Origin of the sequence: Streptomyces sp. CB00455 (assembly GCF_001905445.1) — a bacterium.
In the GTDB taxonomy this organism is placed as follows: Bacteria; Actinomycetota; Actinomycetes; order Streptomycetales; family Streptomycetaceae; genus Streptomyces.
This window is the reverse complement of sequence record NZ_LIVQ01000003.1, coordinates 1,018,963-1,076,633: the sequence shown is the minus strand read 5'-3', so window position 1 is coordinate 1,076,633 and position 57,671 is coordinate 1,018,963. Positions and strand designations below refer to the sequence as shown.

Below are 57,671 nucleotides of genomic sequence, written 5' to 3'. Positions count from 1 at the left end.
CGCGCCGTCGAGGATCTCGCCGAGGCCCAGGGGGCGCAGCGGGATCACACCGGGCTTCGCGGCCGGGGGCTTGCCCCACTGGCCGTGGGCGCCCGGATGGCCGTACGGGCCGCCCTGGGGGGCGCCGGGCGGCTGCGGGCCGTAGGACCCCCACCCCTGCCCCTGGGGCGGCTGCTGCGGCTGCTGCGGGGCGGCCGGGCCGGGTGCGGCGGTGCCCGGGCTCGACCACTGGCCGGGAGGCGGCTGCTCGGCGGACCATTTCCGGTCGCCGGCGGGCTGCGACGGCTGCTCCTGCCGCGGGTCGGCCGGCGCTTCCGGCCGCTCACCGTCGGACGGGGAGGATCCGGGCGGAGCCCAGCCCGGAGAGTCGTTCATCGTCGCTCCTTCACGTGCACCTGCTGCGGTGGGGGCGCTGGTCGCTGCCATCGTGTCACGTGGGATCACCGAACGGACCAGCCGTCCCCCCGGATCCCGGGCAGCCCGTACCTTCAATTGTCACCCGGATCCGGGGCAGACTGGTCGACCTGATCTCCACGCAGGTCCGAGGGGCGATTTCCAGCCCTTTTGGCTGTGGGACAGCTCACCGCCAGGTAACGATTAGCTAATGGGATGATGTCAACCATGAAGGGACGAGTCCTTGTCGTCGACGACGACACCGCGCTGGCCGAGATGCTCGGCATTGTGCTGCGTGGAGAAGGTTTTGAGCCGTCGTTCGTAGCGGACGGTGACAAGGCACTTGCTGCCTTCCGGGAGGCGAAGCCGGACCTGGTGCTACTCGACCTCATGCTGCCCGGACGGGACGGCATAGAGGTCTGCAGGCTGATCCGGGCCGAGTCCGGCGTACCGATCGTGATGCTCACCGCCAAGAGCGACACGGTCGACGTCGTGGTGGGCCTGGAGTCCGGTGCCGACGACTACATCGTCAAGCCGTTCAAACCGAAGGAGCTGGTGGCCCGCATCCGGGCCCGCCTGCGCCGGTCGGAGGAGCCCGCCCCCGAGCAGCTGGCCATCGGTGACCTGGTCATCGACGTGGCGGGGCACTCGGTCAAGCGGGACGGTGCCTCGATCGCCCTGACCCCGCTCGAGTTCGACCTGCTGGTCGCCCTCGCGCGCAAGCCCTGGCAGGTGTTCACCCGCGAGGTGCTGCTGGAGCAGGTCTGGGGCTACCGGCACGCGGCGGACACCCGGCTGGTCAACGTGCATGTGCAGCGGCTGCGCTCCAAGGTCGAGAAGGATCCGGAGCGCCCCGAGATCGTCGTGACGGTGCGCGGTGTCGGCTACAAGGCCGGACCCAGCTGAGGTGCAGGCCGGCAAGGACCGGGTCGGCTCCCGCTGGGGGAGCCTGCGGGCCGGCCGGCTGCTCCAGGACGGAGCTCCCGGCGGCCCCGTGCTGCGGCTGTTCGTGCGCCTCGTGCGCCGGCCGCTGCTTCCGGCTGTCCGGCTGTGGCGGCGCAACATCCAGCTCCGGGTGGTCGCGGCCACCCTGCTGATGTCGCTGGCCGTCGTCCTCGCGCTGGGCTTCGTGGTCATCGCGCAGGTCAGCAAGGGCCTCCTCGACGCCAAGGAGGAGGCGGCGCAGAGCCAGGCCGCGGGCGGCTTCGCGGTCGCACAGGAGAAGGCCAACGCTCCCGCCACGGTGGACGGGCCCGACGCCACCGACAACAAGGTCGGCCGGGACGCCAGCACCTGGATGAACTCCCTCGTCAAGCAGCTGGCCAGTGGCGGCCAGACCGCCTTCGAGGTGGCCGCGCTCGGCGCCGGCACCGGGGAGCAGGCGCTGCCCGGGGCCCAGGGCGTCAAGGGCGCCCGCGCCTCCGGCAACGTGGATCCGACGGCCAGCGTGCCGGCGGCGCTGCGGCGCGCCGTCAATCACGCCACCGGGACCTTCAAGACCTTCTCCGAGATCCGGTACACCGCCGGGGCCGGGGAGAAGGCGCCCGAGCCCGCGCTGGTCGTGGGCAAGCGGCTCACCGACATCAACGGGGACCCGTACGACCTGTACTACCTCTTCCCGCTGACGCAGGAGGAGGAGTCCCTCAACCTCGTCAAGAGCACCATCGCCACCGCCGGGCTGTTCGTCGTCGTGCTGCTCAGCGCCATCGCCTGGCTCGTCGTGCGCCAGATCGTCACTCCCGTCCGGATGGCCGCGGGCATCGCCGAGCGGCTTTCCGCCGGGCGGCTCCAGGAGCGGATGAAGGTCACCGGTGAGGACGACATCGCCCGCCTGGGCGAGGCGTTCAACAAGATGGCCCAGAACCTCCAGCTCAAGATCCAGCAGCTGGAGGACCTCTCGCGGATGCAGCGCCGGTTCGTCTCGGACGTCTCCCACGAACTGCGCACCCCGCTGACGACGGTACGGATGGCCGCCGACGTCATCCACGACGCCCGGGTCGACTTCGACCCGGTGACCGCGCGCTCCGCCGAGCTGCTTGCCGGGCAGCTCGACCGGTTCGAGTCGCTGCTCGCGGACCTGCTGGAGATCAGCCGTTTCGACGCCGGGGCGGCGGCCCTGGAGGCGGAACCCATCGACCTGCGCGACGTCGTGCACCGCGTCATCGACGGGGCCGAGCCGCTCGCGGAACACAAGGGCTCCCGCATCCGGGTGCTGGGCGACAGCCAGCCCGTCATCGCCGAGGCCGACGCGCGGCGCGTGGAGCGCGTGCTGCGCAACCTCGTCGTCAACGCGGTGGAGCACGGCGAGGGGCGCGACGTGGTGGTCCGGCTCGCGTCCGCGGGCGGCGCCGTCGCCGTCGCCGTGCGCGATTACGGCGTCGGGCTGAAGCCCGGCGAGGCCACCCGCGTCTTCAACCGTTTCTGGCGGGCCGACCCGGCGCGGGCGCGCACCACGGGCGGGACGGGGCTGGGCCTGTCCATCGCCGTCGAGGACGCCCGCCTGCACGGCGGCTGGCTCCAGGCATGGGGTGAGCCCGGGGGTGGCTCGCAGTTCCGCCTCACGCTGCCGCGCACCGCCGACGAACCGTTGAGGGGCTCGCCCATCCCGCTGGAACCGGAGGACTCCCGGGCCAACCGGGCCAGGGCCGCGGCCGACGCCGCCGGCAGTGCGGCGGCCCGGCGGCAGCCCGCGGACGGCGGCGACCGGTCGCCGATCCCGCCGCGGTCGGCGGTCGCCGGAGCGATGCCCGTACCCGCCGACCCGACGGCCCTGCCGGGCAACGGAGCCAGGGTCGTGCCCCGGCCGGCCGAGCAGGCACCACAGGAGGATCGATCCGATGGACCCGACGGACCCGATGGACGCTGAGCGCGGGAGCGCGCGGGCCCGGGGGCGGGGGCGTGCCGTACGGGCCTGGGCCCTCGGGGCGGCCGGACTGCTGCTGGCCGGGTGCGCCTCGATGCCCGACCACGGTGAGATCCGCTCGGTGCAGGCCTCGCAGGGCGTCGACTCCCAGGTGCGGGTCTTCGGCGTGCCGCCGGCCGACAAGGCCAGTCCGGCGGAGATCGTCGACGGTTTCCTGGAGGCGATGACCAGCGACGACCCGCAGCTGGAGACCGCCCGCAAGTACCTCACCGAGGACGCCGCGAAGAGCTGGCGGCCCGGGTCGGCCGTCACCGTGCTCTCGGCCGGCCTCGACCGCTCCCCGGTCCGCGGGGAGAAGGACGCCGAGCGGCCCCGCTGGAAGGTGACCGGCAAGAAGCTCGCGACGGTGGACGAGCGCAGCGCCTACCAGCCGGAGACCGGCGGCGGGGCGTACGAGGAGTTCCTCCAGCTGGTCCAAGAGGACAAGCAGTGGCGGATCGCGAGCCCGCCCAGCAGCCTCGTGCTCAGCGAGTCCGACTTCCAGCGCATCTACATGCCGGTCAACAAGTACTACTTCGCGGGCGGCGCGCTCGTCGCCGACCCGGTGTACGTGCGCCAGCGCAGCGACCCGGACTCGCGGATGGACCCGACCACGCAGACCGTGCAGTCGCTGCTGGCGGGGCCGTCGCGGTGGCTCGCGCCGGTCGTGGAATCCAGCTTCCCCGCCGGGACGGAACTGCGTCCGGGCACCAAGTCCCTCTCGTACGACGGCCAGAACACGCTGCGGGTGCCGCTCAACGACAAGGCCGACAACGTCGCGCAGCCGCAGTGCCAGAAGATGGCCACCCAACTCCTCTACACGGTCAAGGACCTGACGGCGTCACGGCTGGACCGGGTCGAACTGCTGCGTCCCGACGGCAAGTCGTCCTCGCTGTGCTCGGTGACCGAGGTGACGGCGGCGGTCATCGCCAACCGGCCGCGCTCCCCCGAGTACCAGTACTTCGTCGACAACGAGGACCGGCTGGTCCGGATGAAGCTCGACATCGCCGGCGAGGACCAGCAGGCCCGGCCCGAGCCGGTGCCGGGCCCGCTGACCACGCCCCCGGGGTTCAAGGTCGGCTCGGCGGCCGTGTCCTACGACGAGCGGCGCACGGCGGTGGTCTCCGAGGACGGGCACGGGCTGTACGTGGTGCCCATGGCCGGGGCCGGCCCGATGCCGCAGCCGGTGCCGCTGGTCGGCAAGGGGAACAAGCCGAACACGCTGACGGCGCCGAGCTGGGACGCGGCCGGCGACCTGTGGATCGCGGACCAGGATCCCCAGCGGCCGGGGCTGTGGCGGGTGCCGGGCGGCACCGGAACGCCGGAGAAGGTGCAGGTCGCCGGGCTGGACGGACGGATCACCTCGTTGAAGGCCTCCGCCGACGGGGTGCGCCTCGCGCTGCTCGTGGAGCGGGAGGGCGGTCGCAAGAACCTCTTCGTGGGGCGGATCGAGCGGCCCGACGGCAAGGGTGACGTCTCGGCGGTGTCGGTGCGCGAGCTGCGTCCGGCCGCGCCGCAGATGGCGGACGTGACGGCGATGAGCTGGGCGCCGCGGGGCCGGCTGCTGGTGGTGGGCCGGGAGAGCGGCGGGGTCGTGCAGGCCCGGTACATGCTGGCGGACGGTTCGATGGTCGCGGCGAGCCTGCCCGGGGCGACGGGGCTCAGCGCGGTCGCGGTGGCCGCATCGGAGGACGAGGCGAAGCCGAAGCCGGTGGTGGCGTACTCGGGGGACGACGGGATCGTGTGGCTGCCGCCGGGGGCGCAGTGGCGCACGGTGGCGGCGGGCGGCCGGGCGCCGGTGTACCCGGGCTGAGGACGCCGCGGGCTCCACGCACCGGACGGGCTGTGCAGCGGATGGGCTGTCCGGCGGACCGGGGTGTGCCGGATGGGCTGTGCATCGCACCGCCGTGCACCGGGCTGGGCTGTGTGCCGGACGGCTGTGCGCCACGGCGCCCGCGGTTGTCCACAGGGGTCGCGGGCGGGCGGCGGCCAGGGCACGGTGGGGACATGCAGGGATGGTGGTGGCGGGAGGTCGCCGGGCTGGTGCTGCCGGTCGACTGCGCGGGCTGCGGCGCCGCGCGGGTGTTGCTGTGCGCGGCCTGCCTCGCCGCGCTGGGCGGGGACCCGGTGTTCCTCGCGCGGCCCTCGCCCCGGCCGCGGGGGCTCCCGGCCGTCCATGCCGCCGCCGTCTACGACGGGCCCGTACGGCAGGTCCTGCTGGCCCACAAGGAGCGGGGGGCGCTACCCCTCGCGGGGGCCCTCGGCGCCGCCCTGGCGGGGGCGGTGCGGGCCGCGGCGGCGCCGGTGGGCGGTGAGCCGGGCGGCCGTGAGCTGGCCCTGGTACCGGTCCCCTCGGCGCGGCGGCAGGTGCGGGCGCGCGGGCACGATCCGGCGCGCCGGATCGCCCTGGCCGCGGCGGCCCGGCTGCGGCGCAGCGGTGTGCCCGCGCGGGTGGCGCCCGTACTGAGACTGCGCAGAGCCGTCGCGGACCAGGCCGGACTGGGCGCCCGGCAGCGCCGGGAGAACCTGGCGGGTGCGCTGGAGGTGCGGCGGGGCGGTGCGCGGCTGACGGCCGGGGCCGTCGTCGTGCTGGTGGACGACCTCGTCACCACGGGGGCGACGCTGGCGGAGGCGGCCCGGGCGGTGTGCGTCGCGGGGCTGGCGCAGGGAGCCGCGCCGGGCGCGGCGGTGGTGGCCGCGCGATCGGACTTCCGCGGGCGGATCCAGTCGTCCGGAGCTACTGATCGACAATCCTGTGAATAGTTTTGGAACTGTCAGGGAAGGCGCATCGTTGCAGGTAGTAAGAGGGAACAGTCACCTGAACGGAGGTACGTTCCGGTAGCGGGTGCCGCCAACCGTCATAGAGAGATATGTTCGGTTGTGAGGAACTGGCGAGACCTTGGCCCCGCGCGTCGGATCGCACGTTTCGAAAAATCTTCGTGTTCAGGAGGCTGTCTCTCGACTCCGAAGTCGGTGGGTTTAGATCTTGCCGATGGGGGAGGAGGAGGTGAAAGTCGCCAAGTCCGAGTCTCCGGTGTTCACCGGAGTCTGGTGCGAAAGGGAGACGCTTCGCCCGCAGGGGTGGAGCTATCCGGGAACGGAGTTCTGCGTGGACATCGTCGTCAAGGGCCGCAAGACCGAGGTGCCCGACCGGTTCCGCAAGCACGTGGCCGAGAAGCTGAATCCGGAGCGGATCCAGAGGCTCGACGCCAAGGTGATCAGCTTGGACGTCGAGGTGTCCAAGGAGCACAACCCGCGCCAGGCCGACCGTTCCGACCGCGTGGAGATCACCCTGCACTCGCGGGGTCCGGTGATCCGGGCCGAGGCCGCAGCTGCCGACCCGTATGCGGCGCTGGACCTGGCTCAGGACAAGCTGGAGGCCCGGCTGCGCAAGCAGCACGACAAGCGCCACACCCGCCGCGGCAGCGGACGCATCCCGGCGGCGGAGGTCGCCGACGTGGTGCCCGACGCCGCGACGCTGAACGGAAACGGAGAGCCGGTTTCCGAGGAGAAGGCGGACGGGATCCCCACCACGCGGATCGGTTCGCTGGAAATCCAGGGCGAAGGCCCGCTCGTCGTCCGGGAGAAGACCCATTCGGCCGGACCCATGTCGCTCGACCAGGCACTGTACGAAATGGAACTGGTCGGCCACGACTTCTATCTGTTCGTCGACGCCGACAGCAAGCTGCCCAGTGTCGTCTACCGGCGTCACGCGTACGACTACGGCGTGATCCACGTGAACCCCGACGGGGCCTCCAGCTCGGAGGAGCCGCGTGGCGGCGCCGGCGGTGCGCTCGGCGGCTGACCACACGATCGGCTTGCCCCCGCGGGACGCTCCGGCGTCCCGCGGGGGCCGTCGTGTGACGCGTATGCGCCAGCCCGCAGCCGTCGCCACCCCGCGCCCTGCCGCGGGCATGGAATCATGGCGGACAGTCAACCGGTCGCGGTGCGCGTCCGGTTGGCCCGGGAGCTCGGCACATGCAGGGGGAGGAACGATGGCGGACGGCTTCGGACCGGTGCGCGGTGACAACGGTGCGGACTGCCGCGGGGCGGGCCCGGTGACGGAGCCGGCCGGGCCGTCGGCCGGGGAGCCCATCCGGGTCCTCGTGGTCGACGACCACGCCCTCTTCCGGCGCGGGCTGGAGATCGTCCTCGCCCAGGAGGAGGACATCCAGGTCGTCGGTGAGGCGGGGGACGGCGCGGAGGCCGTGGACAAGGCGGCAGACCTGTTGCCGGACATCGTGCTGATGGACGTGCGGATGCCCCGGCGCGGCGGCATCGAGGCGTGTACCTCGATCAAGGAGGTGGCACCCTCCGCGAAGATCATCATGCTGACGATCAGCGATGAGGAGGCGGACCTCTACGAGGCGATCAAAGCGGGGGCGACCGGTTACCTCCTGAAGGAGATCTCGACGGACGAGGTGGCCACCGCGATCCGGGCGGTCGCGGACGGACAGTCGCAGATCAGCCCGTCGATGGCGTCGAAGCTGCTCACCGAGTTCAAGTCGATGATCCAGCGGACGGACGAGCGCCGGCTGGTGCCCGCCCCCCGGCTCACGGACCGGGAGCTGGAGGTCCTGAAGCTGGTGGCCACGGGCATGAACAACCGTGACATCGCCAAGCAGTTGTTCATCTCCGAGAACACCGTGAAGAACCACGTGCGCAACATCCTGGAGAAGCTCCAGCTGCACTCCCGGATGGAGGCCGTGGTCTACGCGATGCGGGAGAAGATCCTGGAGATTCGCTAGGCCGCCCTTTCGGATCGTGCCGGGCGGCGTGTGCCGCCACGATCCGGAAGGGGCGGCCCGGGCGCCGGGGCGCGCGGCCGTCACGGGTGTTGCGCGCGCAGTTCCGCCCTGACGGCTTCGGCCTCCTGCGGGCTCTGCGCCAGGTCGACGCGGACTTCCTCGCACCCCACCCACCGGGCGGCCTCCCACAGGGCCCCGGCCATCGCGGCGGCGGCCCGGGGCGTCTCCAGGGAGAGCCGTCGGGCGACCAGGGTCGTGCCCTCGCGGCCCGGGTCCACACGGCCCTGGAGGCGGCCGCCGGCCAGCAGCGGCATCGCGAAGTACCCGTGTATCCGCTTGGGCTTGGGGACGTAAGCCTCCAGGCGATGGGTGAAACCGAAGATCCGCTCCGTGCGCGGCCGGTCCCAGACCAGCGAGTCGAAGGGGGAGAGCAGCGTCGTGCGGTGGCGGCCGCGGGGCGCCGTGGCGAGGGCCGCCGGATCCGCCCAGGCCGGCTTCGCCCAGCCCTCCACCGTGACCGGGACCAGACCGGAATCGGCGATCACCGCGTCGACCTCTTCCCCCTTGAGCCGGTGGTAGTCGGCGATGTCCGCGCGGGTGCCCACGCCCAATGACCGGCCCGCCAGGGCGACGAGACGCCGCACGCACTCGCGGTCGTCCAGGTCGTCGTGGAGCAGGGCGCCGGGGACGGCGCGCTCGGGGAGGTCGTAGACCCGCTTCCAGCCGCGGCGCTCGCTGCACACCACCTCGCCGGTGTCGAGCAGCCACTCCACCGCGATCTTCGTCTCGGACCATTCGAACCACTCGCCGCCGTTCTTGGCGCCGCCCAGCTCGGTGGAGGTCAGCGGGCCGTCGGCCCGCAGCCGGTCCAGTACCGCCTTCGTCGAGCGCTCCTTGTCCTCAAGGACGTGCCAGCGGCGGCCGCGCACCCGGCGGGAGCGGCGGCGGAAGGCGAAATGCGGCCATTCCTCGATGGGCAGGATGCAGGCCGCGTGCGACCAGTACTCGAAGGCGTGGCGCTGCGACCAGTAGGCCCCCTCCACCGCCGTACGGCCGACGGCGCCCAGCCGCGCGTACGGGATCAGCTCGTGCGAGCGGGCCAGGACGGAGATCGTGTCCAGCTGCACGGCGCCCAGGTGGCGCAGGACGCCCCGGACCCCGCCGCGGCGGTCGGGCGCACCGAGAAACCCCTGCGCGCGCAGGGCGATGCGGCGGGCCTCGTCGGCGGACAGGGACACGATCGGCTGCGGCAGGCTGGTCATGGTCCGCAGCCTAGGCGGCGCCACCGACACCGGCGGACAGGTACGGCAGGGCCGGCGTCAGGCCCAGGTCCGAGGGGAGCAGGGCGCCGACCCAGCAGTCGCGCGCGGTGCCGCTCCGGATGAGGCCGGCCCGCAGCAGGCCCTCCACACGGAAGCCGGTCTTCTCCGCGACGGCCCGGGAGCCGGTGTTGCCCACCTCCGCGCGCCACTCCAGGCGTACGACGCCCATCTCGGTGAAGACCCACCGGGCGACGGCCGCCACGGCCTCGGCCATGTAGCCCCGGCCGCGGTGCTCCTTGACCGTCCAGTAGCCGATTTCGTACCCCTCCTCCCCGCGGCGGTGGATGCCGAGGGCGGCGACCAGCGGGCCCCCGGGACCGAGGCGGACGGCGAAGGGGTAGCCCGTGTCCTCGCGCCAGCCGTTCGGCGCGATCTCGTTGACGAAGGCGTGCGCGTCCTCGCGCCGGTAGGGGGAGGGGACCATCGTCCAGCGCTGGATGCCGGGGTCCTGCGCGGCCGCGTACACCTCGTCCTCGTCGGCAGGGGCGAAGGGGCGCAGGTCCAGCCGGGCCGTGGTCAGAGCGGTGGGTTCCATGGGGGGATTGTGGTGGCGCCGAGGGGTACCCGGCGAACACTTTTTCCGAAAGCACCGCCCAGGCAGCGGCACCTTCGCCCTGCCGCGTACGTTCTCAATCCGGGCGCCCGCGCCCTTCGGCTACGGCGGACCTCCCGACGCGACCACGTCCTCGCTTACGATGGCCGTTGCGGTGGGGCCCACCTGCCGTGCCCGGCTACGAACAGTGCCCAGGCCCGACCGGCAAGGAGACAAACCTCGGTGTCCGTCTTCAACAAGCTCATGCGTGCAGGCGAAGGCAAGATCCTGCGCAAACTGCACCGCATCGCGGACCAGGTCAACTCCATCGAAGAGGACTTCGTCAACCTCTCCGACGCCGAGTTGCGGGCGCTCACGGACGAGTACAAGCAGCGCTTCCAGGACGGCGAGAGCCTGGACGACCTGCTGCCCGAGGCCTTCGCGACCGTACGCGAAGCCGCCAAGCGCGTCCTCGGCCAGCGGCACTACGACGTCCAGATCATGGGCGGCGCCGCGCTGCACCTCGGCTACGTGGCCGAGATGAAGACCGGCGAGGGCAAGACCCTGGTCGGCACGCTGCCCGCGTACCTGAACGCGCTGTCCGGCAAGGGCGTCCACCTGATCACGGTGAACGACTACCTCGCCGAGCGTGACTCCGAGCTGATGGGCCGGGTGCACAAGTTCCTCGGCCTGGAGGTCGGCTGCATCCTGGCGAACATGTCGCCCGCGCAGCGCCGCGAACAGTACAACTGCGACATCACCTACGGCACGAACAACGAGTTCGGCTTCGACTACCTGCGCGACAACATGGCCTGGTCCCAGGACGAGCTCGTCCAGCGCGGCCACAACTTCGCCGTGGTCGACGAGGTCGACTCGATTCTGGTCGACGAGGCCCGCACCCCGCTGATCATCTCCGGTCCGGCCGACCAGGCCACGAAGTGGTACGGCGACTTCGCGAAGCTGGTGACCCGCCTGACCAAGGGCGAGCCCGGCCAGCCGCTGAAGGGCATCGAGGAGACCGGCGACTACGAGGTCGACGAGAAGAAGCGCACCGTCGCCATCCACGAGAGCGGCGTCGCCAAGGTCGAGGACTGGCTCGGCATCGAGAACCTCTACGAGTCGGTGAACACCCCGCTCGTCGGCTACCTGAACAACGCCATCAAGGCCAAGGAACTCTTCAAGGTCGACAAGGACTACGTCGTCATCGACGGCGAAGTCATGATCGTCGACGAGCACACCGGCCGTATCCTCGCCGGCCGCCGCTACAACGAGGGCATGCACCAGGCCATCGAGGCGAAGGAAGGGGTGGACATCAAGGACGAGAACCAGACCCTCGCCACGATCACCCTGCAGAACTTCTTCCGCCTCTACTCGAAGCTGTCGGGCATGACCGGTACGGCCATGACCGAGGCCGCCGAGTTCCACCAGATCTACAAGCTCGGTGTCGTCCCGATCCCGACCAACCGCGACATGGTCCGCAAGGACCAGCCGGACCTGATCTACCGCACCGAGGTCGCCAAGTTCGCCGCCGTCGTCGACGACATCGCGGAGAAGCACGAGAAGGGGCAGCCGATCCTGGTCGGCACCACCTCGGTCGAGAAGTCCGAGTACCTCTCGCAGCAGCTCTCCAAGCGCGGCATCCCGCACGAGGTGCTCAACGCCAAGCAGCACGACCGTGAGGCGACGATCGTCGCCCAGGCCGGCCGCCGGGGCGCCGTCACCGTCGCCACGAACATGGCCGGCCGCGGTACCGACATCAAGCTCGGCGGCAACCCGGACGACCTCGCCGAGGCCGAGCTGCGCCAGCGCGGCCTGGACCCGGAGGAGCACATCGAGGAATGGGCCCACGCCCTGCCCGAGGCGCTCACCAGGGCCGAGGCGGCCGTGAAGGCCGAGTTCGAGGAGGTCAAGGAGCTCGGCGGGCTGTACGTGCTGGGCACCGAGCGCCACGAGTCGCGCCGCATCGACAACCAGCTGCGCGGCCGCTCCGGCCGACAGGGCGACCCGGGCGAGTCCCGCTTCTACCTGTCGCTGGGCGATGACCTGATGCGCCTGTTCAAGGCGCAGATGGTCGAGCGCGTCATGGCCATGGCCAACGTGCCGGACGACGTGCCGATCGAGAACAAGATGGTGACGCGCGCGATCGCGTCGGCCCAGTCGCAGGTCGAGACCCAGAACTTCGAGACGCGCAAGAACGTCCTGAAGTACGACGAGGTCCTCAACAGCCAGCGCGAGGTCATCTACCGCGAGCGCCGCCGCGTCCTGGAGGGCGAGGACCTCCAGGAGCAGGTCCGCTTCATGATGGACGACACGATCGACGCGTACATCGCGGCCGAGACGGTCGAGGGCTTCGCCGAGGAGTGGGACCTGGAGCGCCTGTGGGGCGCCTTCAAGCAGCTCTACCCGGTGAAGGTCACCATCGAGGAGCTGGAGGAGGCCGCGGGCGACCGGGCGGGCATCACCGCCGAGTTCATCGCGGAGTCCATCAAGGACGACATCCACGAGCAGTACGAGGCGCGCGAGAAGACGCTCGGCTCCGACATCATGCGCGAGCTGGAGCGGCGCGTGGTGCTCTCGGTGCTCGACCGCAAGTGGCGCGAGCACCTGTACGAGATGGACTACCTGCAGGAGGGCATCGGCCTGCGGGCGATGGCCCAGAAGGACCCGCTGGTCGAGTACCAGCGCGAGGGCTTCGACATGTTCAACGCCATGCAGGACGGCATCAAGGAGGAGTCCGTCGGCTACCTGTTCAACCTGGAGGTCCAGGTCGAGCAGCAGGTCGAGGAGGTCCCGGTGCAGGACACGGCGCCGTCGCTGACCAAGGAGCCGGTCCGTCCGGAGATCAGGGCGAAGGGGCTGGACGCGCCGCAGCGCCCGGACCGCCTGCACTTCTCGGCGCCGAGCGTCGACGGTGAGGGCGGTGTGATCGAGGGGGACTTCGAGTCCGAGGGCGCCGGTGACGGCGACGGGCTGACCCGGGCCGAGCGCCGCAAGGCGCAGAAGGCCGCCGGCGGGCGCCGCCGCAAGAAGTAGCCCCCCGGGGGTGGTACGACCGGCCGGGGCCGGACACCGATGCGGTGTCCGGCCCCGGCCGCGTTGCGCGCGCCGGGGGCCTGCCGCTGTCCACGCCCGTACCCCCGTGCAGTCCACGCCCATACCCCCGTTGTGTACGTGTGCGGCCCGCTCCGGGTTCGAGCTGCACCGGGGCGGTCGGCACGTGGTCGTCGAGCGGGTGCCGGTGTGGCCGGCCAGGCTGGTGACCCACGACGGCAGCCGGGACCGGGGCCGCCTGGTGACGGGCCGTCAGCGGCCCGGGCGTGGTCGGGTGCCCGGCGCCCCGGATCACGGACGGGGGCCCCGCATCTCGATCGCCGCGCAGCGCCAGCGCAGGTCGGGGCCCTGTTCCAGGCGGAAGGCCATCGCCGTCATGCGGTCACCCGTGGCGATCCGGGCGAAGGCCTCGATGACGCCCGGACCGGGGGTGAAGCGGCCGCACCGGCGGACGACGGGGCGCAGCTGCTCGCGCAGCGGGTCGGACGGGGCCAGGGTGACCAGCTGCTGGTAGGCCGGGCCGATGGTGTGGCCTAGGAGCGAATGGACCGGCCGGAGGCCGGTGACGACCGCCAGCAGGCGCTCGGCGAACCAGTGGTGCGGGCCGAGCCGCAGGGCCCGCGGCGGGCCCGCCGGGCGCCGCGGGTCGCGTCGGCCGACGGGCCTGGTCCGGGCCTGGCCGCCGGGCCGGCGGCGGGCCGCCTCGCCGCCGATCGTGCCGAGCATCGTGGTGTCCATCGCGATCTGCCCCCGAACGAGCCGGGCCCGGAGCGATACCGGGCGGTAACTTGATGGGGATCTTCTACGGTCCGCCGAACACGCTCCGCAACCGCGTGCCGGGCCCGGCCGGGGGCCGCACAGGTTCACCTATCCGAGTGCCCGGCGGGCCGCCCCGGCCCCCGGCGGCCCGCTGACGGGGGCCGAGGTGTCCGCCGGCGGTATCCGGGGCGCCGCGTACGGGAGCGGAGTGGACGGCGAAGGCGCGCGCCGCACGACCCCGAAGGGGGACGACGGCCGTCACCCGGCCGGACCGATGGGGCCGGCCGGTCCCTGCGGGCGGACGGAGGACCGGACGGGTCCGCCGGGCCCGCGGCCGCGGGCGGTCGAGCCCGGCGGCCGGGCGGTCGGGTCCGGCGGGGCGGGCGGTGTGCCGGCGGGGCGGGCGAGCCCGTGGGGTGGTCGGTCGGGCGCCCGGGCGGGGCGGGCGGACGGAGGACCGGAGGGGTCGGCCGGGCCCGTGGTGGCGGGCGGGCGGGTCCGGCGGGCGGTGGGGCACGCCGTGCGGCCCGATCGGCGATGCCGGCGTGGGCGGGGATGTGGGCCGGCCCGGCCGGGGCGGGCGGGTGGACCGCCGGTCTCCCGGTGCGGGTGGGGCCGGTCGTATCCTGAGGGCGTTCTCCGACTACCGAAAGCAGCCGGCCATGCGCGTGTACGTCCCCCTGACCCTCCCCGGGCTCTCCGAGGCGCACGAGGCGGGTGAGCTGGGCCCCGCCCCGCTGCGTGCGTACGCCGTCACACCCGCCCTGCGCGAGTGGTACGTGTCGGACGACATCGAGGAGCTGGAGTACGCGGCCCTGACCCGCGCCGCTGCCGCCTCCCTGCAGCTGCTCGCCGCCGACCCGGCGGCCCCGCGCCGGCGGGTCGTCGTCGCCCTGGACGTCGCCGACAAGGCGGTCACCGACCTCCCCGGGGCCGACGAGGCGGGCCTCGGCCAGGTCGGCCTCGCCGCACCCGTACGGCTCACCGTGGCCGCCGCGGTGCACGTCGACGCCGACGACGCCGAAGCGGACGTCGCCGCCGCCGCGGCAGCCGTGGAGGCCGCCGACGGCGGTGACGGCGACGCGCGGTCCGTGGTGGACGGCGCCGAGGACCACGAGCTGCTGTGGTTCGGCGTGCAGGAGATCCCGGGGCTGCTGAAGTGACCCACATAGTCTGGGACTGGAACGGCACGCTCCTCCACGACATCGACGCCGTCATGGCCGCCACCAACGCCTCCTTCGCCGAGCTCGGCTTCGCGCCGATCACCCTGGAGACCTACCGCGACCTGTACGTCGTACCGGTGCCGAAGTTCTACGAGCGCCTCATGGGCCGCATGCCCACCGACGAGGAATGGCTGCTCATGGACGCCACCTTCCACCGGCACTACTGGGCCGCGGCCGAGGAGGCCGGGCTCGCCGAGGGCGCCCTCGAACTGCTGCAGGACTGGCAGCGCGACGGGCTCACCCAGTCCCTGCTCTCCCTCGCGCCCCACGAGAAGCTCGTACCGCTCGTGCGCTTCCACGGCATCGACCGGCACTTCCTGCGCGTCGACGGACGGACCGGCCCCTCGCACACGTCGAAGGCGGGACACCTCGTACGCCATATGGCGGCCCTGGAGTCCATCGGCGTGACCCCCGCCCGTACGGTGCTCATCGGAGACGCCGTGGACGATGCCCTCGCCGCCGCCCACGTGGGCGCCCGAGCCGTCCTCTACACGGGTGGTTCGCACAGCCGCACCAGTCTGGAATCGGCCGGAGTCCCCGTCGTGGACACCCTGGCAGACGCCGTGCGCACTGCTCGCGCGCTGGCCGAATAAGCACTGGCACGCGCCGTCGACCACGTCACTGCGCACAACGTCAAACTTGTGCACCCACTTTTGTACAGTTCCGGACCGTGACGGGGTGGGGGTCCGGCGGGATAGCCTGGTACCCGTGATCAGCGCGATATCCATCGGGGGCGCCGAGGCCCCCGGAATGCGCCCGGCGCACGACCGTGCCCGGGCCCTCGCTGATCCCTGCCACCGGGACTCGATGATCATGGCTTGTTCCTTCCCGGCCGGCTTTCTCGACGGCATAGCGTCGATCCCGAACGGACACCCCGCCTCGCGGCGCTATGTCATCCCTTCCTTCACCTACGTCACGCAATGGCGCGCGACAGGAGCCAGAGGACATGCAGACCAAGCTGGACGAAGCAAAGGCCGAGCTGCTCGCGCGGGCGGCCCGGGTAGCTGAGAACAGCCCGGCCGGGGGGCTACTTCCGACTGGGTCCGAGCCAGGGGAGGGTCCCGGCCGGGACACGGTGCTCGCCTACCTCCAGCGCTACTACCTGCACACCGCCCCCGAGGACCTCCTGGACCGGGACCCGGTCGACGTCTTCGGGGCTGCGCTCTCGCACTACCGGCTGGCCGAGAACCGCCCGCAGGGCACCGCGAACGTGCGCGTGCACACCCCGACCGTCGAGGAGAACGGCTGGACCTCCAGCCACTCCGTGGTCGAGGTCGTCACCGACGACATGCCGTTCCTCGTGGACTCCGTCACCAACGAGCTCTCCCGCCAGGGCCGCGGCATCCACGTCGTGATCCACCCACAGGTCGTCGTCCGCCGCGACGTCACCGGCAAGCTCATCGAGATCCTCGGCTCCGACTGCGACGCGCACGGCCCCCGCACCGCGCGCCCCCACGACTCCCTCGTCGAGTCCTGGATCCACGTCGAGATCGACCGCGAGACCGACCGGGCCGACCTCAAGCAGATCACCGGCGACCTGCTGCGCGTCCTGTCCGACGTGCGCGAGTCCGTCGAGGACTGGGAGAAGATGCGCGATGCGGCCCTGCGCATCGCCGACGCCCTGCCCGAGGAGCCGACCGCCCCGGACCTGCGCGAGTACGAGCTCGAAGAGGCCCGCGAACTGCTGCGCTGGCTCGCCGACGACCACTTCACCTTCCTCGGCTACCGCGAGTACAACCTCGTCGACGGCGATTCCCTCGCGGCCGTCCCCGGCACCGGCCTCGGCATCCTGCGCTCCGACCCGCACCACAGCGGCAAGGACGAGGGCCACCCCGTCTCGCCGTCCTTCAACCGGCTGCCCGCGGACGCCCGCGCCAAGGCCCGCGAGCACCGCCTGCTGGTGCTGACCAAGGCCAACAGCCGCTCCACCGTGCACCGCCCCTCCTACCTCGACTACGTCGGCGTCAAGAAGTTCGACGCCGAGGGCAACGTCGTCGGCGAGCGGCGCTTCCTCGGCCTGTTCTCCTCCGCCGCCTACACCGAGTCCGTGCGCCGCGTCCCGGTCATCCGCCGCAAGGTCGCCGAGGTCCTCGAAGGCGCCGGCTTCGCGCCCAGCAGCCACGACGGCCGCGACCTGCTCCAGATCCTGGAGACCTACCCGCGCGACGAGCTGTTCCAGACGCCCGTCGACCAGCTGCGGGCCATCGTCACCTCCGTCCTGTACCTCCAGGAACGCCGCCGGCTGCGGCTCTACCTGCGCCAGGACGAGTACGGGCGCTACTACTCCGCGCTGGTCTACCTGCCCCGCGACCGCTACACCACCGGCGTGCGGCTGCGCCTGATCGACATCCTGAAGGAGGAACTCGACGGCATCAGCGTCGACTTCACCGCCTGGAACACCGAGTCGATCCTCTCCCGCATCCACTTCGTCGTCCGCGTCCCGCAGGGCAAGGAACTGCCGGTCCTCACCGACGCCGACGTCGAACGCATCGAGGGCCGCCTGGTCGACGCCGCCCGGTCCTGGATCGACGGCTTCTCCGAGGCCCTGGTCGCCGAGCTGGGCGAGGAGCGCGCCGCCGAGCTGCTGCGCAAGTACGGCACCTCCTTCCCCGAGGGCTACAAGGCCGACCACTCGCCGCGCGCCGCCGTCGCCGACCTGTGCCACCTGGAGCAGCTCTCCGCCGGCGACCTGCCGTTCGCGCTCTCGCTGTACGAGCCCGTCGGCGCGGGCCCCGGCGAGCGCCGCTTCAAGATCTACCGCACCGGCGAGCAGGTCTCCCTGTCCGCAGTCCTGCCCGTGCTCCAGCGCCTGGGCGTCGAGGTCACCGACGAGCGCCCGTACGAGCTGCGCCGCGCCGACCGGGTCAGCGCCTGGATCTACGACTTCGGCCTGCGGATGCCCGTCTCGCCCGGCAACGGCGACGCCTACCTCGGCGACGACGCCCGCGAGCGCTTCCAGGAAGCCTTCGCGGCGGTGTGGACCGGTGCGGCGGAGAACGACAACTTCAACACCCTGGTGCTGAGCGCCGGCCTGACCTGGCGCCAGGCCGTCGTCCTGCGCGCGTACGCCAAGTACCTGCGCCAGGCCGGTTCCACCTTCAGCCAGGACTACATGGAGGACACCCTCCGCAACAACGTCCACACCACCCGGCTGCTGGTCTCCCTCTTCGAGGCCCGCATGTCGCCCGGCCGCCAGGCCGCCGGCAGCGAGCTCGTCGACGCCATGCTGGAGGAACTGGACGGAGCGCTGGACCAGGTCGCCTCGCTCGACGAGGACCGCATCCTGCGGGCCTTCCTCACCCTGATCAAGGCGACCCTGCGCACCAACTTCTTCCAGGAGGCGAAGGGCTTCGAGTGGCACGACTACGTGTCCATGAAGTTCGACCCGCAGGCCATCCCGGACCTGCCGGCGCCCCGCCCGGCCTTCGAGATCTGGGTGTACTCCCCGCGCGTCGAGGGCGTCCACCTGCGCTTCGGCAAGGTCGCCCGGGGCGGGCTGCGCTGGTCCGACCGGCGTGAGGACTTCCGTACGGAGATCCTCGGCCTGGTCAAGGCGCAGATGGTGAAGAACACCGTCATCGTGCCGGTCGGCGCCAAGGGCGGCTTCGTCGCCAAGCAGCTCCCCGACCCGGCCGTGGACCGCGACGCCTGGCTCGCCGAGGGCATCGCCTGCTACCGCACCTTCATCTCGGCGCTGCTCGACATCACCGACAACCTGGTGGCGGGCGAGGTCGTCCCGCCCCAGGACGTGGTCCGCCACGACGAGGACGACACCTACCTCGTCGTCGCCGCCGACAAGGGCACCGCGACGTTCTCCGACATCGCCAACGAGGTTGCCCACGCGTACAACTTCTGGCTCGGGGACGCCTTCGCCTCGGGCGGCTCGGCCGGTTACGACCACAAGGGCATGGGCATCACCGCCCGCGGCGCGTGGGAGTCCGTCAAGCGGCACTTCCGCGAGCTGGGCCACGACACCCAGACCGAGGACTTCACCGTCGTCGGCGTCGGCGACATGTCCGGCGACGTCTTCGGCAACGGCATGCTGCTCTCCGAGCACATCCGCCTCGTCGCGGCCTTCGACCACCGGCACATCTTCATCGACCCGGACCCGGACGCGGCCACCTCCTACGCCGAGCGCCGTCGCCTGTTCGAGCTGCCGCGCTCCTCGTGGGCCGACTACGACACCTCGCTGATCTCGGCGGGCGGCGGCATCCACCCCCGTTCGGCGAAGGCGGTCCCGGTCACCGCGCAGGTCCGCGCGGCCCTCGGCATCGAGGCGGGCGTCACCAAGATGACCCCGGCCGAGCTGATGCAGGCCATCCTCAAGGCCCCCGTGGACCTGCTGTGGAACGGCGGCATCGGCACGTACGTCAAGGCCACGGCCGAGACGCACGCGGACGTCGGCGACAAGGCCAACGACGCCATCCGCGTCAACGGCTCCGACGTGCGGGCCAAGGTCATCGGCGAGGGCGGCAACCTGGGCCTGACCCAGCTCGGACGCATCGAGTTCGCCCGCAGCGGCGCCGGCGGCGAGGGCGGCAAGATCAACACCGACGCCATCGACAACAGCGCCGGCGTGGACACCTCCGACCACGAGGTGAACATCAAGATCCTGCTCAACGCGGTCGTCGCGGACGGCGACCTGACCGTCAAGCAGCGCAACACCCTGCTGGCCCAGATGACCGACGAGGTCGGCCACCTGGTGCTCCGCAACAACTACGCCCAGAACCTGGCACTGGCCAACGGCGCGGCGCAGGCCCCCAGCCTGCTCCACGCCCAGCAGCGCTTCATGCGCCGCCTGGAGCAAGCCGGGCTGCTCAACCGCGAGCTGGAGTTCCTGCCCGCGGACCGGCAGATCCGCGAACTGCTGAACACCGGCAAGGGCCTGACCCAGCCGGAACTGGCCGTCCTGTTCGCCTACACCAAGATCACGGTGGCGGACGAGCTCATCGCGACCGAGCTGCCGGACGACCCGTACCTGCGCCGCCTGCTCTTCTCGTACTTCCCCGCAGCCCTGCGCGAGAAGTTCCCCGAGCAGGTCGAGGCGCACGCGCTGCGGCGTGAGATCACCACCACCATCCTGGTCAACGACACCGTCAACACCGGTGGCTCGACCTTCCTGCACCGTCTGCGCGAGGAGACCGGGGCCTCCACGGAGGAGATCGTGCGGGCGCAGCTCGCGGCCCGCGAGATCTTCGGCCTCGCCGAGGTGTGGGACGCGGTCGAGGCGCTCGACAACAAGGTCGCGGCCAGTGTCCAGACCCGGATCCGGCTCCACTCGCGGCGCCTGGTCGAGCGCGGCACGCGCTGGCTGCTGAACAACCGGCCGCAGCCGCTCCAGATCACCGAGACCATCGAATTCTTCGGGGAGCGGGTCGGCCACGTCTGGACCGAGCTGCCGAAGCTGGTGCGGGGCGCGGACCTGGAGTGGTACCAGTCGATCATGGACGAGCTGATCGGTGAGGGCGTTCCGGAGGAACTGGCCGCCAAGGTGGCCGGCTTCTCCTCCGCCTTCCCGACGCTCGACGTCGTCGCCATCGCGGACCGTACCGGGGTCGCCCCGCTGAACGTCGCCGAGGTGTACTACGACCTCGCCGACCGCCTGGACATCACCCAGCTGATGGACCGGATCATCGAGCTGCCGCGGGCCGACCGCTGGCAGTCCATGGCCCGCGCCTCCATCCGCGAGGACCTGTTCGCCGCACACGCGGCCCTGACCGCCGATGTGCTGTCGGTGGGCAACGGCGAGGCCACCCCCGAGGAGCGGTTCAAGCTCTGGGAGGAGAAGAACGCGGCGCTGATCTCCCGGGCACGCACGACCCTGGACGAGATCCGCGGCTCGGACGACTTCGACCTGGCGAACTTGTCGGTCGCGATGCGGACGATGCGTTCGCTGCTGCGCACGCACACCTGACCGGTGGCCCGCCACGGTGCGGGCCGTGCGGAGACGGACGACGGGCGGCCCCGGGACCAGCAGGTCCCGGGGCCGCCCGCTTTCCGTCTCCGCAGGGTGCGGGGCTCTTTGCCCGCGGCGCCGCCCGGGGGCTCTGCCCCCGGGCCCCCGCGCCTACCACGCGCGGCGGGGCCGGCGGGGCGCCCCGAGACGCCGGCGGGTCACCCCCTGCCCGAGGTGAAGGCCTCGTAGGCGCTGCAGACCTCGGCCGAAGGGCCGTCCATGCGCAGGACGCCCGCTTCCAGCCAGATCGCGCGGTCGCAGGTCTCGCGCACCGTGTTGATGCCGTGGCTGACGAGGAAGACGGTGCCGGCGCGCTCGCGGAGTTCCTCGATGCGGGCCTGGCTGCGCCGCTGGAAGGCGGCATCCCCGGTGGCCAGCGCCTCGTCGATCATCAGGACGTCGTGGTCCTTCGCGGCGGCGATGGAGAAGCGCAGCCGGGCACCCATGCCCGAGGAGTAGGTGCGCATGGGCAGGGAGATGAAGTCGCCCTTCTCGTTGATGCCGGAGAAGTCGACGATGTCCTGGTAGCGCTCCTGGATCTGCCGGCGGGACATGCCCATCGCCAGGCCGCCGAGCACGACGTTGCGCTCGCCCGTCAGGTCGTTCATCAGCGCGGCGTTGACCCCGAGCAGGGACGGCTGGCCGTGCGAGAAGATCCGGCCGCGGGCCACCGGCTGGAGGCCGGCGATGGCGGCCAGCAGGGTGGACTTGCCCGATCCGTTGGAGCCGATCAGACCGATGGCCTCGCCCTTGTGGGCGGTGAAGCTGACGCCCTTGACGGCGTGCACCTCACGGATGCCGGGGGCGGGCCCGCGGGAGAAGATCCGGCTGAGGGCGGCGGTGGCGCCGCCCTTGCGGCTGCCGCCGCCCTGGACCTTGTAGACGACGTGGACCTCGTCCGCGATCACGGTGGGGATCTTCGCTGCGGTGTCAGCCACGTCCGTACTCCTCCTCGGCCTTCCAGAAGTAGATGAAACCGCCGACGCCGGCGAGCAGCGCCCAGCCGATGGCGACGGGCCACACGTGGTGCGGGAGCGAGTGCGCCGGAAAGCTGTCGATCAGCGCGAAGCGCATCAGGTCGATGTAGACGGCGGCGGGGTTGGCCTTGAGCAGCAGCGCGACCCAGTGCGGCAGCTCGTCGCCCCTGACCATCTGGTCGATGGACCACATGACGCCCGAGGAGTACATCCAGGTGCGCAGGACGAAGGGCATCAGCTGGCTCACATCGGGGCTCTTGCTGCCGATGCGGGCCATGACCATGGCGACGCCGGCGCAGAAGAGGGCCATGAGCAGCAGGGCCGGCACGGCCAGGAGCCAGGCCGGGCGGGGGGTCTGGCCGAAGGCGAGCAGCAGGATCACCAGGGCGCCCATGGAGACGAGCAGCTGCTGGAAGAGCTGCACGACGCCGGCGATGGGCAGGCTGGCGCGCGGGAAGTGCAGGGCGCGGACCAGTCCGAGGTTGCTGTGGACGGCGCGGGTGCCGGCGTTGATGGAGCTGCCGATGAAGTCCCAGACGAAGACGCCGGTGATCAGGAACGGAACGTAGTCGGGCACGTCGTGACTGGCCCGCATCACGATGCCGAAGATGAAGTAGTAGACGGCCGCGTTGAGCAGCGGCGTCACCAGGTGCCAGACCTGGCCGAGCCGGGCGGTGCTGTACGTGGCCTGCATACGGGCGGTCGCGTAGGCGGTCACGAAGTGGCGGCGGCCCCAGAGGTCCGCGACGTAGCGCGGGAGGGAGGGGCGGGCGCCGCTGACGGTCAGGCCGTGGGCGGCCGCGAGTTCCGCGGGGGTCGCGGGTGCGGTCGGGGATGCGGTCGCGGTGGTCACAGGGATCGCTTTCGCCGGGGGCGGGGCGTCGCTGGCGATGCCGGGCGCCGCCGCCTCACCGGCGGGACGGGTCCGTATCGTCGCTACGCCGAGATTAGAGCGGGACGCGTCGGAACGCAACCGTATCGTCGTGACGGCCAGGTGGCGGCGTGCGCCGCTATGCTCGGTGCATGACCACGGACCCCTCCGCCTCCCCCGCCACCGCGCCCGCCGCCGCCCGCCGTGCCCCCGCCGGGGCCGCCGTCCTGCGCGAGGACGTGACCGAGGCGATCCGGGAGGCCGTGGTGGAGGAACTGGCCGCGGTCGGCTTCTCCCGGATGTCCATCGAGGGCATCGCCCGGCGGGCCGGCGTGGGCAAGACGGCCGTCTACCGCCGGTGGAAGTCGAAGCTGCACCTGGTCCTGGACCTGGTGGGCGCCTTCGCGGTGGACGGCCTGCCGGTACCGGCCACGGGCTCGCTGTACGGGGACGTACGGGCCCTGCTGGAGGTCATGTCGCACGTGCTGCGCCACCCGGTGGCCTCGGCGGTCATCCCCGATCTCCTGGTCGAGGCGGCCCGCAACCCGGAGATCGCGGACGCGGTACGGGGCGCACTGCTGGACGGACAGCGGCGGATGGCGGAGGGCATCGTCTCGGGCGCCGTCGCACGCGGCGAACTCCCCGGCTCCACGGACCCGGGCCGGGCCCTCGACCTGGCGATCGGCCCCCTGTACTGGCGCCAGGTGGTGGTCCGGGACGACGTGGACCGCACCTACCTGGACGAACTGGCCCGCTCGGTACTGGCGGGCCTGGGAGCCACCACCGCCTGACCGGCGCGGCAACCCGGGCGCAGCGAAGGCGGCGGCGCCCCTACGGCCGGTGACCCGAGGCCACGGATGCCGCCGCCGGTTCCGTGGCCACGGCCGTGGAGGGGGCCGGTGGGGCGGGACGGCGGGCGTGCAGGGGGGTGATCGGCGGAGTCGGCGCGGACTGGCCCAGGAAGACGCGGCGGACCACGCGCTCGGCCGCGTGGCCGTCGTCGTACGGGCAGAAGCGCGCGCGGAACGACGCCCGCAGCTGCGCCGAGCGGGAGCTCTGCCAGTGGCCCGACGCGAAGATGTCCACCAGCTCGTCCTCGGTGCGCGCGATCGCGCCCGGCGGGCACGACCGCAGGTCGAAGTAGGTGCCCCGGGCCGCCTCGTACGCCTCCCGGTCGTCCGCGTGGATCACGATCGGCCGGTCCAGAGCCGCGTAGTCGAACATCACGGACGAGTAGTCCGTCACCAGCGCGTCCGAGGCGAGGCACAGGTCCTCCACCGAGGGGTACGAGGAGACGTCGATCAGCCGCGGGTGGGGCTCCGGGGTCCAGCCGGTGCCCGCGTACGTCAGGTGCGTGCGGACCAGCAGCGTGAAGCGCGGGCCGAGGTCGCGCAGCACCCGGGCGAAGTCCAGGTGGTCCGGCCGGCTGCGCCGGTAGTCGCGGTGCGTGGGCGCGTACAGGACCGCCGTCGAATCCGGCGCGATGCCCAGGCGCTCGCGCAGTTCCAGGACGTCCGCCTGGCTCGCCCGGTGGAAGGGGTCGTTGCGCGGGTAGCCGTACTCCAGCGTCGTGTAGGAGGACGGCACGGCCTTCTCCCAGACCAGGGTGGAGTGGCGGTTGGCGGAGAGCAGGTAGTCCCACTGGTCGGCGCCGCGCAGCAGGCCCGCGAAATCCGTCGTCGGGGCGGCCGCGGGCCGGTCCCGCAGGTCCAGTCCGACCCGCTTGAGCGGCGTCCCGTGCTGGGTCTGCACCAGGACCTGGCCCCGGCGCTTGACCAGCGCGCGCTCGAAGTTGACGTTCGTCACCAGGTACGTGGCCCGGGCCAGGGCCGTCCAGTACGCCGCCGAGCCGGGGCGCAGCGCCGCCGTGCGGCGGGGCAGCGTGGCCGTGTGCTGCGGGTCGCAGATCCATGCCGTGCGCATCCGCGGCGCCAGCTCCCGCAGCTTGGCCTCGATCGCCGCCGGGTTGCAGGCGTAGCCGCCGTGCCAGTACGCGGAGAAGACCGCCAGCTCGGGGCGGAGCGGCAGCAGGCGCTGGATCCGGTAGTGCAGCCGCAGCCAGGCCTCCCGCAGACCCCCGCCGGCGGCCAGCGCCCCGCGGCCCGCGGCCCGCCCGGCCGAGCGCAGCGCCGACAGCAGCCGGTAGGTGCGCCGGGCGCCCAGCCGCATCAGGGCGTGCCGGACGCGGTCGGCCCGCGACAGGGGCAGCGCCGGCCCGCCCGTGCCCGCCGGTGCCCGGTGGCGGCGCAGCAGTGCGCAGGCCCGGCCGAAGAACTCGGCCCGGGCCGCGCGCGGGAGGCGGCGCGGGTCGGCGTACACCGCGCAGAAGTGCTCGGCCATCCGCCGGTGCACGGCGGGGCGCCAGCGCTCCAGTTCGGGGCGGCCGCCCAGGTAGCCGAAAACGCGGTCGTACTGGTCGAAGACGTCGAGGTGGCGGCGGCTGCAGGTGGTCAGGACCGATCCCGCGCGCCGTCGCCGGTGCTGGACGCAGACCCGGTCCAGGACCGCGAGGGACTGCGCGGCCAGCAGCGCCGGGTAGCTCCAGGGCGCGTCCTCGTAGAAGCCGGGCGGGAAGGCGAAGCCCTCGCGCTCCACGTAGTCGCGGCGGTAGGCCTTGTCCCACACCACCATCGCCGTGCCGAGCAGCGCCGGGCGGTCGGCGAGGCGGAAGCTGGCCGGCCCGTCCTCGCGGAGCCGGTCCGAGAACCGGTCGCGGACCGGTTCGCCGGTCCAGGAGGTGCACGCGTGGCCGTAGACCAGGACGTCGGGGGAGCCGGTGGCCTTCAGCCGGTCGGTGAGGGCCGCCAGCGCGCCCGGCGCCAGGGTGTCGTCGCCGTCGAGGAAGACCAGGTAGTCGCCGATGGCCCGGGTCAGGCCCGCGTTGCGGGCCGGGCCCGGGCCGAGGTTGTGCGCCAGGTGGACGGCGGTGAGCCGCGGGTCCCGGGACGCGTACTCGTCGATGATCGCGCCGCAGGCGTCCGGGGAGGCGTCGTCGACCGCGATCAGCTCCAGGTCCGGGTACGACTGCGTGAGGACCGAGTCCAGGCTCTCCTGGAGGTACGCCTGGACCTTGTACGCGGGCACGATGACGCTGAACCGGGGCACGGCACATCCAGGGGTGGCGGGCGGGCATGTCGCCCTGGAACCCCCGGCCCGCCGACCGGGTTACGCAGGATGCGGCATTCGGCTGACACAGTGCCGACGCCGCGGGCCGGTCACTTGATCGCGCCCGCCATCACCCCCGAGACGAACTGCCGCTGGAAGGCGAAGAAGACGACGAGGGGGATCACCATCGACAGGAACGCGCCGGGCGCGAGCACGTCGATGTTGTTCCCGAACTGCCGCACCTGCTGCTGGAGCGCGACCGTGATCGGCGGGTGGGCCGAGTCCGCGAAGACGAGGGCGACCAGCATGTCGTTCCACACCCACAGGAACTGGAAGATGCCGAGCGAGGCGATCGCCGGGCCGCCCAGCGGCAGCACCACGCGGGCGAAGAGCCGCAGTTCGCCGGCCCCGTCGAGACGCGCCGCCTCCAGCAGCTCGCGCGGGATCTCCGCGAAGAAGTTCCGCAGCAGGAACACGGCGAAGGGCAGCCCGAAGGCGGTGTGGAAGAGGACCACACCGGCGGTGGTCTCGAACAGGCCGATGGCTCCGAAGAGTTCGGAGACCGGGATGAGGGCCACCTGCACCGGGACGACCAGCAGCCCCACGACGGCCAGGAAGAGCCAGTCCCGTCCGGGGAACTCCAGCCAGGCGAAGGCGTATCCGGCGAAGGCGCCGAGCGTCACCACCAGCAGGGTCGCCGGCACCGCGATCGCGACCGTGTTCAGCAGCGAACCGGTGATCGTGTCGTTCGCCAGCAGCCGCTCGTAGTTCCCGGCCGTCAGACGGGTGGGCGCGGTCAGCGCCTGCCACCAGCCGGCCTTGTTGAGGTCCGTCGGGGCGAGGAAGGAGGAGACGAGCAGCCCGAGGGTGGGCAGCAGCCAGAACAGCGCGGCGCAGACGAGGAAGATCCGCAGCGCCCCGGCGCCGAGCGCACTCGCGGCGCGCTGGGCGAGGGGGACCCCGGCCCGGCCGCCGGCCCGCTCGCCCGCGGCGGGGACGGACCCGCCGCCCCGACCGGCCGCGGCTCGGGCGCTGCGCGGGGAGGGGTGGTGGCCGGTCACCGCGGGCGGTACCGCCGGGCCGGGGATGGTCGCTCCCGTCGGGTCCGCCGTCGGGTCTCCCGGCAGACCTCCCGGCAGACCTGCCGTCGGGTCCGCCGTCGGGTCCGGCGTTGCGTCGGAATGGTTCATCGGGACCCCTCCTTCCGCAGCCTGCGAATGTTCACCAGCATCACCGGGATCACCAGCACCAGCAGCAGCACGGCGATGGCGCTGCCCAGGCCCGGATCCGCGTCCGTGCCGAAGGAGGTCCGGTACAACTGGAGCGCGAGCACGTTCGCGTCGTCCTGCACGGCCCCCGGCGCGATCACGAAGACCAGGTCGAAGATCTTCATGACGTTGATGACGAGTGTCACCAGCACCACCGCGAGCACGGGCCCCAGCAGTGGCACAGTGATCCGGCGGAACACCTGCCACTCGTTCGCCCCGTCCACGCGCGCCGCCTCCAACAGCTCCCGCGGCACGGCGGCGAGCCCCGCCCCGATCAGCACCATCGCGAAACCGGCCCACATCCACACGTACGCGCCGATGATCGCCGGGGTCACCAGCGTCGGCCCCAGCCACTGCACCCCCGAGTAGGCCTCCCGGAAGTTCGCCGCGGGCAGCCGCAACAGCGCCCCGTCGGCCTTCGCGGACAGCGTGAAGGTCCCGTCCGCGCGGGCCGTCGCCGTGTCGACGACTCGGCCGTCCTTGACCGCCTCGATCCGCATCCCGGCGAAGGCCTGCTCGGTGGCGTCCACCGTGTTCGTACGGCCGCCCCCGCCGCGGGTGAAGTCCTGCCAGACCGTCCCGGTGACCTTGCCCGGCTCGGCGGGCGCCGCCGCGGCCGTACGGGTGCCCTCCGGCAGCGCCTCGGGAGCCACACCGACCAGCGGCAGCAGCGCCGGGACGCCCGCCCGGACCGGCTCGCGCGTCGTGAAGGCGCCCCCGCCGGAGTCCTGCAGCGGCGAGTCCCGGCCCGGGCGGGCCTTGGGGAAGGCCGAGGACTCGGCGAAGGTGTCGTGGACCCCGACCCACACCGCGTTGGCGACGCCCCGGTCGGGATCGTGGTCGTAGACGAGGCGGAAGATGATGCCCGCCGCCAGCATCGAGATCGCCATCGGCATGAACACCAGCAGCTTGAACGCCGTTCCCCAGCGGACCCGTTCGGTGAGCACCGCGAAGATCAGGCCGAGAGCGGTGGCCGTCGTCGGCGCGAGCACCACCCACAGCGCCGTGTTCGTCAGGGCGGTGCGGATGGTGTCGTCATGCAGGATCTCGCGGAAGTTCCCCGCTCCGACGAAGGTGTCGCCGCCGCGGTCGAAGAAACTGCGGTAGACCGAGTAGCCGATCGGGTGCACGACCAGCGCCCCGAGCAGCACGAGGGCGGGCAGCAGGAACGCTCCCGCGACCAGGCGGCGGCGCCTGGCCTCCGCGGAACGGGCGGTCCTCCCCTTGCGCGTGGTGGTGACCGTGGCCGTCACGGGCTCAGTTCCCGTACGCCTTGGCCGCGTCCGCCTCCAGTTTCGCCTGGGCGCCCGCCACGTCCGCCGGGTTCGCCAGGAAGTCCTGCAGCGCCTTCCACTCGCCCGCGCCCGGGGTCCCGCCGAAGGCGGCCGGAGCCTGGTCCGACATGTCGAAGCGGAAGTCGTCACCCGCCGCGATCAGCGCCTTGGCGATGCCCCGCTGGATGTCGTTGGGATAGGCGCCCGGGTCGACGGCCTTGTTCGGCGAGACGAAACCGCCCTCGCGGGCCTGGATCTCCGCCGCGTCCGGCGAGGCCAGGAAGGTCAGCAGCGCCTGCGCGCCCTTCGACGGCTTCAGCGCCACCGCCACGTCACCGCCCGAGACCACCGGCGCCTTCGCGCCGACCGCCGGGAAGGGGAAGACCAGGGCGTCCTGCCCCACCTTCGCCTCGGTCTGCGCGATGTTCACCGCCACGAAGTCGCCCTCGAAGACCATCGCGGCCGCCGGCCGGTCGCCACCGGTGAAGGTCTGGGTCACCGACTTCGGAAACTCGGTGGACAGCGCACCACTCGGGCCGCCCGCCAGGAAGTCCTTGCGCCCGAACAGCTCGCCCAGCGTGGTCAGCGCCTGCTTGACGCTGTCGTCCGTCCACTTGATCTGGTGCTTGGCCAGCTGGTCGTACTTCTGGGGGCCCGCCTGGGAGAGGTAGACGTTCTCGAACCAGTCGGTGAGGGTCCAGCCGTCCGCGCCCGCCACCGACACGGCCGGGGTGCCGGACGCGGAGAGCGCGTCCGCCGCGGTGAGCAGCTCCTTCCAGGTCCCCGGCGGCTTGACGCCCGCCGCCTCGAAGGCCTTGGCGTTGTACCAGACGAGCGACTTGTTGGCGGCCTTGTAGTACACGCCGTACTGGGTGCCGCCGACCGCGCCCAGCGCCTTCCAGCCCGCCGAGTAGTTCTTGTCGAGCTGGGCCTGGGCCTGCGGCCCCACCGGCTGCGCCCACTTGTTCTCCACCGCCGAGACCAGCGCGCCGACCTGCGGCAGCAGCGCCACGTCCGGCGGCTGCCCGCCCGCGATCTTCGACCCGAGGAAGGTGACGATCGGGTCCTGGGCCGGCACGAAGGTGACGCCGGCGCCCGTCCGCTTCTCGAACTCCTTGAGGACCTTGGTGAAGTTCTCCTGCTCCGGCCCCGTCCAGACGGCGGCGACCTCCAGCTTCTCGCCGTCCAGCCGCGGGAGTTCGACCCGCGGCCCGGCCGTCGCCCCACCGCCCTGCGGCGCGTCCGGCTTCTTCTCCGCGCCGCCTCCGCACGCGGTGAGCGCCAGCGCTCCCGCCGCGGCCAGCGCCGCCCAGGTGAAGGTCGTACGGCTCGTTCCCTGCCTGCGCATGGCTCTGCCCCCGATGCCCGTGGTGTGTCCCGGACCACAAGGTCTACGCCGCCACGCGCGCCCCCGCAATACCGCCTCGCGGGGGCACGGTTGGGTCTCAGGGGGCGGGAGGGAACAGCACCGGTATCGCCGAGACCAGATGGGCGGCCCTGTCCAGGGCGCTGGCCAGCAGCGCGAGGTCGGTCGGTCCGTTGCCCAGCTCGCGCACCGGACGGCGGGCCGGCGGATCACCCATCCGCTCCCACTCCACCGGGACCACAGTGGGCCTCTGGGTGGCCGTCCGGGGGATCCGCCCCGTGACCCGCCCCGCCTGGAACGGGACCGTACGGCCATCCGCGTACCGGAGCAGGCCGCGGCCCGGGCCCGGCTGGTCGGGGGCGTCGAGCTCCACGCGCAGGGTCGTCAGCCGGGCCAGCACCGTGTCGGCCGTCCGGTCCGGGCGGGCGCTGGTGGCCACCAGGTGAACCCCGAGCCGGGCGCCGTCGCGGGCCACCGACTCCAGCGCCCGCACCACCGACCCGGCCGCGGGCCGGCCCGTACTGCCCAGCCCCGGCGCGACCAGCGCGTCGAAGTCGTCCACCAGCACCACCAGGCGCGGCAGCGGGTTCGGCGCCGCCGGATCGGTACGGGGGACCGCCGCGCGCAGCCGCAGGGTGCCCGTGCGCGGCGGGTCGAGGTCGCCGCGCAGCTCGCCCGGCGTGGGCCGGCGCGGCGAGACCATCCGGTCGGAGAGCTCGCGGTGGGCATGCCAGTCGGCGAAGGACGTTCCCGCCAGCAGCTCCCCGCGCCGCTTGAGCTCCGCACCCAGCGCCTGCGCGAACTCCCGCATGCGCACCGGATCGGAGGCCACCAGATGCGCCGAGACGTGGGGGAGTTCGGTGCAGGGCAGCAACCCGTCACCCCGCTCGCCGCCGGCCCCGTCGAGGAGGACCAGGCCGAGCCGGTCGGGCCGGACGGCCGCCGACAGCGAGGCGGCCACCGAGCGCAGCAGCTCCGTGCGCCCGCTCCCGGCGGGTCCCTCGATGAGCAGGTGCGGGCCGTCGTGGACCAGCTCGGCGCCGACGGTTCCGCGCCGCCCGCTGCCCAGCACGATCTCGGCCAGGCCGCCGACGCCCTGCCCCTGGTCGGTGGCGGCGGCCCAACGGGCCATCAGGGAGGCCGGGGTGGCGCGGGCCAGCCCCAGCTCGTCCAGCAGCCGGGCGGTGGCGGGCAGAGTGGCCGCGGCCGGCCGGTAGGGCTCGGAGACGACGCCGTCCCCGCGCAGGGGGGCCAGCGCCCGCGCGAACCGCTCGGCCCAGGCCGCCGAGACGGCGTCGGCCGTGGCCGTCGTGCCGCTCGGGGCGGGTCTGCCACCGCGGACCGGGAAGGTCCGTACGGCCGTGGCCACATCGCCACTGAGCAGGGCGACCGCGCCGCAGTCGCGGAAGGCGGGGGCGCTCGCGCAGGCGGCCTCGTAGGTCTCGGCGACCGGCGAGGCGGGGGTGGCGGCCGGCGTCTCGGCCAGCACCAGCACGTGGATCCCGGCGGCCGGGCCGTGCGAGGCCAGCCGGCCGGTGATGTCGCGCAGCGGACCGGCGCCGGGATCTCCGTCCAGGACGAGGACGGTGTGGGGGCCCTCGTAGGCCGCCGCGGCCTGCCGCACCTGCTCCGGGCCTGCGGTTGCCCAGTGCGTGCCGAGCGGGCCGTCGTCCAGGCGCCGGGTCAGCTCACCGGTGCGGGCGGCCGCCTGGTCACGGTCGAAGGCCAGGAGCAGCCGGCAGTCCTGCCCGTGCGCGGGGCGTAGGTGGGGCAGCCAGCCGAGCCAGCCCCAGTCGCGGCGCCGCTCGGCGAGGGGGCGCGCCCGGTCGGTGGAGACGAGCACGATCTCCAGCTGCCCCGGGGCGTGCAGCCCGGCCAGCTGGGCGACCACGCAGCGGGCCACCCCGGACAGCCGGGCACGCGGCCCGGCGATGCCGAGGGCCCCGACGGTGCGCAGCGGGACCCGGCTCCCGGCGCCGAGCCCGATCTCCAGCACCCGGGGGTGACCGGCGGTACGGGACCACAGCCGCTCGGTGGGACCCAGGGCGGCCAGCAGCAGTGCGGCGGGATCGTCCGGGTCGGGCAGGGCGGCGGGCAGGGGCTCCGGCTCGGCCGGGGACGGCTCGGCGTCCTCTCCCCGGACCCATTTGCGCGCCCAGGCACCGAGCCCCTTGCGGCGCCCGCCCTGCCCGGGGCCGTCGGCGGAGGCGGACGGCTGCTCCCCGCGCGCGGTCCAGGGCGCGGCGGCGCCGTGCGGGGCGGGGACGCCCGGGGAGCCGGCGACGGCTCCGTACGAGCCGGCCCGGCCGGCGGCGCCGTACGGACCGGGGGAGCCGGCGGCGCCACCGCGGGAGCCCGGCGCGCCCGGTGAACCGGCGGCGCCGTGCGGGGCGGGCGCGGCGTACGAGCCGGGAGCGCCGGGCGAACCGGCGGCGGCGTACGAGCCGGAAGCGCCGTGCGTTCCGGCGGCGCCGTGTGCGGCAGGTGCGGCGTGCGGTCCGGGAGCGCCCTGTGGGGTCGGGGCGCCCGACGGCTCCGTGGCGCCCGCTGGGCCCGCGGCAGCCGGCAGGCCCGGTCCGCCCCGTGATCCGCTGCCCGACGGGCCGGCCCGGCCCGGCGTGGACCCCGCGGCATGCGCCGGCGCCGGCGCATGCCGCGCGCCGTAAGGGTCGGGCCTCGCGCCCGGGGTCCCGGTCCGGCCGCCGCCGGGCGTGCCGGGAAGCGCGCCCGGTGCGGCGGCGGGGGCCGGCGCCCGGCCCGTGAGGGCGAGGTGGCCCTCCAGGTCCGGTGTCACCGGCATCGAAGCGGGGGCCGCGGCCGCCAGCCGCAGGGTGGACTCGCCCACCCGCAGCAGCGCGCCGGGCGGCAGGGCGACCGGTTGCGGTCCCACCGGGGAGCCGTCCAGCGTGGTGCCGTTCGTCGAGTGCATGTCCGCCACCGACGCCCGCCCGTCGGCGGTCACCGTCACGGCGCAGTGCAGCCGGGACACGTCGGGGTCGTCCAGCGGGACGTCCGCGTCGGCGGAGCGGCCCACCCTGATCTGCCCGCTGTGCAGCAGGTGCACCCCGCCCGCGTCGGGCCCGGCCACCACGTGCAGCTGGGGCGCGCCGAGGCTCTCGTCCGGCAGGACGTCCGGGACCGGGCCGTGCAGCGCCACGACCGCCCCGTCCACCAGCGGCGGCTCGCCCAGCACCCGCCGCTGGAGGTCGAGCCGTTCCGCGCCCGCGTAGAGCACGACCGTGCCCCCGGTGTCGGGGCCGCCGACGGTCGCCGCGAGCCCGGAGGCGACGGCGGCCAGGGGCGTGCCCACGGGCGCGGTGACGAGCACGTCGCAGCTCGCGGGGGCGGTGGAGGTCTGGTGGCCGCTGCGCGACCCGAGAACGGTCAGCCGGATCTGCATCGCCGTCAGCGGTCCCTTCTGCGCGGTGCGCGGTGCGTGCGCCCGGCAGGGGGGAAGATCGGGGCATGGCTGCCCGGTCGCACCCCCCGCCCGGCACGGACGCGTCGTCCGGTCAGGTCTGCCGGAAGGCGGGGCTCCCGTCCCGTGCCGTTCCGTACGGGTGCATCCTCGCACCTGTCGCCGACAACACGCCCGGCAGCCGCCCACAATTGATCTTGATACGTTCCCGGAGGGTACGGCCCCTGTCCGGATCCGGACGGAAACCCGGGGGTGACGGGGAAAATCGCCTCCGGCATACCCCCCAAACATCACTCTTCGTACATATGTGCGGCAACCAACCTCCGGCGCCCGGCGTCTTCCCCGGGGACACCCCCTAGAGTGGGCCGGAAAACCATTCAGGGGATCGACCACAGCAGACGACAGCAGGGGAGCGCGAGACGTGCGGCCAGTCGGCAGCAAATACCTGCTCGAGGAGCCGCTCGGGCGCGGCGCCACGGGCACCGTCTGGCGTGCCCGCCAGCGCGAGACCGCGGGCGCGGAAGCCGCCGTCGCAGGGCAGCCCGGCGAGACCGTGGCCATCAAGGTCCTCAAGGAGGAGCTGGCCCAGGACGCGGACATCGTCATGCGCTTCCTGCGCGAGCGTTCCGTCCTGCTGCGCCTGACCCACCCCAACATCGTGCGCACCCGCGACCTCGTCGTCGAGGGTGATCTGCTGGCCCTGGTCATGGACCTGATCGACGGACCGGACCTGCACAAGTACCTCCGGCAGAACGGCCCCTTCAGCCCGGTCGCCGCGAGCCTGCTGACCGCCCAGATCGCCGACGCGCTCGCCGCCAGCCACGCCGACGGCGTGGTCCACCGGGACCTCAAGCCCGCCAACGTCCTCCTCGACGAGCGCGACGGGCAGATGCGGCCGATGCTGACCGACTTCGGCATCGCCCGCCTCGCGGACTCCCCGGGCCTGACCCGCACCCACGAGTTCGTCGGCACCCCGGCCTACGTGGCCCCCGAGTCCGCCGAGGGCCGCCCGCAGACCTCCGCCGTCGACATCTACGGCGCCGGCATCCTGCTGTACGAGCTGCTCACCGGCCGGCCGCCGTTCGCCGGCGGCAGCGCCCTCGAAGTGCTCCACCGCCACCTCAGCGAGGACCCGCAGCGCCCGTCCAGCGTGCCCGAGCCGCTGTGGACCGTCATCGAGCGCTGCCTGCGCAAGGAGCCGAACGAGCGCCCCAGCGCCGAATCCCTGGCCCGCGGGCTGCGCGTGGTCGCCTCCGGCATCGGCGTGCACTCCACGGCCGCCGAGGTGGAGGCCGCGCTCGCCGTCGGCGTCCTGCTCGCCCCCGACCCCTCGCCGGCGCCGGTCCCCGAGACCCCCGGCGCCGCGGACCCCACCCGGATGCTGCCGACCGGGGCCGGATCGCCGATGGGCGCCTACGACCCGAACGGCATGACCAGCGTCCTGCCGCCGGTGGGCGCGGCCGACGCCACCTCCGTGCTGCCCAGCACCGGTGCGGGCGCCCCCGGAGCCGACCCGACCTCCGTGATGCCGCCCGTGCAGCGGCCGGACCAGCCGCATCCCTGGCAGTCGCAGATGCAGGCCGCCCGCGACCGCAACGAGCAGACGCAGGTGCAGTACCTGGACCCGAACGAGGACCCCCTGCGCCGCCGTCCGCAGCGGCAGGCGCCGCCGCAGCCGCAGCAGCGCCCCCAGCAGCCCCAGCAGCCGTACCGGCAGGGGCCGCCGCAGCCGTACCAGCAGCAGAATCAGCAACAGCAGCCGCAGTACCGCCAGCCGCAGCAGCCGCCGCAGTACGCGCCCCCGCCGCCCCCGCAGCACTACCAGCCACAGCAGTACCAGCCCCAGCCGTACCAGCAGCCGCAGCAGCCCCAGTACCGCCAGCAGCCGCAGCAGCAGCCGCCCCAGCAACAGCCGCGACAGCAGCCCCCGCAGGCCCCGCCGCCCCGGCAGCCCGCGCCGCGCGAGCCGCGCCGCCGCAGCGCCAATCCGGTGCGGATCCCCGGCCTGGGCTGCCTCAAGGGCTGCCTCGTCATGATCCTGCTGTTCTTCGTCGCCGGCTGGCTGGTCTGGGAGCTCACCCCGCTCCAGGAATGGGTCGGCACCGGCAAGGGCTGGTGGGACCAGCTGTGGACCTGGGGCAACGAGGTCGTGGACTGGGTCGGCACCGTCGGGAACTCCGCGGGCTCCTCGGCCCCCTGAAAAGGACCCCGTAAGGCCGAGTTCGTGGATTTGTCGACTTCTGGGACGTGATTTCGCCCGCAGAAGTGGAGGTCGCCGCGAATCCGGCCCCCTGCTGGCCTCCAACGCCCACCCGGCCGCGTAGCTTTGGTGCGTACGCCAGCCGCTGAGGGAGCAGTCGTGGCACGGAAGATCGGCAGCCGGTACACCGCGCACCAGATCCTGGGGCGCGGCAGCGCGGGCACGGTGTGGCTGGGCGAGGGGCCTGACGGGCCCGTCGCCGTCAAACTGCTGCGCGAGGACCTCGCCTCGGACCAGGAGCTGGTCGGACGGTTCGTCCAGGAGCGCAGTGCGCTGCTCGGCCTCGACCATCCGCACGTCGTCTCCGTCCGCGACCTCGTCGTGGACGGCAACGACCTCGCCCTCGTCATGGACCTCGTACGCGGTACGGACCTGCGCACGCGCCTCGACCGTGAGCGCCGGCTGGCCCCCGAGGCGGCCGTGGCCATCGTCGCGGACGTCGCGGACGCGCTGGCGGCGGCGCACGCGGCCGGGGTGGTCCACCGCGACGTCAAGCCCGAGAACGTCCTGCTGGACATGCAGGGGCCGCTGGGACCGGGCGGTTCGCATCCGGCGCTCCTGACCGACTTCGGCGTGGCCAAGCTGATCGACTCCCCGCGCCGGGCTTCCGCGGGACGCTCCGCGGCCCCCACCACGCGGATCATCGGAACCCCGGACTACCTGGCGCCGGAAATCGTCGAGGGCCTGCCCCCGCGCGCGGCGGTCGACATATACGCCCTGGCCACCGTCCTGTACGAGCTGCTGGCCGGTTTCACCCCCTTCGGCGGCGGTCACCCGGGCGCGGTGCTGCGCCGGCACGTGACGGAGACGGTCGTCCCGCTGCCCGGCATCCCCGACGAGCTCTGGCAGCTGATGGTGCAGTGCCTCGCGAAGGCGCCCGCCTCACGGCTGCGGGCGTCGGAGCTGTCGGCCCGGCTGCGGGACCTGCTGCCGCTGCTGGCCGGGATGCCGCCGCTGGACGTGGACGAGCCGGACGACGCGGAGAGCGAGCAGGAAACCACGGAGGAACCGGCGGCCGAGCCCGTCCGGCGGCGGGGCGTCGTCCCGCTGGTGCCGGGCTCGGCGACCGACTCCAACCGGGACACGCACACCTCGATGCGGGTGCCGGGTCCGGACGAGCTGGCGGGCGGCGCCCTCGGCACCGCCCGGGTCCCGCGTCCGGCGGGCGGTCACCGGCCCGGCTCGGCCCGGCACCGGGCCGAGGCCGCCCGCAAGCGGCGCCTGGTCATGTCGGCCTCCGCGGTGGCGCTGGCGGCGGCCGTCGGACTGGGCGCCTGGCTGGTCGCCTCCGGCGACGACACCCCGCCCCCGCAGGACAGCAAGCAGTCGGTCCCGGCCAGGCCGTAGCCGCCGCGGGCGCCGCTCCGGCTAGGGCGTATGCCGCCGGGGGCCCGGCCCCCGGCGGCAGCGGCGCCTATGCCGGGACGAGGTCCGGGTGCCAGCGGCGGGCCACCGACGGGTGGGCGCGGACCCAGCCCTTCAGTTCGTTGCGGCCGTACTCCGCGTGCAGCGGGTTCGAGGCGTCGTGCGCGATCCCCGGCGCCGAGCGCAGGTAGTCGCCCGGCACCGTCTCCACCACCGCGTCCAGGCGCGGGTTGTAGAAGAACGGCACCGAATACCGCTCCACCGATCCCGGCGGGCTCACCACCCGGTGGTCGGTCGCCGTCAGGTAGCCCTCGGTCGCGATCTCCAGCAGCTCGCCCAGGTTGACCACGAACGCCCCCGGCAGCGGCGGCACGTCCAGGTAGCCCCCGTCCCGGACCACCTGGAGTCCGCCCACCGAGTCCTGGAGCAGCAGCGTCAGGAAGCCGTAGTCCTTGTGCGCGCCGACGCCCTGGCCCGCGCCGCTAGGGGCGGATCCCGGGTAGCGGATCAGCTTGGTGTGCAGGTGGGGCCGGTCGAAGGCGGCGTCGAAGAAGTCCGCCGGGGCGCCGATCGAGGCCAGCAGCTCCTGGAGCAGCCGGTGGGCCACGGCCGCCAGACGCGACTGCCACTCCAGGACCACGGGACGCAGCTGCGGCAGGGCCGCCGGCCACTGGTTCGGGCCCTCCAGCCACAGGTACTGCGGGTCGTCCGGCCCCACCGCGAGCGCCGGCCGCTCCGCTCCGACGTCCAGCTGGTCCCGCCAGTCGCTGGCACCGCCGGTCAGCTCGTGGCCGATGCGGGTGTAGCCGCGGAAGTGCGGGGAGTTCAGGTTGCTCACGGCCAGCCGGTCGGCCTCCGGGAGTGCGAAGAAGGCCCTGCTCAGCTCCAGGATGCGGGCACTCTCGGCGGCGGTGACGCCGTGCCCGGTGAGGTGCAGGAACCCGGTGTCCCGGGCTGCGGCGTGCAGCTGCTTCAGGAAGCCGGCCCGCCGGGCCGGGTCGTCCGCCTGGGAGAGGTCGAGGACGGGGAGGGTGGAGTGCGCGGACGGCATGACGGCTCCGTTTCGGATGTCACGGGGTCCTGTGCCCCTGCGAGGTGGCGGGGCCGCGGAGGGGGAGGCCGCCGGCAGGGGTGGCGCCGGAGCCGCTGGGCCGCGTACAGGACCAAGTCGGATCGGGGTGGATCAGGCTTGGGGATGGTCCGGCGGCAGACAGCTCGTCGTCGTGACACGCATGTGGTCCACATGGCGGCGCTTGACGAGGTGAACGGTCATACGGTGAGCGTACGCCCGTGCGGAGCGTCATCAGTACGGGTGATCCGGCCTGCCCGGACGGCGCCCCCCGGGGACCGGCTACGCTGGACCCGTGGCAGTCGTCGATGTTTCCGAAGAGCTGAAGTCCCTCTCCTCGACCATGGGGTCGATCGAGGCCGTCCTGGACCTCGACAAGCTGAGGGCAGATATCGCCGTGCTCGAGGAGCAGGCCGCCGCGCCGTCCCTGTGGGACGACCCGGAGGCCGCCCAGAAGATCACGAGCAAGCTTTCGCACCTCCAGGCAGAGGTCCGCAAGACCGAGAGCCTGCGCGGCCGCATCGACGACCTCGCGGTCCTCTTCGAGCTGGCCCAGGAGATGGAGGACGCGGACACCCTCGCCGAGGCGGAGGCCGAGCTGGTCTCCGTCCGCAAGGCGCTGGACGAGATGGAGGTCCGGACCCTGCTCTCCGGCGAGTACGCCGAGCGCGAGGCCCTGGTCAACATCCGCGCCGAGGCCGGCGGCGTGGACGCCTCCGACTTCGCCGAGCGCCTCCAGCGCATGTACCTGCGCTGGGCAGAGCGCCACGGCTACCCCACCGAGATCTACGAGACCTCCTACGCGGAAGAGGCCGGCATCAAGTCGACCACCTTCGTCGTCAAGGCCCCGTACGCCTACGGCACCCTCTCCGTCGAGCAGGGCACGCACCGCCTGGTGCGCATCTCGCCCTTCGACAACCAGGGCCGCCGCCAGACCTCCTTCGCGGGCGTCGAGGTGCTGCCGGTCGTCGAGTCCAGCGACCACGTCGACATCGACGAGGGCGAACTGCGCATCGACGTGTACCGCGCCTCCGGCCCCGGCGGCCAGGGCGTCAACACCACCGACTCCGCGGTGCGCATCACGCACCTGCCGACCGGCATCGTGGTCTCCTGCCAGAACGAGCGCTCGCAGATCCAGAACAAGGCCAGCGCCATGAACGTCCTCCAGGCCAAGCTGCTGGAGCGGCGCCGCCAGGAGGAGCAGGCCAGGATGGACGCCCTCAAGGACGGCGGCAGCTCCTGGGGCAACCAGATGCGGTCCTACGTCCTGCACCCGTACCAGATGGTCAAGGACCTGCGGACTGAGTTCGAGGTCGGCAACCCGCAGGCGGTGCTCGACGGCGAGATCGACGGCTTCCTGGAGGCCGGTATCCGCTGGCGCAAGCAGCAGGAGCAGACCGCGTAGGCGCACCCGCGCACGGCACACGGCAGAGGGGCCCGGACACCAGTGGTGTCCGGGCCCCTCTGCCGTGCCGGGTCTGATCGGTACGCGGCGCGAGCCCCGCCACCGCCCTAGGCGGTCTGCTGGGCCACCAGTACCAGAGCTGCCACGAGGACCACCATGAGCGCGATGAGCGCCACGGGATTCAGGCCGGAGAAGGGGCCCTCCTGCTGGAGGCGCTCCCGGTTCGCCCGGCACACAGGGCAGCGGCCCTGGCTGACGGGTGCGGCGCAGTTCGCGCACACGAGCCGGTCATATGTCATGCGCTCCTCCTCTCGTCCCCTCATACAACTCATACAACGCTGTGGGGAACGAGAGCGTTCCCCACTACCACTGTGCCAGCTCCGCCGACATTCGGCGCGGCCCGTCCGGGCAATCGCGGTCCGGACCATCCCCGAGGCGGGGATAAAACGGGCAACTCCGGAGGCCGGGTCCCCACCTCCCGCGCGTTCGCGTATGGTCACGCACACCTACTCCCGGCGACCGTGGTGCACCCGTGATCCGATTCGACAGCGTCTCCAAGTCCTACCCGAAGCAAAGCCGCCCCGCACTCAGAGATGTCTCCCTCGACATCGCGAAGGGCGAGTTCGTCTTCCTGGTCGGCTCCTCCGGCTCCGGCAAGTCCACCTTCCTGCGGCTCGTCCTGCGCGAGGAGCGGGCGAGCCACGGCCAGGTGCACGTCCTGGGCAAGGACCTCGCCAAGCTCTCCAACTGGAAGGTCCCGCAGATGCGGCGCCAGCTGGGGACGGTCTTCCAGGACTTCCGCCTGCTGCCCAACAAGACGGTGGCCGAGAACGTCGCCTTCGCGCAGGAGGTCATCGGCAAGCCGCGGGGTGAGATCCGCAAGGCCGTCCCGCAGGTCCTGGAGCTGGTCGGACTGGGCGGCAAGGAGGCCCGGATGCCCGGCGAGCTCTCCGGCGGCGAGCAGCAGCGCGTGGCCATCGCCCGCGCCTTCGTCAACCGGCCCGCCCTGCTGATCGCGGACGAGCCCACGGGCAACCTCGACCCGCAGACCTCCGTCGGGATCATGAAGCTGCTGGACCGGATCAACCGGACCGGCACCACGGTGATCATGGCCACACACGACCAGCAGATCGTCGACCAGATGCGCAAGCGCGTCATCGAACTCGAACAGGGCCGACTCGTGCGCGACCAGTCGCGCGGCGTCTACGGCTACCAGCACTGAAAGGTCCCTGAGACGCAATGCGCGCCCAGTTCGTCATGTCGGAGATCGGCGTCGGTCTCCGTCGCAATCTCACCATGACCTTCGCGGTCATCATCTCCGTGGCCCTCTCGCTGGCCCTCTTCGGCGGCTCCCTGCTCATGCGCGAGCAGGTCAGCCGGATGAAGGGCTACTGGTACGACAAGGCCAACGTCTCGATCTACCTCTGCAACAAGCAGGACGCCGAGCAGGCCACCGAGGCCGCCGACAAGACGGCCGGCTCGGGCGACCTGGGCGTCGCCACCTGCCGCAAGGGCGCGGTGACCGACGAGCAGAAGAAGCAGATCGAGGCCGAGCTCAAGCAGATGTCCCTGGTGAAGTCCGTCGCCTACGAGTCGGCGGACGAGGCTTACAAGCACTACCAGGAGCAGTACGGCCACACCGCCCTGGCCTCCTCCATCACCCCCGACCAGATGCAGGAGTCCTTCCGGGTCAAGCTCAAGGACCCGGAGAAGTACAAGGTCGTCACCTCCGCCTTCGCCGGCCGGGACGGCATCCACACCGTCGACGACCAGCGCCAGGCGATCGACGCGCTCTTCGGGATCCTCAACTACGTCAACATCGCGGCCCTCGGCATCATGCTGATCATGCTGATCGTGGCACTGCTGCTGATCGTCAACACGGTGCGCGTCTCCGCCTTCAGCCGCAGGCGTGAGACGGGGATCATGCGGCTGGTGGGCGCCTCCAGCTTCTACATCCAGGTCCCCTTCATCATGGAGGCCGCCGTCGCCGGCCTCATCGGCGCCTTCCTCGCCTGCGCCATGCTGGTCTCGGGCCAGTACTTCGTGATCGACCACGGCTTCGAGCTCCGGGACAAGATCCAGCTCATCGACTTCATGGGGTGGACGTCGGTCCTCGCCAAGCTGCCGTACGTCCTCTTCATCGGCCTGCTGATGCCCTCCATGGCCGCCTTCCTCGCGTTGCGCAAGTACCTGAAGGTGTGACGAGCGCCCCGCGAGCGGTCCGGTCAACGATCCGTACCGGCGCGGGGCTTGACCTAGACTCGGCGCCATGCCGGGTCTGCCCGCCTTCTGTCTCCGGCCCCGCGACCTGCGTCGCGGGGCCGCTCTGACGTTGGCCTTCCTCGCTGCCGTCGGCACTGCCGCGGGTACCGGTTGCTGGCACCCGCAGGAGAGCGCCACGGTCGCCCCGGCCGCCCGCACGGCGACGGGCGCGGGCCCGGCCGCGGGCACCGCAGGAGGCTCCCGCACGGCCGGGACCGCCGACCGCGAGGCCGTGGCACGCGCCGCGGCCGAGGCCGTCGCCGAGGGGAAGTCCGGCAAGAAGGCCGCCCAGGAGGTCGTCAGCCGCAGCGGCGACCGCTGGGGCACCGTCTACGACCGGGGCGAGTACGCCGCTTTCGCCGAGGACCTCGACGGCCGCTGGACCGGCGTCGGGCTCTGGACCGGGCGCGGCCGGGACGGATTGATCGAGGTCGAGAGGATCCAGCCCGGCAGCCCCGCCGCGCGGGCCGGCCTGCGTGCCGGGGACCGGCTGCTGAGCGTCGACGGGCGCGCCGTCACGGGCCTCGCGGTCGCCGAGGTGACCGCCCTGCTGCGCGGCACGGCCGGCACCCCCGTCGTGCTGAACCTGAGCCGCGACGGCGCCGGGCTCACCGAGACCGTCCGCCGCGAGGAGCTGCGCACCGAGCCGGTGACGGTACGACAGCTCGCGGGCGGGGTCACCGTCATCAAGGTCGCCTCCTTCACCCGTGGTTCGGGCGAGCGCGTCAAGGCCGCCGTCCGTGCGGCGCCGCCGGGCGCCGGCGTCATGCTCGATCTGCGGGGCAACCCGGGCGGGCTGGTCGCCGAGGCCGTGTCGGTGGCTTCCGCCTTCCTCGACGGCGGGCTCGTGGCGACCTACGACGTACGGGGCGACGAGCGCGCCCTGTACGCGGCCCCGGGCGGGGACACGGCGCGGCCGCTGGTCACCCTGGTGGACGGCGGCACGATGAGCGCGGCCGAGCTGGTGACCGGCGCCCTCCAGGACCGGGGCCGGGCGGTGGCGGTCGGCAGCCGGACCTTCGGCAAGGGTTCGGTGCAGATGCCGACGGAGCTCCCCGACGGCTCGGTGGCCGAGCTGACGGTGGGCACCTACCGCACTCCGGGGGGCCGCAGCCTGGACGGCAGCGGCATCACGCCGGACCTGACGGCGGGCGAGGGCGTCGAGGAGCGGGCCGCGAAGGTATTGGGTGGCCTCGGGGTGGGTCCGTAGTGCGAAAATGACCGCACTATGGCTAAGGAAAAAGGGCGCAAGCTGATCGCGCAGAACAAGAAGGCGCGGCACGACTACACGATCCTCGACACCTACGAGTGCGGACTCGTGCTCACGGGGACCGAGGTCAAGTCGATGCGGCAGGGGCGGGCCTCGCTGGTCGACGGCTTCGTGTCGGTGGAGGGCGGCGAGGCCTGGCTGTACAACGTCCACGTGCCGGAGTACAGCCAGGGCACCTGGACGAACCACAGTGCCCGGCGCAAGCGCAAGCTCCTCATGCACCGCGAGGAGATCGACAAGCTGGCGCGCAAGTCGGAGGAGACCGGTCACACGGTCGTGCCCCTGTCCCTGTACTTCAAGGACGGCCGTGCGAAGGTGGAGATCGCGCTGGCGAAGGGCAAGAAGGAGTACGACAAGCGGCAGACGCTCCGGGAGAAGCAGGACACCCGCGAGACGAACCGGGCGATCTCGGCGATCCGCCGCAAGCAGCGCGGTACGGTTTAATCGTCTGGCACGCGGTGGTCCACTTCGCGTACCATGGCGTCAGCACCACCCGTTCGCGGGTGGGGCTGCTCGTGCAAGACCAACTGAACAGCGTGAAAAACATGGGGATGATCGGTTTCGACAGCGGATGTCGATGCAGGGGAAGCGAGCCGAGGAAGCGGCAATGATCTCGCTAACCACATGTCGCAAACAATAATCGCCAACTCCAAGAGCGATAACTCCCGCTTCACCCTCGCTGCCTAATAACAGTGAGCTGAAGCCTCTGTGAGGAGCGTCAGCCCGGAAGTGGTCCCGGTCCGGATCCTGGCGTCAATTAGGGATCTAAACCTCTAACCCCGGTCACGGGGGCTGGAGGGAAACCAAACAGTGACTGAGCCCGTCGGAGACTTGTCCGTGTGATCTCCGGGGCTGAGAAAAGCGCAGCGGACTGCGCTCGGAGAAGCCCTGCTTCTGCACCGTTGGACGCGGGTTCGATTCCCGCCATCTCCACTCATCCCATGTGGGCAAAGGCCCCGCGGCCTCACGGCTGCGGGGCCTTTGTCATGTGTCACGGGCCACGGCTTCCCTGAGGCGCCCGGACACCCGTACCGGCCGCAGGCGTGCCAGGGAACCCAGCGCGGCGAGGGCCGCTGCCACGGGCAGGAGGTAGGCCGTCCGCGGGCCGAGGTGGTCGACCGTCAGGCCGGCGGCGGCGGAGCCGGCGGCGATGCCCGTGAGGATGGCGGTGACCGCCAGGGTCATGCCCTCGTTGAGCCGCCCTCGCGGGGTGCGGGCGTGGACCCGGGACATCGCCGTCACCATGGTCGGGGCCGTGGCCATGCCCGCCAGCAGGAGGGCCGCGGCGAGGGCGGCCGGCGAGCCGGTGGCCGCCGCCGCCCAGGGCGCGGCCATCAGGACGGCCAGGGCGCACACGCAGGCCCGCAGCGAGCGCGGCCGCACGGCGCCGTAGAGCAGGCCGGCCGCACAGGAACCCGCCGCCTGGAGGGCCAGGACCGGCCCGGAGGCCGCGCCCAGGCCGGCGTCGGCGAGGTAGGCGATCGAGGTGACCTCCATCGAACCGAAGACCAGGCCCAGGCACAGGAAGAGCACGAGCAGCGGGGCCAGGGCGCGCAGCGGGGAACCGTGCCGGGTCGCGGTCCCGGTGGGCGGCGGCTCCGTGGAGCGCTGCGCGGTGAAGACCAGCATGCCCGTCAGGAACAGGGCCGCGCCCGCGAGGGTGCCCGCCTCGGGGAAGACGGCGGTGCACAGGAAGGCCGCCAGGACCGGGCCGAGCATGTAGCAGAGCTCGTCGGCGGCCTGTTCGAAGGACATCGCGGTGTGGTGCGGGCCGGGGGAATCGCGCAGCAGGTGCGTCCAGCGGGCGCGGGACATGCCGCCGATGTTGGGCGTGGTGGCGGTCGCGGCGTAGGAGGCGAAGAGGGTCCAGGCCGGGGCGCCGGTGCGGACGCACACGATGAGCGAGAGGGAGCCGAGGACCGCGAACAGGGTGGCCGGGAGGGCCACCCGGGCCTGGCCGTGGCGGTCGACGAGCCGGGCCGTCCAGGGCGCGACCAGGGCCGTGGCGGCCAGGCCGGTCGCCGTCACCGCGCCGGCCAGGGCGTACGAGCCGCGCTGGCCGGCGATCATCATGACCGCGCTGATGCCGAACATGCCCATGGGGAGCCGGGCGATGAGGTTCCCGGCGGTGAAGGCGCGGGTGCCGGGCAGGGCGAACAGGCGGCGGTACGGCCCGAAGGCCCGACCGGCGGGGCCGCGGCTGCGGGCCGGGGCGGCCGGGGCGGCCGGGGCGCCAAGGGCCGGCGGGGCCGCCCCCGTGGCCGGGGCAGGCCGGGCCGGTGGGGCCGGGGCGGCGAGGACGAGCATGGTGCCGGTGACGGTCATGAGGGGCATGGGCACCAGCCTCGGCGGGACCGGTCGCGCCGTCCAACACCTGTTCGGAGCCCATTCACGCCCTCGGGTTGTTAGTCTCCTGCGGTGACAGCCCGCGACGTGGACCCCCGCCTCCTGCGCGGTTTCGTGACCACCGCCGAGGAACTGCACTTCACCCGCGCCGCCGCCCGCCTCCACATCGCCCAGCAGGCCCTCAGTCGGGACATCCGGCGCCTCGAACAGGCCCTGGGCGCCAGCCTGTTCGTGCGGACCACCCGACAGGTGGAGCTGACCGCCGACGGCGAGCGGCTGCTGCCCCTGGCCCGGCGGGTGCTGCGCGCGCAGGAGGAGCTGACCGCCGCCTTCGGCGGGGAGGCCGGACCCCGCCCCCTCCTCGTCGACCTGAACAGCGACGGGCCGAGCACCGGCCGCACCGTGCTGGAGCGGGCCCGGGAACTCGCCCCGCACTGCGAGCTGATGGCCCGCTTCGAGAGCGGCCTGACCCACGCCGCCGCCGAGATCGCGGCCGGCCGGCTCGACGTCTCCTTCGGGTACGCCGACGGGCTGGCCCCCGCGCTGCGCACCCGCCTCGCTCAGGCGCCCGTACGCTACGAACCGCTCGCCGTGCTGCTGCCGCGGGGCCACGCCCTGGCGGCGCGGGCCGCCGTGCCCGTCGGCGCGCTGGCCGGTGAGAGCGTCTACGCGGGCGCCGGGAACCCGCGGACCGTGGAGTGGACGGGGCTGGCGCGCGAACTGTTCGCCGGGCGCGGCATCGAGGTCGCGCCGCCCGCCCCCGTGGCCGTGGGCAAGGAGGAGTTCGGCCGGGTCATGGCCAAGACCGGCCACCCGGTGCTGGCGACCGTGGACTTCCCCGACATGCCCGGCTCGGTCAAGCGCCCGCTGACCGACCCCGTGCCGCTGTCCCCGCTGTCGATGGTGTGGCGCAGGGACCTGCGCCATCCCGGGCTGGACGCCCTGCGCGCCGCAGCCGCCGGGCTGGCCGCCGAGCGGGGCTGGCTCCTGCCGCCGGACGGCAGCTGGGCCCCCGCCCGGCTCACACCCGGCCCCGGCGGCGGGTGAGAGCAAGGTTTCCCGGCGGTCATCCGGCGGGGACCGGCCTCGAAACGCGCCGTTCCTAGGGTCGTCACCACGGACGCGACAGCTGTGGAGGCGTGTGATGACCGGTACCGCACCGCGCAAGGGGGGCCGCTGGATCGAGCGGTGGGACCCCGAGGACGAGACGTTCTGGCAGGAGACGGGCGAGCGGACCGCCCGCCGCAACCTCCTGTACTCCGTGTTCTCCGAGCACATCGGCTTCTCGATCTGGTCGCTGTGGTCCGTGATGGTCCTCTTCATGGGGCCGCAGTACGGGATCGACCCGGCCGGGAAGTTCTTCCTCATCGCGACCGCGACCGTGGTCGGCGCCATGGTGCGGGTGCCCTACACCTTCGCCGTCGCCCGCTTCGGCGGCCGCAACTGGACCGTCGTCAGCGCCCTGCTGCTGCTCGCCCCCACTGTGGGCGCGCTGCTGGTCATGGAGCCCGGCACCTCGTACGGCACCTTCCTGGCCGTGGCAGCCCTGACCGGCGTCGGCGGCGGGAACTTCGCCTCGTCGATGACGAACATCAACGCCTTCTTCCCGCTGCGCAAGAAGGGCTGGGCCCTCGGACTGAACGCGGGCGGCGGCAACATCGGCGTCCCCGTGGTGCAGCTCGTCGCCCTGCTGGTCATCGGGACCGCCGGGGCCGGGCACCCGCGGCTGCTGCTCGGGGCGTACCTGCCGCTGATCGTGGCCGCCGCGACCCTGGCGGCGCTGCGCATGGACAACCTGGCGCCCGTGCGCAACGACACCGGTGCGGTGCGCGAGGCGCTGCGCGAACCGCACACCTGGGTCATGGCCTTCCTCTACATCGGCTCCTTCGGCTCCTTCATCGGCTACAGCTTCGCCTTCGGCCTGGTCCTGCAGACGCAGTTCGGCCGGACCCCGCTCCAGGCGGCCTCGCTGACCTTCATCGGACCACTGCTCGGCTCGCTGATCCGGCCGGTCGGCGGGGCGCTGGCGGACCGCTTCGGCGGCGCGCGGATCACGCTCGGCGCCTTCGTGGCGATGGCGGCCGCGACGGGCGTGGTGGTGTTCGCCTCGGTGCGCGAGTCGCTGCCCGTGTTCCTCGTCGGGTTCGTGGCGCTGTTCGTCCTGAGCGGGCTCGGCAACGGGTCGACGTACAAGATGATCCCCGCGATCTTCCAGGCCAAGGCGCTGGCCCGGGGCATGAGCGGCGAGGCCGCGGCCGCGTACGGACGGCGGCTGTCCGGCGCCTCCATGGGGCTGATCGGCGCGGTGGGCGCACTCGGCGGGCTCGGCATCAACCTGGTCTTCCGGGAGGCGTTCCTCAGCTCCGGGTCCGGGACCGGCGCCTTCGTGACCTTCCTCGGCTTCTACGCCGCATGCTGCGCGGTGACCTGGGCGGTATACCTTCGCCGACCGGTCGCGGCGGCGGCGACCGAGGCCGGGACGGCGGCGGAGCCGCAGCTCACCACCGTGTGACCGGACCGGACCGGACCGGACCGGACCGGACCGGACCGGACCGGACCGCACCGGCACGGGGCGCCCCGGCACCGCGCGGCGCGGCACCGGGGGCTCCACCGCACCTCACGGCGCGTTACGGCGCCGAAATGCGACGGAACCGAGCCTGACACGCCGGCTTGGCAGGCTCGGCCTTCGCGCGATGCGACACCGACCCACTGGGCAAGGCAGGTCACCATGGACGAGGAAAAGCAGCACACCGGTCCGCTCGCGGGCTTCACCGTCGGCGTCACCGCCGCACGGCGGGCCGACGAGCTGATCGCCCTGCTGCGCCGGCGCGGGGCCTCCGTGCTGCACGCACCCGCGCTGCGGATCGTGCCGCTGGCCGATGACAGCGAGCTCCTCGCGGCGACGAAGGAGCTGATCGGCTGCGCGCCGGACGCGGTGGTCGCCACCACCGCCATCGGGTTCCGCGGCTGGATTGAGGCCGCCGACGGCTGGGGGGTCGGCGAGGAGCTGCTGGAGCGGCTGCGGGCCACCGAACTCCTGGCGCGCGGACCGAAGGTCAAGGGCGCCATCCGGGCCGCCGGCCTCGTGGAGTCCTGGTCGCCGGATTCGGAGTCGCTCGCCGAGGTGCTGGAGCGGCTGCTGTCCGCCGGGGTCACCGGGCGGCGGATCGCCCTCCAGCTGCACGGGGAGCCGCTGCCCGGTTTCGTCGAGGCGCTGCGGGCCGCCGGCGCCGAGGTGGTGGTGGTCCCGGTCTACCGGTGGATGGCACCGGAGGACCCGGCGCCCCTGGACCGGCTGCTGGACGCGGTGGCCGGCGGCGGCGTCGACGCGGTCAGCTTCACCTCCGCTCCGGCGGCGGCCTCGCTGCTGTCCCGGGCCGAGGAGCGCGGGATGGCGGAGGCCGTGCTGGAGGCGCTGCGGGGCGGGGTGCTGTCGGCGTGCGTCGGGCCGGTCACCGCGCTGCCGCTGCAGGCGCACGGGGTGGACACGGTGCAGCCGGAGCGCTTCCGGCTCGGTCCGCTCGTGCAACTGCTCTGCCGGGAACTGCCGGGCCGGGCACGGGTCCTGCCCGTGGCCGGACACCGGCTGGAGATCCGCGGTCACGCGGTCCTGGTCGACGCGGAACTGCGGCCGGTGCCCCCGGCCGGGATGGCCCTGCTGCGGACGCTGGCGCGGCGCCCCGGGTGGGTGGTGGCCCGCGCCGAGCTGCTGCGGGCGCTGCCGGGGGCGGGACGGGACGAACACGCGGTGGAGACGGCGATGGCCCGGCTGCGGGTGGCGCTGGGGGCGCCGAAGCTGATCCAGACCGTGGTCAAGCGGGGGTACCGGCTGTCGCTGGACGCCGGCGGGGAGGGCAAGTACGGCGAATCCGCCGGGAGTGCGCGCGGGTGAGCGCCGGAGCCGTGACGGGCGCGGCGTCCTCGGCTAGCGTGCCCGGATGATCATTGACGGGGTGGAGATGCGCGGCCTCGCACTCGGTGATGCCGCCGGGCTGGCCGAGGCGTACGCGCGCAACCGGGCGTACATGGCGCCCTTCGAGCCGGACCGGCCGGACGACTTCTACACCGAGCGCGGGCAGCGGGCCCGCATCGAGGGCATGCTCGCCGAGCGGGACGCGGGACGGATGGCCCCCCACGTGCTCGTCGAGACCTCCGGCGGCGCCCCCGTCGGCGCGGTCAACCTCGGGTCCATCGCGCGCGGCCCGCTGTGCAGCGGCGGCCTGGGCTACTGGGTGGACCAGGACTGGAACGGCAGGGGACTGGCCACCGCGGCCGTGCAACGGGTCTGCCGGGCCGCCCGCGAGGAGCTGGGCCTGCACCGGGTGGAGGCCGGCACCCTGCTCGACAACCAGGCATCCCAACGGGTGCTGGCGAAGGCGGGCTTCGAGCCCTACGGCGTCGCGCCGCGCCTGCTGCACATCAACGGGGCCTGGCGCGACCACCGCCTCTTCCAGCTGCTGCTGCACGACGACCCGCCGCCTCCGTGAGCGGTGCGTGAGGTCCCCGGGCACCTCCATCGGCGCGGCCCGGTCCCGGGGGTTTTGCCGGAGCGCGGCGAGGGGCACCCTGAGGGGGCGCCCCACGACGCGAGGCGGTGACGGGCATGCGGTTCGACTCCGGGCGGGTCTGCCTGGACCTGATGGCCACTTTCACCCCGCACGAGGGGATCCGGGACGGCGACGAGCTGCGGCTGTGGCTCACCGGCGCCGGGCTGGTGCCCGACCGGACGCCGCTCGCCCGGGTGGGCCCGGACTGGGTCGCGGCCTTCCGGTCCCTGCGCCGCGACGTGGAGACCCTCGTACGGGCGGAGCTCGGCGGGAGCCACGCCCCGCCCGCCGGCACGGAACCGGCCCTCGCCCGGGTCAACGCACTGGCCGCCGGGCCACCCCCGCGCCTGTGCGCCGTACGGGACCGGGAAGGGCGCCTCGTAAGGGAGCTGTGCGGCGGTGCGGAGTGCGGGGCCATGCTCGCGGCCGTCGCCCGCGACGCCGTCGAGCTGCTGACCGACCCCGGCGACCGCGCGCTCCTGCGGGTCTGCGAGGGGGACCGCTGTACCCGGGTCTACCTGGACACTTCCCGGGGCCACCGGCGCCGCTGGTGCTCCAGCGAACGGTGCGGCAACCGCGAGCGCGTCGCCCGGCACCGCCGCCGGAGCCTGGCGGCCGGATCCGTCTAGCCTGCCGCCCGCGGCCCCGCCGAGCGGCCGGTTCCGGAACGGGCGTGCGGACAGGGTGCGGATTCGCGTACGGTTGACGGTCGCCCATGCACATCAGAAGGGGGCCTTGGTGGCCGCGCAGAATGCCGCTGTCGACAGCACGGCGGATTCCGTCCGCGATCGGGAGATCGCGGTCGAGCAGACGCATCTCGATCAGGTGTACCGACGCCTAGAGGAGAAGATCCACGAGGCCGAGTTCCTGATGAACGACGCCGCCCAACGTGGTCAGGTGGGCACCCCCGGCGCCCTCGCCGAGCGCGACGCGCAGGTCTTCCGGGCGGGCATCCACCTGAACCGGCTCAACAACGAGTTCGAGGACTTCCTCTTCGGCCGCATCGACCTGGTGCTCGGCAAGGACGGCGAACGCGGCCCCGACGGCGCCTACACCTCCGTCGAGCCCGCCGACGACGCGATCCGCGAGGACCTCACGGCCGATGTCGCCGAGACGCTGCACATCGGCCGCATCGGCGTCCTGGACTCCGACTACGCGCCGCTGGTCATCGACTGGCGAGCACCGGCCGCCGCGCCGTTCTACCGCTCCACGCCCAAGGAGCCCGGCCGTGTCGTGCGCCGCCGCGTCATCCGCTCCAAGGGCCGCCGGGTCCTGGGCGTCGAGGACGACCTGATGCGCCCGGAGGTCACCGCCCTCCTCGACGGCGAGGAACTCCCCGTCATCGGCGACGGCGCCCTCATGGCCGCCCTCGGCCGGGCCCGCACCCACTCCATGCGCGACATCGTCTCCTCCATCCAGGCCGAGCAGGACCTGGTCATCCGGGCCCCCGCCGCCTCCGTCGCCGAGGTCGCGGGCGGGCCCGGCACGGGCAAGACCGCCGTCGCCCTGCACCGCGCCGCCTACCTGCTCTACCAGGACCGGCGCCGCTACTCCGGCGGCATCCTGATCGTCTCCCCGACACCGCTGCTCGTCGCGTACACCGAGGGCGTGCTGCCCTCCCTCGGCGAGGAGGGCCAGGTCGCCATCCGCGCGCTCGGCTCGCTCGTCGACGGCGCCGAGGCGACCACCTACGACGATCCGTCCGTGGCCCGCGTCAAGGGCTCCTCGCGGATGCTCAAGGTGCTGCGCAAGGCCGTACGGGGCGCCCTGGAGCTCGGGGGCCCGGGCGGGGCCGCCCCCGGCAGCCTGCGCGTGGTGGCCTTCGGCCGCCGCCATGAGCTCGCGGCCGAGGAACTCGACCGGATCCGGCAGAACGTCCTCGGCGGCACCGCGCCCGTCAACCTGCTGCGCCCGCGCGCCCGCAAGCTGCTGCTCGACGCGCTGTACGCGAAGTCCGGCGCGGCCGGGCGCCACAGCGACCCGGAGCTGGCCGCCGAGCTGCGCTCCGCCTTCGACGAGGACATCTCCACCGAGGACGCCTTCATCGACTTCCTGAACGCCTGGTGGCCCGAGCTGACCCCGCGCCAGGTGCTCGCCTCGATGGCGGACGAGCGGCGCCTGGGCCGCTGGTCGCGCCGGGACCTGAACCCCCGCGAGACCCGCCAGCTGGCCCGCTCGCTGCGCCGGGTGGGCCCGGACGGCAAGGGCCCCCTGTCGGTGCACGACGTGGCGCTGCTGGACGAGCTCCAGCAGCTGCTCGGCGCCCCCGCCCGGCCCCGACGCAAACGGGAGATGGACCCGCTGGACCAGCTCAGCGGGCTGGAGGAGCTGATGCCGGCCCGCGAGGAGACCCAGTGGGAGCGGGCCGAGCGGCTCGCGGCGGAGCGCAGCGAGTACGCGCACGTCATCGTGGACGAGGCCCAGGACCTGACGCCGATGCAGTGGCGCATGGTGGGCCGGCGCGGCCGGCACGGCACCTGGACGGTGGTCGGCGATCCGGCGCAGTCCTCGTGGAGCGACCCGCAGGAGGCGGCCGCGGCCCGGGACGAGGCGCTGGGCTCCCGCCCGCGGCGGCGCTTCACCCTGACGGTGAACTACCGCAACCCGGCCGAGGTCGCCGAGGTCGCCTCCCGGGTGCTGCGCCTGGCCATGCCGGGCATGGAGCCGCCGACGGCGGTGCGCTCCACCGGCCTGGAGCCCCGCTTCACCGCGGCGCGGGGCGACCTGGGCACCGCGGTCCGCGAGGAGACCCGCAGGCTGCTGGAGCAGGTGGACGGCACCGTCGGCGTGGTCGTCGCCATGGACCGGCGGGCGGAGGCGGCGGACTGGCTCGCCGATCTGGGCGGCCGGGCGGTGGCGCTGGGCAGCCTGGAGGCCAAGGGCCTGGAGTACGACGCCACGGTGGTGGTCTCCCCGGCGGAGATCGCCGACGAGTCCCCGGCGGGCCTGCGGGTGCTGTATGTGGCGCTGACGCGCGCGACGCAGCAGCTCACGGTGGTCTCGGCCGAGCGGGACGAGCCCGACGCGGCGGGGGTGCCGGCGCTGCTGCTGCCGTAGCGACTCCGGCCGGGCGGGGCTGGGCCGCGGGCGGGTTGCGGGGCCGCCCGGGGCTCCGTACGGCCGTATGGTCCGCGGCCGGGAGCGTGGTGGCCGGATCCGGCTGCCGGGAGGGGGCTCACATCCGGCGATCCTTTGTTAGCCTGGTTACGACACCGGCTCGATCCAAGCCCCCGGGCCCAACCTTCGTCGCTTAGAGCGACCACTTGCCGCGAGGCGAGCATGGCGGGCCGGTGTCGTAGACGCTGTAGTACCGCATGACCGCAGTACCGCATGACGCAGTACCGTTTTTCCCAGGTCCGCGCCCTCCACCCAGTGGGGGGCGCGGACCTGTTTCGTGTCGGCCCACCCTTCCGTCCCGCCCCGGCTATCTCGTATGGTGGAAGTGCCTTTCCGAAACTTGTAGCTGGTTACCTTGTACCGGCTGGTAGGTGGGACGATCGGACAACAGGTCCTGCCACACCCCCGTGTGCCGGGCCCTGTGTGTACAGCGAAAACCAGGGACAGAAGAGGAACACGGCCATGGCAACGGCGCCCAGCGTCTCGTATTCGATGACGGTCCGCCTGGAAGTGCCCGCGAGCGGAACCGCGGTCTCCCAGCTCACCACCGCCGTGGAGTCCTCCGGTGGTTCGGTCACCGGCCTCGACGTGACCGCATCCGGCCACGAGAAGCTCCGGATCGACGTCACCATCGCCGCGACCTCCACCGCGCACGCGGACGAGATCGTCGAGAAGCTGCGGGAGATCGAGGGCGTCAGCCTCGGCAAGGTCTCGGACCGCACCTTCCTCATGCACCTCGGCGGCAAGATCGAGATGGCGTCCAAGCACCCCATCCGCAACCGCGACGACCTCTCGATGATCTACACCCCGGGCGTGGCCCGCGTGTGCATGGCGATCGCCGAGAACCCCGAGGACGCGCGCCGCCTCACCATCAAGCGCAATTCCGTCGCAGTCGTGACGGACGGCTCCGCCGTACTGGGCCTCGGCAACATCGGCCCCATGGCCGCGCTGCCCGTCATGGAGGGCAAGGCGGCCCTCTTCAAGCGGTTCGCGGGCATCGACGCGTGGCCGATCTGCCTCGACACCCAGGACAGCGACGAGATCGTCGCGATCGTCAAGGCGATCGCCCCGGGCTTCGCCGGCATCAACCTGGAGGACATCTCCGCGCCCCGCTGCTTCGAGATCGAGGCCCGGCTGCGCGAGGCCCTGGACATCCCCGTCTTCCACGACGACCAGCACGGCACGGCGATCGTCGTGCTGGCCGCCCTGACCAACGCACTTCGCGTCGTGGGCAAGGCAGTTGAGGACGTCAAGGTGGTCATGTCGGGCGCCGGCGCGGCCGGTACGGCCATCCTCAAGCTGCTCCTCGCGGCGGGAGTCAAGAACGCCGTCAGCGCCGACATCCACGGTGTCGTGCACGCGGGCCGGCCCGACCTCGTCGACGCGGCCGCGGACTCCCCGCTGCGCTGGATCGCCGACAACACCAACCCCGAGGGCTACACGGGCACGCTGAAGGAGGCCGTGGTCGGCGCCGACGTCTTCATCGGCGTCTCGGCCCCCAACGTCCTGTCCGGTGAGGACGTTGCCGCCATGGCGGAAGGCGCCATTGTGTTCGCGCTCGCGAACCCGGACCCGGAGGTGGACCCGGCCATCGCCCGCCAGACCGCCGCCGTCGTCGCCACCGGCCGCTCCGACTTCCCGAACCAGATCAACAACGTGCTGGTCTTCCCGGGTGTGTTCCGCGGCCTGCTGGACGCGCAGTCGCGGACCGTGAACACGGACATGATGCTGGCCGCCGCGACCGCACTGGCGGACGTCGTCGGCGAGGACGAGCTGAACGCGAACTACATCATCCCGTCGGTCTTCAACGACAAGGTCGCCGGCGCGGTCGCGGGCGCCGTCCGCAAGGCCGCCTCGGCCGGCGCGTCCGCCCCTGTGACCGGCCTCACGGCTCCCTGATACCGGCGCGTCGCGAGATGCGGGCCCGGCGCGCCGCCTCTAGTGTTGCGGGGATGCCCGCGGGATCCGCGGCCCGCAGCAGCGTGCGGGCAGCGGCGTGGACGGAGCGTCACCACGGCGTGACTGTGGCGCTTTTCGCGTGACCCCGGCGGGTGCCGGATTGGCTTTCCCGCCGCTGGTGGGGGCAGGATGCGTAACCGGGCGAGAGGGTCTGACGTTCAGACCCGGGTCCGGGGACTGTCCGAGGGCCCTGGCAGCATCGGCTTCGATCTCACGCCTCTAAGGCAAGTTGAACACGGGAGTACAACATGAACCGCAGTGAGCTGGTGGCCGCTCTGTCCGAGCGCGCCGAGGTGACCCGCAAGGACGCCGACGCCGTTCTGGCCGCGCTCGCCGAGACCGTCGGCGAGATCGTCGCCAAGGGCGACGAGAAGGTCACCATCCCCGGCTTCCTGACCTTCGAGCGCACCCACCGTGCCGCTCGCACCGCGCGCAACCCGCAGACCGGCGACCCCATCCAGATCCCGGCCGGCTACAGCGTGAAGGTCTCCGCGGGCTCCAAGCTCAAGGAAGCCGCCAAGGGCAAGTAGGTCCTGCCCGGCTCCGGAGGCCGCCGGCCTGCGGAACGCCGAGCAGTGCGCGGCGCAGCCGCGTCGTACGCCGAAGGGCGGCCACTCCGGACGGGGTGGCCGCCCTTCGGCCCGTCCCGGGCCCGTGAGGGCCCCGGCCGCACGGGAAAGCCCCCCGGGCCCTTGCGGGTCCCGGGGGGCTTCCTTGCGTACGGCCGAACGGGTCAGACGAGGTCGCCGCCCGGGAGCTCGACCTTCGCGCCGAGCTCGACGAGCTTGTCCATGAAGTTCTCGTAACCGCGGTTGATCAGGTCGATGCCGTGGACCCGCGAGGTGCCCTCGGCGGCCAGCGCCGCGATCAGGTACGAGAAGCCGCCGCGCAGGTCGGGGATGACCAGGTCGGCGCCCTGCAGTTTGGTGGGGCCGGAGACGACCGCCGAGTGCAGGAAGTTGCGCTGGCCGAAGCGGCAGGCGCTCCCGCCCAGGCACTCGCGGTACAGCTGGATGTGAGCGCCCATCTGGTTGAGCGCCGAGGTGAAGCCGAGGCGGGACTCGTAGACCGTCTCGTGGACGATCGAGAGGCCGGAAGCCTGCGTCAGGGCCACGACGAGCGGCTGCTGCCAGTCGGTCTGGAAGCCGGGGTGCACGTCCGTCTCCAGCGCGATCGCGTTGAGCGGGCCGCCCGGGTGCCAGAAGCGGATGCCGTTGTCGTCGATCTCGAACGCCCCGCCGACGCGGCGGTAGGTGTTCAGGAAGGTCATCATCGAGCGCTGCTGGGCGCCGCGCACGTAGATGTTGCCGCCGGTCGCCAGGGCCGCGGAAGCCCAGGAGGCGGCCTCCAGGCGGTCCGGGAGCGCCTTGTGGTTGTAGCCGCCCAGCCGGTCGACACCCGTGATCCGGATGGTCCGGTCGGTGTCGAGCGAGATGATCGCGCCCATCTTCTGCAGCACGCAGATGAGGTCCTCGATCTCCGGCTCGACCGCGGCGTTGCTGAGCTCGGTGACGCCCTCGGCCAGGACGGCCGTCAGCAGCACCTGCTCGGTCGAGCCGACCGACGGGTAGGGGAGGCGGATCTTGCAGCCGCGCAGGCGCTGGGGCGCCTCCAGGTACTGGCCGCCCTCGCGCTTCTCGATGGTCGCGCCGAACTGGCGGAGCACGTCGAAGTGGAAGTCGATCGGCCGGCCGCCGATGTCGCAGCCGCCCAGGCCCGGGATGAAGGCGTGGCCCAGGCGGTGCAGCAGCGGGCCGCAGAAGAGGATCGGGATGCGCGACGAGCCCGCGTGCGCGTCGATGTCGGCGACGTTCGCGCTCTCGACGTGCGTGGGGTCGAGCACCAGCTCGCCCGGCTCCTCGCCGGGACGGACGGTCACCCCGTGCAGCTGGAGCAGTCCCCGCACGACGCGCACGTCACGGATGTCGGGGACGTTGCGCAGCCGGCTGGGTCCGCTGCCGAGCAGAGCGGCGACCATGGCCTTGGGCACGAGGTTCTTCGCACCGCGGACACGGATCTCGCCCTCGAGCGGGGTGCCGCCGTGGACAAGCAGTACATCGTCACTGACTGTGCCGGTCATGAATCTCGCGTTCCGGGAGGGGTGGGCAGGGGGCCAGAGAAAAGAGTAAGGGCCATCACCCCTTTGTTCGCATGGCCGACGCGGCCGTAGGACTGTCATGAATTCGGTGCAACACCCTCCGTATCCACCCCATGGCGGAGTGTTGCCTTCCGCTCGCGCGGCCGTGACGCGCCCGTGTCTGCTGCCGTGCGCCCTGAGCTGCGGCCGGTCCGATCTTCCCGCCCGCTCCCCGCGAACGGCGATTGTGCGGGATCATGGCGGCATGACCGAGGTGTCCTCCCTCACAGGGCGGCTGCTCGTGGCCACCCCCGCCCTCGCGGACCCGAATTTCGACCGCGCGGTCGTCTTCCTGCTCGACCACGACGAGCAGGGCTCGCTCGGCGTGGTCCTCAACCGGCCGACCCCGGTGGGCGTCGGCGACGTCCTGCTGCCCTGGGCGCCCCTGGCGGGCGATCCGGGCGTGGTCTTCCAGGGCGGCCCCGTCGCCCTCGACTCGGCGCTGGGGGTGGCGGTCATCCCGGGCGAGGAGGGCCCCCTCGGCTGGCGCCGGGTGCACGGGGCGATCGGGCTGGTCGACCTGGAGGCGCCGCCGGAGCTGCTGGCCGCGGCGCTGGGCTCGCTGCGCATCTTCGCCGGCTACTCCGGCTGGGGGCCCGGCCAGCTGGAGGGCGAGCTGGGCGACGGCGCCTGGTACGTCGTCGAATCGGAGCCGGGGGACGTGTCCTTCCCGGATCCCGAGCGGCTGTGGCGGGCGGTGCTGCGCCGCCAGCGCAGTGAACTGGCGATGGTCGCCACCTATCCGGACGACCCGTCGCTCAACTGACCC

General features: G+C 72.9%; 42 protein-coding genes and 1 other RNA gene (1 of these 43 running past the window's edge). 28 read left to right on the top strand and 15 right to left on the bottom strand.

Annotation, left to right across the window (positions count from 1 at the left end; genetic code table 11):
* Nucleotides 1–375, bottom strand: partial view of a glycerophosphoryl diester phosphodiesterase membrane domain-containing protein gene (locus tag AMK16_RS17295; protein ID WP_073915798.1) — the start only. The gene continues 879 nt to the left of window position 1, outside the view; the window shows 375 of its 1,254 coding nt (coding positions 1–375); its start codon is at nucleotides 373–375; its stop codon lies beyond the left edge, outside the window.
* A 234-nt stretch (nucleotides 376–609) separates the two neighbouring features.
* Here AMK16_RS17295 and mtrA point away from each other — a divergent pair, with 234 nt between their 5' ends.
* The 6 genes from mtrA (at nucleotide 610) to AMK16_RS17265 (ending at nucleotide 8,043) form a co-directional block, all read left to right on the top strand.
* Entirely contained in the window at nucleotides 610–1,299 is a 690-nt protein-coding gene (mtrA, locus tag AMK16_RS17290; RefSeq protein WP_189747360.1) for a two-component system response regulator MtrA, read from the top strand.
* A gap of 88 nt (nucleotides 1,300–1,387) precedes the next feature.
* The gene (gene mtrB / locus AMK16_RS17285; RefSeq protein ID WP_073916289.1) at nucleotides 1,388–3,259 is read left to right on the top strand and encodes an MtrAB system histidine kinase MtrB; all 1,872 of its coding nucleotides are present in this window, start codon (nucleotides 1,388–1,390) and stop codon (nucleotides 3,257–3,259) included.
* Nucleotides 3,231–5,108: an LpqB family beta-propeller domain-containing protein gene (locus tag AMK16_RS17280; protein WP_242438754.1), complete on the top strand. Its 1,878-nt coding sequence runs from the start codon at nucleotides 3,231–3,233 to the stop codon at nucleotides 5,106–5,108. Before mtrB ends, AMK16_RS17280 begins: the two co-directional genes overlap by 29 nt.
* Nucleotides 5,109–5,302: 194 nt before the next feature.
* Entirely contained in the window at nucleotides 5,303–6,058 is a 756-nt protein-coding gene (locus AMK16_RS17275) for a phosphoribosyltransferase (RefSeq protein WP_073915795.1), read from the top strand.
* Between the two features lie 346 nt (nucleotides 6,059–6,404).
* Entirely contained in the window at nucleotides 6,405–7,100 is a 696-nt protein-coding gene (hpf, locus tag AMK16_RS17270) for a ribosome hibernation-promoting factor, HPF/YfiA family (RefSeq protein WP_242438775.1), read from the top strand.
* Between the two features lie 190 nt (nucleotides 7,101–7,290).
* Nucleotides 7,291–8,043, top strand: coding sequence for a response regulator (locus tag AMK16_RS17265; RefSeq protein WP_073915792.1), 753 nt, complete (start codon nucleotides 7,291–7,293; stop codon nucleotides 8,041–8,043).
* A gap of 80 nt (nucleotides 8,044–8,123) precedes the next feature.
* On the opposite strand, the gene AMK16_RS17260 is transcribed toward AMK16_RS17265, so the two are convergent.
* Both AMK16_RS17260 and AMK16_RS17255 read right to left on the bottom strand, forming a co-directional pair.
* Nucleotides 8,124–9,305, bottom strand: coding sequence for a winged helix-turn-helix domain-containing protein (locus tag AMK16_RS17260; protein WP_073915789.1), 1,182 nt, complete (start codon nucleotides 9,303–9,305; stop codon nucleotides 8,124–8,126).
* A 10-nt stretch (nucleotides 9,306–9,315) separates the two neighbouring features.
* The gene (locus AMK16_RS17255; RefSeq protein WP_073915786.1) at nucleotides 9,316–9,900 is read right to left on the bottom strand and encodes a GNAT family N-acetyltransferase; all 585 of its coding nucleotides are present in this window, start codon (nucleotides 9,898–9,900) and stop codon (nucleotides 9,316–9,318) included.
* A 240-nt stretch (nucleotides 9,901–10,140) separates the two neighbouring features.
* On the opposite strand from AMK16_RS17255, the gene secA reads away from it, so the two are divergent.
* Nucleotides 10,141–12,930: a preprotein translocase subunit SecA gene (gene secA, locus AMK16_RS17250; RefSeq protein WP_073915783.1), complete on the top strand. Its 2,790-nt coding sequence runs from the start codon at nucleotides 10,141–10,143 to the stop codon at nucleotides 12,928–12,930.
* Between the two features lie 309 nt (nucleotides 12,931–13,239).
* Here secA and AMK16_RS17245 read toward each other — a convergent pair whose 3' ends face one another.
* The gene (locus AMK16_RS17245; protein WP_242438753.1) at nucleotides 13,240–13,686 is read right to left on the bottom strand and encodes an Rv3235 family protein; all 447 of its coding nucleotides are present in this window, start codon (nucleotides 13,684–13,686) and stop codon (nucleotides 13,240–13,242) included.
* Between the two features lie 683 nt (nucleotides 13,687–14,369).
* Here AMK16_RS17245 and AMK16_RS17240 point away from each other — a divergent pair.
* The 3 genes from AMK16_RS17240 to AMK16_RS17230 all read left to right on the top strand — a co-directional run bounded on the left by AMK16_RS17240 (nucleotide 14,370) and on the right by AMK16_RS17230 (nucleotide 20,844).
* Nucleotides 14,370–14,870, top strand: a complete 501-nt coding sequence (locus AMK16_RS17240) for a DUF6912 family protein (RefSeq protein WP_073915780.1) — start codon at nucleotides 14,370–14,372, stop codon at nucleotides 14,868–14,870.
* On the top strand, nucleotides 14,867–15,523 hold the full coding sequence (locus AMK16_RS17235; protein ID WP_073915777.1) for an HAD family hydrolase: 657 nt from the start codon (nucleotides 14,867–14,869) through the stop codon (nucleotides 15,521–15,523). The genes AMK16_RS17240 and AMK16_RS17235 overlap by 4 nt, the downstream gene beginning before the upstream one ends.
* Before the next feature lie 353 nt (nucleotides 15,524–15,876).
* Nucleotides 15,877–20,844, top strand: a complete 4,968-nt coding sequence (locus tag AMK16_RS17230) for an NAD-glutamate dehydrogenase (protein WP_073915774.1) — start codon at nucleotides 15,877–15,879, stop codon at nucleotides 20,842–20,844.
* 200 nt (nucleotides 20,845–21,044) lie between these two features.
* Here AMK16_RS17230 and AMK16_RS17225 read toward each other — a convergent pair whose 3' ends face one another.
* Together AMK16_RS17225 and AMK16_RS17220 are read right to left on the bottom strand one after the other, a co-directional pair.
* Nucleotides 21,045–21,824, bottom strand: coding sequence for an ABC transporter ATP-binding protein (locus AMK16_RS17225; RefSeq protein ID WP_073915771.1), 780 nt, complete (start codon nucleotides 21,822–21,824; stop codon nucleotides 21,045–21,047).
* Nucleotides 21,817–22,716 carry an ABC transporter permease gene (locus AMK16_RS17220; RefSeq protein WP_242438752.1) on the bottom strand — a complete coding sequence of 300 codons (900 nt, stop codon included), beginning with the start codon at nucleotides 22,714–22,716 and terminating at the stop codon, nucleotides 21,817–21,819. Before AMK16_RS17220 ends, AMK16_RS17225 begins: the two co-directional genes overlap by 8 nt.
* Before the next feature lie 170 nt (nucleotides 22,717–22,886).
* On the opposite strand from AMK16_RS17220, the gene AMK16_RS17215 reads away from it, so the two are divergent.
* On the top strand, nucleotides 22,887–23,525 hold the full coding sequence (locus tag AMK16_RS17215; protein ID WP_073915768.1) for a TetR/AcrR family transcriptional regulator: 639 nt from the start codon (nucleotides 22,887–22,889) through the stop codon (nucleotides 23,523–23,525).
* 40 nt (nucleotides 23,526–23,565) lie between these two features.
* On the opposite strand, the gene AMK16_RS17210 is transcribed toward AMK16_RS17215, so the two are convergent.
* From AMK16_RS17210 to AMK16_RS17190, 5 genes are all read right to left on the bottom strand, one after another.
* Nucleotides 23,566–25,839: a bifunctional glycosyltransferase/CDP-glycerol:glycerophosphate glycerophosphotransferase gene (locus AMK16_RS17210; protein WP_073915765.1), complete on the bottom strand. Its 2,274-nt coding sequence runs from the start codon at nucleotides 25,837–25,839 to the stop codon at nucleotides 23,566–23,568.
* A gap of 110 nt (nucleotides 25,840–25,949) precedes the next feature.
* Nucleotides 25,950–27,029 (bottom strand): carbohydrate ABC transporter permease, encoded by a 1,080-nt coding sequence (locus AMK16_RS17205; protein WP_242438751.1) that lies wholly within the window; start codon nucleotides 27,027–27,029, stop codon nucleotides 25,950–25,952.
* Entirely contained in the window at nucleotides 27,026–28,291 is a 1,266-nt protein-coding gene (locus AMK16_RS17200; protein ID WP_073916271.1) for a carbohydrate ABC transporter permease, read from the bottom strand. The genes AMK16_RS17205 and AMK16_RS17200 overlap by 4 nt, the downstream gene beginning before the upstream one ends.
* A gap of 73 nt (nucleotides 28,292–28,364) precedes the next feature.
* Nucleotides 28,365–29,729, bottom strand: a complete 1,365-nt coding sequence (locus AMK16_RS17195) for an ABC transporter substrate-binding protein (RefSeq protein WP_073915762.1) — start codon at nucleotides 29,727–29,729, stop codon at nucleotides 28,365–28,367.
* A gap of 97 nt (nucleotides 29,730–29,826) precedes the next feature.
* Nucleotides 29,827–33,147: an FHA domain-containing protein gene (locus tag AMK16_RS17190; protein WP_073915759.1), complete on the bottom strand. Its 3,321-nt coding sequence runs from the start codon at nucleotides 33,145–33,147 to the stop codon at nucleotides 29,827–29,829.
* 439 nt (nucleotides 33,148–33,586) lie between these two features.
* Here AMK16_RS17190 and AMK16_RS17185 point away from each other — a divergent pair, with 439 nt between their 5' ends.
* Both AMK16_RS17185 and AMK16_RS17180 read left to right on the top strand, forming a co-directional pair.
* Nucleotides 33,587–35,365 (top strand): serine/threonine-protein kinase, encoded by a 1,779-nt coding sequence (locus AMK16_RS17185; RefSeq protein WP_073915756.1) that lies wholly within the window; start codon nucleotides 33,587–33,589, stop codon nucleotides 35,363–35,365.
* A gap of 159 nt (nucleotides 35,366–35,524) precedes the next feature.
* The gene (locus tag AMK16_RS17180; protein ID WP_073915753.1) at nucleotides 35,525–36,772 is read left to right on the top strand and encodes a serine/threonine-protein kinase; all 1,248 of its coding nucleotides are present in this window, start codon (nucleotides 35,525–35,527) and stop codon (nucleotides 36,770–36,772) included.
* Between the two features lie 67 nt (nucleotides 36,773–36,839).
* On the opposite strand, the gene AMK16_RS17175 is transcribed toward AMK16_RS17180, so the two are convergent.
* Nucleotides 36,840–37,841, bottom strand: coding sequence for an isopenicillin N synthase family dioxygenase (locus tag AMK16_RS17175; RefSeq protein ID WP_073915750.1), 1,002 nt, complete (start codon nucleotides 37,839–37,841; stop codon nucleotides 36,840–36,842).
* Nucleotides 37,842–38,154: 313 nt separating this feature from the next.
* On the opposite strand from AMK16_RS17175, the gene prfB reads away from it, so the two are divergent.
* Nucleotides 38,155–39,264, top strand: coding sequence for a peptide chain release factor 2 (gene prfB / locus AMK16_RS17170; protein ID WP_073915747.1), 1,110 nt, complete (start codon nucleotides 38,155–38,157; stop codon nucleotides 39,262–39,264).
* Nucleotides 39,265–39,371: 107 nt separating this feature from the next.
* On the opposite strand, the gene AMK16_RS17165 is transcribed toward prfB, so the two are convergent.
* Nucleotides 39,372–39,563 carry a hypothetical protein gene (locus AMK16_RS17165; RefSeq protein ID WP_037923252.1) on the bottom strand — a complete coding sequence of 64 codons (192 nt, stop codon included), beginning with the start codon at nucleotides 39,561–39,563 and terminating at the stop codon, nucleotides 39,372–39,374.
* 233 nt (nucleotides 39,564–39,796) lie between these two features.
* Here AMK16_RS17165 and ftsE point away from each other — a divergent pair, with 233 nt between their 5' ends.
* The 5 genes from ftsE (at nucleotide 39,797) to ssrA (ending at nucleotide 43,732) form a co-directional block, all read left to right on the top strand.
* Nucleotides 39,797–40,486: a cell division ATP-binding protein FtsE gene (gene ftsE / locus AMK16_RS17160; protein WP_073915744.1), complete on the top strand. Its 690-nt coding sequence runs from the start codon at nucleotides 39,797–39,799 to the stop codon at nucleotides 40,484–40,486.
* Between the two features lie 17 nt (nucleotides 40,487–40,503).
* Complete coding sequence (gene ftsX, locus AMK16_RS17155; RefSeq protein WP_073915740.1) at nucleotides 40,504–41,466, top strand: permease-like cell division protein FtsX; 963 nt, start codon at nucleotides 40,504–40,506, stop codon at nucleotides 41,464–41,466.
* Between the two features lie 67 nt (nucleotides 41,467–41,533).
* Complete coding sequence (locus AMK16_RS17150; RefSeq protein ID WP_073915737.1) at nucleotides 41,534–42,736, top strand: S41 family peptidase; 1,203 nt, start codon at nucleotides 41,534–41,536, stop codon at nucleotides 42,734–42,736.
* An 18-nt stretch (nucleotides 42,737–42,754) separates the two neighbouring features.
* The gene (gene smpB, locus AMK16_RS17145; RefSeq protein WP_073915733.1) at nucleotides 42,755–43,240 is read left to right on the top strand and encodes an SsrA-binding protein SmpB; all 486 of its coding nucleotides are present in this window, start codon (nucleotides 42,755–42,757) and stop codon (nucleotides 43,238–43,240) included.
* 103 nt (nucleotides 43,241–43,343) lie between these two features.
* Nucleotides 43,344–43,732, top strand: a transfer-messenger RNA (tmRNA) gene (gene ssrA / locus AMK16_RS17140).
* 48 nt (nucleotides 43,733–43,780) lie between these two features.
* Here the strand turns inward: ssrA and AMK16_RS17135 are convergent.
* Nucleotides 43,781–45,121, bottom strand: a complete 1,341-nt coding sequence (locus AMK16_RS17135) for an MFS transporter (RefSeq protein WP_443333574.1) — start codon at nucleotides 45,119–45,121, stop codon at nucleotides 43,781–43,783.
* A gap of 93 nt (nucleotides 45,122–45,214) precedes the next feature.
* On the opposite strand from AMK16_RS17135, the gene AMK16_RS17130 reads away from it, so the two are divergent.
* From AMK16_RS17130 to AMK16_RS17090, 8 genes are all read left to right on the top strand, one after another.
* Nucleotides 45,215–46,189, top strand: coding sequence for a LysR family transcriptional regulator (locus tag AMK16_RS17130; protein WP_073915729.1), 975 nt, complete (start codon nucleotides 45,215–45,217; stop codon nucleotides 46,187–46,189).
* A gap of 97 nt (nucleotides 46,190–46,286) precedes the next feature.
* Nucleotides 46,287–47,654 (top strand): nitrate/nitrite transporter, encoded by a 1,368-nt coding sequence (locus AMK16_RS17125; protein WP_073915725.1) that lies wholly within the window; start codon nucleotides 46,287–46,289, stop codon nucleotides 47,652–47,654.
* Nucleotides 47,655–47,870: 216 nt separating this feature from the next.
* A complete protein-coding gene (locus AMK16_RS17120) occupies nucleotides 47,871–49,034 on the top strand; it encodes a uroporphyrinogen-III synthase (protein WP_073915721.1) in 1,164 nt (387 codons plus the stop codon).
* Between the two features lie 46 nt (nucleotides 49,035–49,080).
* Nucleotides 49,081–49,629, top strand: coding sequence for a GNAT family N-acetyltransferase (locus AMK16_RS17115; RefSeq protein ID WP_073915717.1), 549 nt, complete (start codon nucleotides 49,081–49,083; stop codon nucleotides 49,627–49,629).
* 116 nt (nucleotides 49,630–49,745) lie between these two features.
* Complete coding sequence (locus AMK16_RS17110; RefSeq protein WP_073915714.1) at nucleotides 49,746–50,318, top strand: CGNR zinc finger domain-containing protein; 573 nt, start codon at nucleotides 49,746–49,748, stop codon at nucleotides 50,316–50,318.
* Between the two features lie 109 nt (nucleotides 50,319–50,427).
* Nucleotides 50,428–52,746 (top strand): HelD family protein, encoded by a 2,319-nt coding sequence (locus AMK16_RS17105; protein ID WP_073915710.1) that lies wholly within the window; start codon nucleotides 50,428–50,430, stop codon nucleotides 52,744–52,746.
* Between the two features lie 522 nt (nucleotides 52,747–53,268).
* Nucleotides 53,269–54,705 carry an NAD-dependent malic enzyme gene (locus AMK16_RS17100; RefSeq protein WP_073915706.1) on the top strand — a complete coding sequence of 479 codons (1,437 nt, stop codon included), beginning with the start codon at nucleotides 53,269–53,271 and terminating at the stop codon, nucleotides 54,703–54,705.
* 308 nt (nucleotides 54,706–55,013) lie between these two features.
* The gene (locus tag AMK16_RS17090) at nucleotides 55,014–55,295 is read left to right on the top strand and encodes an HU family DNA-binding protein (RefSeq protein WP_007264399.1); all 282 of its coding nucleotides are present in this window, start codon (nucleotides 55,014–55,016) and stop codon (nucleotides 55,293–55,295) included.
* Between the two features lie 203 nt (nucleotides 55,296–55,498).
* Here the strand turns inward: AMK16_RS17090 and murA are convergent, their stop codons facing one another.
* Nucleotides 55,499–56,845, bottom strand: coding sequence for a UDP-N-acetylglucosamine 1-carboxyvinyltransferase (gene murA / locus AMK16_RS17085; protein ID WP_073915702.1), 1,347 nt, complete (start codon nucleotides 56,843–56,845; stop codon nucleotides 55,499–55,501).
* 262 nt (nucleotides 56,846–57,107) lie between these two features.
* Between murA and AMK16_RS17080 the strand changes: the two genes are divergently transcribed.
* Nucleotides 57,108–57,668, top strand: a complete 561-nt coding sequence (locus tag AMK16_RS17080; protein WP_073915698.1) for a YqgE/AlgH family protein — start codon at nucleotides 57,108–57,110, stop codon at nucleotides 57,666–57,668.
* The last annotated feature ends 3 nt before the right edge of the window (nucleotides 57,669–57,671 follow it).

Excerpts from the sequence above, each read along its gene's own strand:
- AMK16_RS17135 (WP_443333574.1), bottom strand. The coding sequence starts at position 45,121 with ATGACCGTCACCGGCACCATGCTCGTCCTCGCCGCCCCGGCCCCACCG.
- AMK16_RS17260 (WP_073915789.1), bottom strand. The coding sequence starts at position 9,305 with ATGACCAGCCTGCCGCAGCCGATCGTGTCCCTGTCCGCCGACGAGGCC.
- AMK16_RS17115 (WP_073915717.1), top strand. The coding sequence starts at position 49,081 with ATGATCATTGACGGGGTGGAGATGCGCGGCCTCGCACTCGGTGATGCC.
- AMK16_RS17195 (WP_073915762.1), bottom strand. The coding sequence starts at position 29,729 with ATGCGCAGGCAGGGAACGAGCCGTACGACCTTCACCTGGGCGGCGCTG.
- AMK16_RS17255 (WP_073915786.1), bottom strand. The coding sequence starts at position 9,900 with ATGGAACCCACCGCTCTGACCACGGCCCGGCTGGACCTGCGCCCCTTC.
- AMK16_RS17245 (WP_242438753.1), bottom strand. The coding sequence starts at position 13,686 with ATGGACACCACGATGCTCGGCACGATCGGCGGCGAGGCGGCCCGCCGC.
- AMK16_RS17230 (WP_073915774.1), top strand. The coding sequence starts at position 15,877 with ATGCAGACCAAGCTGGACGAAGCAAAGGCCGAGCTGCTCGCGCGGGCG.
- AMK16_RS17110 (WP_073915714.1), top strand. The coding sequence starts at position 49,746 with ATGCGGTTCGACTCCGGGCGGGTCTGCCTGGACCTGATGGCCACTTTC.
- AMK16_RS17090 (WP_007264399.1), top strand. The coding sequence starts at position 55,014 with ATGAACCGCAGTGAGCTGGTGGCCGCTCTGTCCGAGCGCGCCGAGGTG.
- AMK16_RS17175 (WP_073915750.1), bottom strand. The coding sequence starts at position 37,841 with ATGCCGTCCGCGCACTCCACCCTCCCCGTCCTCGACCTCTCCCAGGCG.
- AMK16_RS17150 (WP_073915737.1), top strand. The coding sequence starts at position 41,534 with ATGCCGGGTCTGCCCGCCTTCTGTCTCCGGCCCCGCGACCTGCGTCGC.
- AMK16_RS17165 (WP_037923252.1), bottom strand. The coding sequence starts at position 39,563 with ATGACATATGACCGGCTCGTGTGCGCGAACTGCGCCGCACCCGTCAGC.
- AMK16_RS17120 (WP_073915721.1), top strand. The coding sequence starts at position 47,871 with ATGGACGAGGAAAAGCAGCACACCGGTCCGCTCGCGGGCTTCACCGTC.
- AMK16_RS17275 (WP_073915795.1), top strand. The coding sequence starts at position 5,303 with ATGCAGGGATGGTGGTGGCGGGAGGTCGCCGGGCTGGTGCTGCCGGTC.
- AMK16_RS17205 (WP_242438751.1), bottom strand. The coding sequence starts at position 27,029 with ATGAACCATTCCGACGCAACGCCGGACCCGACGGCGGACCCGACGGCA.
- ftsX (WP_073915740.1), top strand. The coding sequence starts at position 40,504 with ATGCGCGCCCAGTTCGTCATGTCGGAGATCGGCGTCGGTCTCCGTCGC.
- murA (WP_073915702.1), bottom strand. The coding sequence starts at position 56,845 with ATGACCGGCACAGTCAGTGACGATGTACTGCTTGTCCACGGCGGCACC.
- AMK16_RS17265 (WP_073915792.1), top strand. The coding sequence starts at position 7,291 with ATGGCGGACGGCTTCGGACCGGTGCGCGGTGACAACGGTGCGGACTGC.
- smpB (WP_073915733.1), top strand. The coding sequence starts at position 42,755 with ATGGCTAAGGAAAAAGGGCGCAAGCTGATCGCGCAGAACAAGAAGGCG.
- AMK16_RS17240 (WP_073915780.1), top strand. The coding sequence starts at position 14,370 with ATGCGCGTGTACGTCCCCCTGACCCTCCCCGGGCTCTCCGAGGCGCAC.
- AMK16_RS17190 (WP_073915759.1), bottom strand. The coding sequence starts at position 33,147 with ATGCAGATCCGGCTGACCGTTCTCGGGTCGCGCAGCGGCCACCAGACC.
- AMK16_RS17280 (WP_242438754.1), top strand. The coding sequence starts at position 3,231 with ATGGACCCGACGGACCCGATGGACGCTGAGCGCGGGAGCGCGCGGGCC.
- AMK16_RS17125 (WP_073915725.1), top strand. The coding sequence starts at position 46,287 with ATGACCGGTACCGCACCGCGCAAGGGGGGCCGCTGGATCGAGCGGTGG.
- AMK16_RS17100 (WP_073915706.1), top strand. The coding sequence starts at position 53,269 with ATGGCAACGGCGCCCAGCGTCTCGTATTCGATGACGGTCCGCCTGGAA.
- AMK16_RS17080 (WP_073915698.1), top strand. The coding sequence starts at position 57,108 with ATGACCGAGGTGTCCTCCCTCACAGGGCGGCTGCTCGTGGCCACCCCC.
- mtrA (WP_189747360.1), top strand. The coding sequence starts at position 610 with ATGATGTCAACCATGAAGGGACGAGTCCTTGTCGTCGACGACGACACC.
- AMK16_RS17215 (WP_073915768.1), top strand. The coding sequence starts at position 22,887 with ATGACCACGGACCCCTCCGCCTCCCCCGCCACCGCGCCCGCCGCCGCC.